This window comes from Saccharothrix stipae (assembly GCF_054781895.1).
Map to the genome: position 1 here is coordinate 115344 of NZ_BAAGTN010000008.1, position 55396 is coordinate 170739.

Below are 55396 nucleotides of genomic sequence, written 5' to 3' on the forward strand. Positions count from 1 at the left end.
GCGCGGTCGTCTGCGCCGCCACGTCCGGCCTCGCCCCGGCCGACAAGAAGCTGTACGCGCTGCGCGACGTGACCGGAACCGTCGAGGCGATCCCGCTGATCGCGTCGTCGATCATGTCCAAGAAGATCGCCGAGGGCGCCGAAGCACTGGTGCTGGACGTGAAGGTCGGCTCCGGGGCGTTCATGAAGTCCCTGGAGCAGGCCCGTGCGCTGGCGACGGCGCTGGTGTCGATCGGCGTCGACCACGGGCTGCGCGTGTCCGCCCTCCTGACCGACATGTCGGTGCCGTTGGGACGGGCCGTCGGCAACGCGGTCGAGGTCGCCGAGTCGGTCGAGGTCCTGCGCGGCGGCGGCCCGTCGGACGTCGTGGAACTGACCGTCGCCCTGGCCGAGGAAATGCTGTCCCGCGTGGGGATCTCCGCGTCACCACGCGACGTCCTGGCCTCCGGCGAGGCTTACGAGACGTGGGCGCGGATGATCCGGGCCCAGGGCGGCGACCCGGAAGCCCCGCTCCCGGTCGGCAGGCACAAGCACGTCGTCACGGCCCCTTCGGAGGGCTACCTGACCTCGCTGGACGCGTACGCGGTCGGTGTCGCCGCCTGGCGGCTGGGCGCCGGTCGGGCCCGCAAGGAGGATCCGGTGCAGGCGGGCGCGGGAATCCTGTGCCTGGCCAAGCCGGGTGACCGGGTGACCGAGGGCCAACCCCTGCTGGAGCTGCACACCGACACCCCGGACGCCGTTCCCGGTGCTCTGGAGTCGTTGGCGGGCGGCTACGAGATCGGCGACACCGCACCACCGGCGTCCCCCCTGGTCATCGACACGATCCGGGGCTGACCGACCCAGGACACCGAAAGGCCCGGTCCGCGGGAGGCGGGCCGGGCCTTTCGGTGTCCTGGGTCAGGCGCCCGTGATCAGGCGCCCTCGGCGGTCAGGTCGTCGTCGTCCACGTTGCGGTTGTCGCTCGGCTTCGGACCGTTCTTCCGGGTCCGCCGCTGCGGCCTGGGCAGCGCGGTGGGCGGCGGGGGCGGGGTGGGGGAGCCGCCGCCGAGGATCAGCTCGGCGAAGGTCGCCATGGCCTCGTCCAGCTGGCCGCCGATGCGCAGCTCCGACTCCTGGTTGCTCTTGCGCACCAGGCCGGCCAGCGAGTCGGCGTCGGGCCTGGTCGACAGCGTGCCCTCGACCTTGGCGATGCCCTGCTCCACCACGCCGGACAGCTCGCCCAGGCGCGCGGCGAAGTCGTCCTCGACCGAGTCGAGCCTGGTCGCCATGGTGTCGAGCCGGGACGTGACCTGCTCCAGGCGCTGCGCCAGCGCCTCCAGCCGGTCGGTCGAGTCGACCTGGTCGCGGGTCTCGTCCAACGCCGCGTGCAGCGCCTCGCGGGCCTCGTCCAACTTGCCCGTGAACGTGCTGCGGGTGTCGGCCAACGACGACGAGAGCGACTCGCGGGTCTCGGTGAGCGCCGAGTGCAGCCCGTCCCGCGTGCTGTTGAGGTTGTCGCGGGTCTCGTCCAACCGGCCGTGCAGGTTGTTGGTCGAGTCCGTCACCGACCGCTGCAACGCCTCGCGCGTGCCGTCCAGGTGCTCGTGCACGCCCTCGTCGACCTCGTCCAGACGACCGCGCAGCGCGGCCTCCAACGCCTCGATGCGCTCGCGCAGCGGCCCCGTCACCGCACCCGGCACCTGGTCGACCTTGCCGTCCTGCTTGTCCAGGTGGCCGTCGAGGTCGTCGATGCGCTTGTGGATGTGGGAGAGCTTGTCCTCCAGGCCGTCCATCCGCCCGGCGACGCCCTCGAACCGGCCCGCCACCCCGTCGAGCCGACCGTCGAGCTGCGCGAACGGCTTGGCCAGCTTGTCGACCAGGCCCTCGACGGCCCGTCCGATGCTCTGCACCGCGCTGTCCTGCGCCTCCAGCCTGGTGAGCGCCTCGTCCAGCCGCTCGGCCAGCACGCCGACCTCGGTCCGGTCGGGCAGCTCGGACAGGCGCTTGCGAACGGAACCCAGCGATTCGAGCGGGGACATCCGCGCGTGGATCTCGTCCAGTGCGTCGAAGATCTGCTGCTGTTCGCTCTCACGGATCTCCGCGGCGCGCGTGAGCATGTTGCGCATCCGATCGAAGGACATCGTGGAGTTGCTGTTCTCGTTCACGGCTCGGGTGCCTTCGTCCAGGGGAGGGGAGACCTCCGGGAGCCTAACCAGGTTGGGCCGGTGGGCAGTAGCGCCCCCCGACGGGGACAGCCTGGATCGACCTTGCATGTACTCCGTTGGAGTGACGATGGCCGACCCTACCCGAAAGTAACCGGCCGCGCCCCTGTGACTGCTCCGTGTGAGCATCCGCCGTGTGAGTGACTAAAGTCCTGGTGGCGGTAGCGGAAAGTTCTGCATCACGAGTGCACAACGGCGAATGCGACGCCCAACCGAGTGGTTCTGGACACAGTCGGTGACGCGGGGGTGATGATACCGCATCAAGATCATCGTGTGGCGGAACGACACGGCGTGTCACCGGTATACGGTGTCGCCCATGCCGACCCCGCTTACCCAGGAGGCCCTTCGCAGCGCGCCGAAGGTGCTGCTGCACGACCACCTCGACGGTGGCCTCCGCCCTCTGACGGTGATCGAACTCGCCCAGGACTGCGACTACCACGGCCTGCCCACCACCGACCCGGTCGTGCTGGGTGAGTGGTTCCGCAAGAACGCCGACTCCGGCTCGCTGGTCAGCTACCTCCAGGGCTTCACGCACACCTGCGGCGTCATGCAGACCGAGGCCGCGCTGGTCCGCGTCGCCTCCGAAGCCGTGCAGGACCTCGCCGCCGACGGTGTCGTCTACGCCGAGATCCGCTACGCGCCCGAGCTGTTCACCGATCGCGGTCTGAGCCTCGAGCAGGCCGTCGAGGCCGTGCAGGAGGGGATCAGCCAGGGCCGGGCCGCCGCCGGCTCCCCCATCAAGGTCAACACGCTGCTGTGCGCGATGCGCCAGAACGAAGGCTGGCTGCGCATCGCCGACCTGGTGGTCCGCTACCGGGACGCGGGCGTGGTCGGCTTCGACATCGCGGGCCCCGAGATCGGGTTCCCGCCCAGCAAGGAGCTGTCCGCGTTCGAGTACCTGCGGCAGCAGAACTGCCACTTCACCATCCACGCCGCCGAGGCCGAGGGCCCCGTGTCGGCCTGGGAGGCCGTGCAGTTCGCGGGGGCGGAGCGGCTGGGCCACGGCGTGCGGCTGATCGAGGACATCAACGGCGACGACGTCGGCCCACTGGCCGCGTACGTGCGGGACCGCCGCATCGCGCTGGAGATGTGCCCGACGTCGAACGTGCAGACCGGTGCGGTGGCGTCGCTGGCCGAGCACCCGATCAAGCGGATGGCCGAACTGGGCTTCCGGATCACCCTGAACACCGACAACCGGCTGATGAGCCAGGTGTCGATGAGCAGCGAGTTCGCCACCGTGGTCGAGCACTTCGGGTTCGGCTGGGAGGACCTGCGCCGGTTCACCGTCAACGCCGCCAAGGCCGCGTTCATCTCGCACGACGAGCGCCGCGCCCTGATCCAGGACGTGATCGAGCCCGCGTACGCCGCGCTGCGCGACTGACGCGTTCCGGACGAGAGCTCTCGAACCGAGAGCTCTCGGACCAGAGCATGAGGTCGCGGGCCCCACGGGGTTCGCGACCTCATGTTCCGCGGGCCACCACGGCATCACGTCGGCAAGGTCGTGAGCAGGTCGTGGGCGGTGGCGACGAGGTTGTGGCGGCGGGTGTACCGGCGGGTCGCCAGCGCGGCCAGCGCGGTGCGGGTGGCGGGCCGGTAGCCGAGGTAGGCGTGCTGGCCGAACGTGGCGCCGCCGTGGAAGAAGACGGGTCCGAGGTCGGTGTCCGCGCGGAACCACGCCAGGGCGCGTGCGGGCGCGCGACGGGGTCGGGGCGCGGTGTGGTCGGCCTGCACGGCGCGCAGCGCGGCGGCCAGCGGTGTGTCCTCGGGGTCGAGGTGGGCTTCGAGGTAGGTGAGCAGGTCGTGCGCGGTGGCGCGCACGGCGCCCGCGGCGGTGAAGCCGCCCAGGTCCAGCGGTGGGACGGGGGCGCCGCGCGCACGGTGGCCGACCGCGTCGGCGCCCGGTGGACCGGGACGCAGGCGGATGCCGTCCAGCCCGAGCGGGTGCAGGACGTGCCGGGCGAGCAGGTCCGGGTAGGGCGTGGCGGTGTGGTGCGCCAACGCGTGGCCGAGCAGGGCCACGCCGAAGTTGGAGTACCTCCAGCGCACACCAGGTGGCGTGCGGACGCGGTGCCGGTCGAACTCGCGCAGCAGCCGTTCACGCGGGTAGCCCGCGTAGACGTTGGTCCTCCACCGGGGCAGGCCCTGCCGGTAGAAGAACGGGTCGTGCGGCAGGGTCGGCAGCCCGGACGTGTGCGTGGCCAGGTGCAGCAGGGTGATCCCCGCCGGGCCCGGGGACCCTGGCAGGCAGGAGCGCGCCGGCGTGTCACGGTCCACGTCGCCGGCCGCGACGAGCTGGGCCAGCAGGAGCCCGGCGAACGTCTTCGACACCGACCCCAGTTCGTGGTGCAGGTCCGCCGCCCCCGGCACCGGATCGGTGCCCGCGGTGGTGATCGTGCGGCGGCCGTGGCACGACAGGGCGAACACGACACCGGGCGCGCGGACGCCGCGGGCGGCCTGGTGCAGCCGCCGGCCCACGTCGCTGCGGGTGCCCGTCACGGCGTACCGGGCAGCAGCGCCGTCAGCGCGCGAGAGGTGGCCAGGGTCGCCGCGAAGGCGGCCACCAGGGTCGAGTGGTGCACCTGGTCGAAGACCTCCCGCCGGTCGCCGGTGAGCGGGTCGTCGCCCGGCGGCACGGCGCCGTCCTCGGCCTGGGCGGCGGCCAGCCGGGCCCACCCGTCCTCGGGCAGGGCGGGCGCGGGGAGGCAGGCGTCCACCGCGAGCAGCCCGCCGAGCAGGTCCCAGTCGTGCTGGTGGGCGCACTCCTCCAGCCACGCGGGCAACCACCACCGCAGGTAGTCGACGGTCTCGGCGGGCAGTGCGTCGGGCCGCCCGCCCCAGGCGGTGAGGTGCAGGACGGTGTGGGAGGCGTCGTGGGCGGTGGAGCGCTCGACGGTCCACGGCGCGGGCGCGTGGCCCAGCCACGTCTCCCGTGCGGCGGCGCGGACGTCGGCGGCCGAGGCCAGGCCGAGCCGGTGCTCGGCCGCGACCACGCTCAACCGCCGCGCGGGCGGCAGGCTCACGGCCGTCCCGTCGACCAGCGGCCGGGTGGTCCGCAGGATGTCCTCGACCAGGAGGTTGCGGTAGCCGCTGTCGGAGAACGCGGCGTAGAGCTCCAGCGGGACCGGTGAGGACGGCTCCTCCTGCTGGAGCCGGTGCAGGCACGCGCCGCCGTCGAGCAGGTCGTGCCAGGCGAAGTCGAGCAACCGCCGGGCCACGGCGGACTGCCGGGTGCCGCCCGTGCCTTCGCGCAGGATCGCGCCGGCGGTCAGCGCGAGGTCTCCCACCGCTTTCACCCGCGTCACCGCGTGGTCCGGTCGGGGGCGGAAGCCCTCGCGGCGGCTGTGGACCCAGTCCAACGCCCGCACTCCGACCTGGTGCACCAGTCGCAGGTCCATCACCGGCTCCGCACCTCCGGCGGGGTCAGGCCGCGGCGCGGTGGACGCGGGCGCCGGCCAAGGTCGCGGCGAAGGCGGCGACCAGCGTGGCGTGGTGGCACACGGCGAACGCCTCCACCGGCGTCATGCCGGGCCTGACCCAGCTGCCGACGGCCGGGACCGAACCGTCCTCGTCCTGCGCGTCGGCGTAGCGCCGCCAGGTGTCCCGGCCCGCGGTGGGCCGGGGCAGCAGCGCGTCCACGGCCAGCAGTTCGCCGCTGAGGTCCCAGTGCCGTTCCTCCATCCACGTCTCCACCCAGGCCGGCAGCCACGCGGCCAGGTAGTCGGCCAGGTGCTCGGGCAGCCCTTCGGGCCGGGCGCCCCAGTCGGTCAGGTGGAACACGTCGTGGGTCAGGGCGTAGCCGGCGTGGACGTCCATCGCCCAGGGTTCGGGCAGCCCGCCCAGCCAGGTCCGTCCGACGAGCTCGGCGTGGTCCCGGACGTGCCCGATGCCCAGCTCGCCCAACGCCCGCCGCACGCCCAGCACGCGGGTGGGCACCTGTTCGGTGGCGGGCCACGCGCGGGTGCCGGTCAGGAACGACACGAGCTCCTCCAGCGGCGGGTGGCGCAGCCCCGCCCGGTGGAAGAACACGTAGATCTCCAGCGGGTAGGTGGCGGCGGGCTCGCCGCGCAGGAGGTCGTAGAGCAGCCGGCCGCGGTCGAGCTCGTCCCAGGCGAACCGGAGGCAGTCGGCCGCCAGCCGGTGCCGCGGCTCGCCGGGGGCGCTGAACCGCTGGAGGGCGACGGCGGTCTGGGCGAGTTCGGCCAGCGGTTTCACCGACGCGTCGACCGACACCGCCGGGTCGAGCACGTCGTGGGGCAGGCGGAACCAGTCGCGCCGCGACCAGGCCCACGCCAGCGCCCGCGACCCCATCCGGTCCACCAGGTCCCACCCCGGCATCAGGCGCTCGCCGCCCGGATCACCTGCGCGGCCAACACCTGCAACTCCACCCTGGCGTCACCCTCGGCCAGGTGGCCGACGAACGCCAACCCGGTGTCCAACCTGAGCGACTCGGGCACGTCGCCGAGCACCGCCAGCCACCGGCCCGCCCCCGCGGCCTGCAACCAGTCCCGGCGCCGCACCGCGCGGACGAACCCCCGGGCCACGTCCGGCACCCTCCGGGCGGCCTCCTCCGCCAACGCGGACCGCCAGCCCGGCACGGCCAACGCCGCCAGCCGGGCCAACCGGTGCGTCAGCACGGGCCAGGGCTCCGCGCGCACCCAGCCGGCATCGGGCGGCGCGGCTCGCGGCCCGTCCCGGTCCGCCGACCGCAGCGCGGCGCACAGTCCCCAGTGCGTCCACGCCGCGGTCACCGATGAACCGGCTTCGACCGGGAACGCCGCCACGGCGGCCCGGACCAGTGCCACGTCGCCCTCGGCCGGCTCACGACCGCGCAGGGTGTGCGGGGCCAGCGCGTCGGCGCCCAACACCCGCGTCGCGGCCACCGCCAGGGGGTCGTCGCCGATCGGGTGGTCCGGGGGTTCGTCCCGCAGCGCCGACACCACCGCCGCCGCGCGTTCCCGGACTACGTCGACCAGCAGAGCACCCACCCGGACGTGGTCATCAGGCACGCGCGTCGATCATCACGTCGGGCGGGCTCAGGAGCAGCAGCTTGAGCATGGCGCCCTGCCTGGCGTCGCGGAAGTCCGCCTCGTGCTCCGGCGCGTCCAGCAGCGCTTCGACCTCGGCGGTCAACCCCTCGGTCCGCACCGCCACAACCTCGGTGTCAACGGGAGCAGGCACGTCGATCATCTCCTCACCTCATCCGACAACCCGGTGCACCCAGTGCAACTCCGGCCTGCCGGCCAAGCAACATCGCCCCACCATCCAGCGATGCCGCACGAGGGAAACCCTCCCCGAACGAGGGACAAGGACCGCCTTGACCGGGGACGGCACAAAGCGGAGGTCGCGGGCCCCGACGGGTGCCCGCGACCTCCGCTCAGCACGGCTTGCCGATGCCTGGTGCGCCTTGCCTAGTGCACCTTGAGCCGGTCCTCGAACGCCGCCACGAGCGACCGCCACGCCACCTGCTCGTCGTCGAACGGCGCGCTGGGCGCGAGCCGCGTCGGGTCCGGCTTGAGCACGTACGACACCAGCCACCCCAGCCGCTCGGACTGGTTCAGCGCGACCTTCACGGTGTCGTCGTGGGCCCACTCGCCCGCGTCCTCCAGCAGTTCGACCACCAGGTCGAGCTGCGTGGGGTCCACCGCGTCCGGACCGTCGACGATGTCCTCGTCCAGGCCGGTGAGCACGTAGACGTTGTCCGGGTCGACCGCGACGTCCAGGTCGCCGCCGGTCGCCTTGGTGACCAGCTCGCCCCAGGTGGAGACCTCGGCCAGGTCGTTGTCGTCGGCCTCGACGATGAACCGGGCCAGCGCGCGCGGCGACGTGAACACGTCGATCTTGCCCTTGCGACCGAGGAAGACCGGGTGGTCGTCCAGGTAGCAGCGCAGCGTGTAGTACTCGCCCGCACCGCTGATGATCTTGATCGGGTCGATGCCGACCTCGCCCCAGAACCCGACCGGCTCCTCGTCCTCGTCCTCGTCCTCGTCGTCGGCGGCCTTGGAGACCGCCGCCGCGGCGTTGGCCTCCTCGAACTCGGCCAGCTGGTCCTGCGCGGCCTTGAGCGTGGGCTCGTCCACCTCGGGCGTGGTCACGACCTCGTCGATCGCGTCCAGCACCTCGTCCCACTTCTCGGCGACGACCTGCGAGATCTCGGCCCACAGCGCCTGGCCCTCGCGGCCGGTGAACGGCAGCGTGCCCTGCGGCAGCAGCGCGAAGCCCTCCGCCGAGTCCAGGATCTCGTGCACCTTCTCCAGCTCGCACACGTCCGCCAGCGACCGCACGATCGAGATGACGTCGGCCAGCTCGCCGATCACCCAGGTGTCGGGCTCCTCGGCGACCAGCTCCGGCACGCCGACCAGGTCGAACTGGTGGTTGTCGTCCGGCGACAGCTCACCGACCGACAGCGCGGGCACCACGTGCCACGCCGGGTGGTCGGTCAGGTCGTGCTCCTCGGCCTTGCGCACGAACGCCGCCAAGTGCGCGGCATCGGGGAACGCGTACAGGTCCTCCTCGTGGCCGAGGAAGGCTTCCCACTCCTCGCCCTCTTCCCGCCAGCGCGGGGCCCACAGGGTGACCACATCACCCTGGGTGAGCCCCAGCTCGATCGGGACGATGTCCTGTGCCATCCGACCTCCCGGTCACGCCATGCCCCTTTGCGATGCGGGGGCAAGAGTACGGGGTCGATCACGCGCTACTGCCGTTGACCACGGAAAGGGTCCGCGAAGTAGTCGTCGTCGTCCGTTTCCGGGGGCTCCGGACGGGTCGCGGGACGGGTCTGCCGCTGCCCCGCCCACGGTGGCGGGGTCGGTCCGGCGGTCCCCGGTCGTGGTGCGCCGGGCGGCGCGGCCGGCGGCGGGGTCTTCACCGGCGACGTGTTCACCTGCGACGTCCCGACCTGCGCGGTCTCGACCTGCGCGGTCTTCAGCGGTGGTGGGCCGGCGAACGCCTCCACCGCCATGGCGATGCCGTCGCCCAACGACTTGGCCAGCTCGTTGTAGCTCTTCTGCACGGCCGCGTCCGTCGCCAGCCGCGCCGTCTCCACCACCAGCCTGCCGACCGCGTCCGGTCCCTGCGCCAGCGCGTTCGGGTGCAGGTCGAGGGCCTTCAGCTCGCCCGTCGCGGTCGCGGTGGCGCGGGCCAGGCGGGAGGGGTGCTCGGCGCTGCCGGTGGTGCGGGCGAGCACCTCGGTCAGGTCCTCGGCCGCCGCGAGCCGTTGTTCCCGTGTCACCGCGGACCCCTCAGGTACGAGCCGTCGAAGTCGTCGTCGTCCGGACCGCGTTCGAAGCCGATCTCGGCCAACGCCCGCAGCGCCGCCGGGTCGGCCACGCGTTCCAGCGCCCGGTGCATCCGCGAGGCGGCGTCCCGGGAGGCCCGCGCGGACACGCGCAGGATCTCGTCCGCCAACGCCCGCGGTCCCGCGTTCAGCGCCGCCGGCGACAGCCGCACCTCCCGGGGCGGGCCGCCGGGCGCGGTGACGACCGTGACCGCGCCGTCCGGTGAGGACGCCCGGCCGAGCACCGGTCCGGTGCGGGCGACGTGCTCGGCCACCCGCCGCTCGGTGTCGGCGACCCGTTCGGCCGCCCGCTGCGTCTCGTCCACGTCCTCAGCCCGTCGGTCGGTAGAAGCCCATGAAGCCCATGCCGCTGTTGCTCGTGCGGATCGGGTTGACCTGCACCGGGTCTCCCGCCTCCACCATCTGCCCGTTGCCGATGACCATGGCCACGTGGCCGTCCCAGACCACCAGGTCGCCGGGCAGCAGCTGGCCCGGCGGCACGGACGCGCCCATGGCCTGCGACGACGCGGGGCGGGGGATGTCGAAGCCGGCGCCGCCGTAGGCCCACTGGGTCAGGCCGCTGCAGTCCGTGCCCTGCGGCGGGTTGGCGCCGCCCCACACGTACGGGGTGCCCAGGGCGGACAGGGCGTTGCGCACGGCGCGTGCGGCGGTCTCGTTGGGCGCTTCGGCGGAGCTGCCGTCGGGCAGGTTCACGCCGACGCCGGTACCGGGCTGCGGCGGGATGGCCACCGGCAGGCGCGGGCCGACGGCGCCGCCGCCTCCACCGCCTCCGCCACCGCCACCGCCACCGCTGCTCCCGCCTCCGCTGTTGCTGCTGTTGCCTCCACCCGACGTGGCGGACCCGCCGCTGTCGCCCGCGGCCGACGTCGACGTGGTGCCACCGCTCTCCACGCCCAACGGGTCGCCGAGCCCGGCGAAGTCCGGCTGCTGGAGGCCCTGCAACCGGGTGACCACGGCGGTCAGCTCGGCGCGGACCGCGTCCAGCTCCCGGGCGGTCCTGCCCTCGTACTCGCGGGCCTTCGCGGTCACCTCCGCGGCCACCGCGAGCACCGCGCCGATCCCGCCGAACACCCCGGCCGCGACCGCCGCCGCCAGCCGGGGCCACGCCCAGCCGGTGAACTCGTCGATCAGGCCCTGGATCGCGGTCTTGCCGGAGTTCACCGCGTCCACCGCCGCGGTGGCCGCCTCCTTGGTGGTCGTCGCGTTGCGCGCCAACGTGCCTACGCCACCTGAGAACGTGGCGACGCGGGACTGGAACGCGGTCGCCTTCTCGCCGTACCAGGCGCTCAACGCGGTGTTCGCCGCGCCCGTGTGCCTGCCGTCGATCTCGGTCAACGCCGAGGACGCTCGCCCGAACGCCTCCGCCGCGCTCGTCGCGCCGCCGGTGTCGCCCTCCAGCTTGGCCAGGTGGTCCTTCATGGGCTGGACCAGGCCAGCCAGGAAACCGCCGACGTCCACGTCAGACCTGGGCCGACCGGTCGAGGTCGGCGCCGGTGCGCGCCTCCTGCTCGACGTACGCCTGACCCGTCTGCCCGACGGCGGCGGCGAACGCGGACAACCCGGCGGACGCGGCGGCCACACCGTCCACTTGGGCCTGTGCCGCGCGCTGGAACGCCGCGCCGAGGCCGACCTCGTCGCCGATCTCGCCGAAGCTGCCCGCGGCCAACGACGTCGTGCCGGCCAACGTGGCCGTGCCGACCGTGCCCACCTCGCTCGCCAGACCCTTGGCCGTGCTGCCGTACGCCGACAGCGCCGCGGTGTCGACGCCGAAACCCCGTTCCACCTTCGTCCCCCTTTTGGTGCCGTGCGACGGCGATCCTGCCCCATCCGCGGGCGCGTCGTGCGGCGTTCGGCCAGATCCTGCCCCGATGAGCGGTACCACGGGCGGTGCGGTCACCTGATCATGTGGGGGTGGGTGTTTTGCGCCATTGGGAACGGATCGTGGCGTGGCTGGACCACCACGCCCCCTCGACCGGATCGGCGTTCGTGCCCCCAGAGGACAGCGCCGCGGTCGAGGCGTTGGCGGCCGCCAGCGGGCTTGAGCCGCCGGACGAACTGCGCGCGTGGTGGGCGGTGTGCGGCGGCACCGCCGACTTGGCGTTCGCCGAGGTGCTGCCGCCGTTCTACACGCCGCTCGGCCCGTCCAACGCCCTGCGGTCGTGGCGGTTGAAGGAGCGGTTCTGGCCCGCGGACCTCGACACGGAGGCGGGCACGCCGACGCGGGGTTTCCACCCGATGTGGCTGCCGATCGCGTTCGACGGGTGCGGTGACGCGTTGGCGGTCGACCTGCGGCCCGGTGTGCTGTCGGGGTGCGTGGTCGAGTGGGACCGCGAGGCGGGCGAGATGCTCAAGCCGGAGTGGACCGGTTTGGACGAGATGCTGGACCAGGTCGCGACGGCCCTGGAGCACCGCAGCCGGCTCGGCCACTGCGAGCCGTTGATCACCACGGACGGCCGGTTGGGTTGGTGCACGAACTAGCGCCCCGCCGTCCTGAGCGTTGAACTCGGGGGTCCTGAAGGTAGGACTCGCGCGTTCTGAACGTAGGACACGCGCGTTCTGAACGTAGGACTCGCGCGTTGTGAGTGTTGGACTCTCGCGGGGTGATCACACTGGTGGGTGGTGTGGTGGGTGCCGGCGCGCTGGAGTCGGTGTGGTGACGTTGGCTGCGAGGAGGTGGTCGACCTCCACGGGAGCCGGACATGCAGATCAGCCGCATCGGGGCCGTTGCCGCGGTGGTCGCCGTCGCCGTTCTCGCGATCGGGTGGGCGCCGGGTGCCCGGCCGGCGCTCGCGGCGGCGGTGAACCCCGTGCGGCCCCACGCGCCGGACGACGTGGTGGCCGACCCGAGCCACGGGTTCCTCGTGCTGGTCGAGGGCGACGCGGCGCTGTACGAGAACGAGACCGAGGGGCCGGTGGCGATCGGCGGCGACGTCCGGTTCCGGCAGTACAACGCGGGCGCGAACAACCCCGGCACGTACACGCTGGCCGGTGACACCCGGCCGACCAGCCTCGTCGTCGGCGGCAAACTCGACTTCGCGGGGAGCGGCACGGGCACGCTCAGCGTGCTCAACCAGTCCTACGCCAAGGTCGGCGACCTCGGTGGGGCGACCGTGCTGCCGTCGGGCGGGGTGACGTTCGTCGTGCCGTCCGGTGGCGACCCGAGCACCCGGCCCGCCGTGGCGGTGCAGACCGCGCAGCCCGCCGCGTCGGTCGCGGGCCCGAGCGGGTTCGACTTCGCTGCGCTCTTCGCGCTGTACCGGCAGATCAACGCGGATGTGTTCGCCTGCGCGCCGACCGTGCGGTTGCGGGACCAGAACGGGCGGGGCCCGTGGAACGGCACGGACCCCAACGCCACCATCGGCCTCCAGCCGGGCCAGAACGTGCTCACCCTCGACGCCGCGCAAATGGCCGCGCTCGACAACATCAACCCGCTCAACGGCGCGCTACAACCCGGCGACGAGGCGTGGCTGATCGTCAACGTCGACGTGACCGGTGACTACACCTGGCCGGTGCCGAACGTGAGCTGGCAGGGCAACGGCCCCTCGCGGCACGTGCTGTGGAACTTCACCACCTCCGGGACGATCACGCTGCCGCCGGACTCGGGCACCGTGTGGGGCACCGTCTACGCGCCGAACGCCACCCTGGTCGACGACAGCCCGGCCAACATCGAGGGCGCGGTGGTGGTGAAGTCCCTCGTGCACGGCGGCGCGACGACCGGCAGCGGCGGCGAGGTCCACAGCGCGCCCTTCGACGACGTCCTCACCGACTGCGCGACCCCCACGACCACCACCTCGCCCACGGCGACGACGTCCGCCACCACGACCACCACAGGGACCACGACCGCCACCACGACCGCCGGGACCACGACCGCCACCACGACCCCGGCCACGACCGCGGCGACGACGACTCACCCGGCGGCCGTCCACCCGGGCGGTGGCGAGCTGGCCGCCTCCGGTGCCTCCCCTCGCGCGATGCTGGTGCTCGGCGGCCTCCTGGTCCTGTCCGGCGGGGTGGTGTCGGCCCTGGCCCGGCGGCGGGATCGCCGCGGCCGGTCCGCCGCGCCGCGATCTCCGGTAGAATGAGTAGTCGCAGCTCAGAGCACTCGCTGGAGGTGGCATGGCGGACGTCCACGACGTAGCCGCGACCGTGCTCGACGCCACCGGGCCCGAGTCGCCGATGAAGCTGCAGAAGCTCCTCTACTACACCCAGGCCTGGCACCTGGCCGAGTACGGCGAGCCGCTGTTCGACGCCCGGATCGAGGCGTGGCGGCGAGGTCCCGTGGTGCCCGAGGTCTACTACCGCCACCAGGGTCAATCCGAGGTCTGCGCCTGGGAAGAGGGCGACCCGGGCGGTCTCAACGAGCGTGAACGCGCGGTCGTCACGTCGGTGGTCGAGCGGTACGGGCACTTCAGCAGGCACGAGCTGAGCGACATGGCGCACGACGAGGAGCCGTGGCGCGCGGCGCGGGGCGACCTGCCCGAGTCGGAGCCCAGCAGCGCGCCCCTCTCGCACGAGGTGATGGCCCGCTACTTCCGCCGGTTGACCAGCGGCGCCGAGGAAGCGATCGCGGAGGCGGTCGGCAGCGCCCGGTTGGAGGGCCTGGCCGTCCCGGACGACGTGGTGGCCACGATGCGTGCCGTCGCGGCCGGTGAGCTGACCGCCGACGAGGCGATCGCCCGGGAGATCGAGGCGCTGCGCCGGTAGTGGACGAAGACCCCTACCTGGACCCCGTGTCCGGGGTGCTGCGCAACAACCTGGGCCTGACCGACCCGCACGAGTGCGACTTCGCCGAGACCCGGCTGAGCACGATGCGCATCGAGCAGTTGGCGATGGCCTCCCTGCCCGGTCTTTACGACCTCGCCCACCTGCGTGCCTTCCACCGCCGCATCTTCGGCGACTTCTACCCGTGGGCCGGTGAGGTCCGACGGGTCAACATCGGCAAGTCCGCGTTGTTCGCCGCCTGGCAGCAGATCGAGGCCTACGCGATCGGGGTGTTCGACGACCTGAAGAAGGAGCGCTACCTGCGCGACCTGCCGCGCGAGGCGTTCCTGGACCGGTTCACGCACTACTTCGCCGAGGTCAACGCCGTGCACCCGTTCCGCGAGGGCAACGGGCGCGCGCAGCGGGCGTTCTTCCGCCAGCTGGCGCGGGAGGCGGGCTGGCGGGTCGCCGTGCACACGCTGGACCGGGTCGCGTTCATCGACGCCTGCGAGCAGAGCCTGACCCGGTCGAACGACGCGCTGCGCGAGGAGTTCGACACGGTCTTGAGCCCGGCCTGACCGGGTACCCGCAGCCATGACCAGCTACGAGTACCGGGCGCCGGTCGAGATGTCCGCGCGGGAGCTGTTCGAGTTCCTCGCCCGTCCCGAGAGCCTGCCCCAGCACCTGCCCGGGTTGTCCGGCTCGACCCCGCGCATCGACCACGACCTCCGCCGCGTGTCCTGGGAGGAGAACCGCTACCGGGGCGAGCTGAGCGTGGCCGAGGACGGCGACGGCCGCAGCGAGGTGGCGATCGCCGTGGAGACCGACGAGCCCGGCGACGTGCGGCGGGAGCTGGAGGAGGCGGTCGCGGCCCTGGCGCACCGGGCCACCGCCGAAGCCGACCTGAGCGCCGCGAAGGACCAGGACACCTGGTACTGATGTGACCCAAGTCACTCTCCGGTGAGAACCTTTTCCGCGAGCGGGCCGTCTTGCCGGATGTGAACGAGGAGCAGCTGGTCCGCGCGGTGGCCCGTGGCGACCGCGCGGCCTTCGAGGAGCTCTACCGCCGCACGTCGCCGTGGCTGGCGGTGCGCCTGCGCCGCCGGTGCGCCGACGAGCAGGTCGTCGCCGAGGTCATGCAGGAGACGTACCTGGCGGTGTGGCGGGCGGCGGGGTCGTTCGCGGGCGCGGCGGTCGACGGCACGGCGGTGGGGTGGCTGTGGACGATCGCGGCACGGCGGCTGGTCGACGCGTTCCGCCGGCGTGCCCTCCAGGCCCGGCCGCTGCCGGTGGCCGAGGCCGCGCCCGCCGCCGAGGACGAGGTGCTGGCCGGCGCGCTGAGCGACCACGTCGGCGGCGCGTTGCGCGACCTGGCGCCGGAGCTGCGGCAGGTGTTGCAGGCGATGGTGCTGGACGGGCTGACCGTGCGCGAGACCGCCGTGCTGCTCGGGGTGCCCGAGGGCACCGTCAAGACCCGCGCCCGGCGGGCTCGGATCGCGATGCGGGAGGCACTGTCATGAACGAGCACCCCTCGGCCGGCTCGATCGCCCGCTACGCGGCCGGTGACGACCTGCCCGCCGACCTGTCGTGGGCGGTCGAGGCGCACCTGGAGACGTGCGCGACGTGCCGGCTGCGCCTGGCCGACGCGGCTCCGCCGCAGGTCACCGCGTTGACGGCAGCGGTGTGGGCGGAGTTGGCACCCACCGGCACGCCGGTGCGCCGACGTCGCACGCTCGCGCGGTGGGCCACCCCGTCGTTGCTGCCGTGGCTGGTCATGACCGCGTTCGTGGTGCTGGCGGCGCTCTCGCTGGACGGGCTGCTGCCCGCCGGCTCGGTGTCGTCCGCGGTGCTGCTGATCGCGCCGATCGTGCCCGTGCTGGGTGTGGTCGCGGCGTGGTCGCGGGGCATGGACCCGGCGCACGAACTGGTCGTGTCCACCGCGCGGGCCGGGTTGCCGCTGGTGTTGCGCCGCACGTTCGCGGTGCTCGTGGTCGTGCTGCCCGCGTTGTTCCTCGGCGGCTGGCTGGCGGGTGCCTCGCCCGCGTACTGGCTGCTGCCGTGCCTGGGCGTCACGTCGGTGACGCTCGCGCTCGGCGGCGTGATCGGGGTGCGCCGGGCCGCCGTCGTCGCCGCCGCCACGTGGGCGGCGCTGGTGGTCGGTCCGGCGCTGGTCGTCGGCGCGGTGCCGGTGGTGCTCGCACCCGGTGCGGCGCCGGTGTGGGCGGCGGTGCTCGTCGGGGGCGCCGCCGCCGTGTTCTTCAGGTCCGCGGCTTACACGCGGCTGTGACGGAGGGTGGGCTGGTGGCACGTGCGGTGAGCGCGGCGGAAGTCGCGCCGACGGGGTACGCCTGGCAGGTCGAGGCGGAGGGCTTGCGCGTGCGCGCGGGCCGGACGATGGCGGTGGACGGGCTCGACCTGCGGCTGGGCCGCGGCGTGCACGGGCTGCTCGGGCCGAACGGCGCGGGCAAGACCACGCTGATCCGGTCGCTGGCGACCGTGCTGCGGCCCGCGTCCGGGCGGTTGGAGGTGTTGGGCTCGTCGGTGTCCGGGCGGTTGGACCTGCGCCGGGTGCGGCGCGCGCTCGGCTACCTGCCGCAGGACTTCGGCTACTACAAGCGGTTCACGGTGCGCGAGTTCGTCGAGTACGTGGCGTGGCTCAAGGAGATGCCCAAGCGGGACGTCCCCGGCGCGGTGCAGCGGGCCGTGGAACGGGTCGGGCTGGCCGACCGCGCGGACGACCGGATGAAGACGCTGTCCGGCGGCATGGTGCGGCGCGCCGGCATCGCGCAGGCCATCGTCAACGACCCGGAGGTGCTGCTGCTGGACGAGCCGACCGCCGGGCTCGACCCCGGTCAGCGGGTCCGGTTCCGCGAGCTGTTGCAGGAGCTGGGCTCCGACTCGTGCGTGGTCGTGTCGACGCACCTGGTCGAGGACGTCGCGGCGGCCTGCACGGACGTGGTGCTGTTCAACGCGGGCCGGCTGGTGTTCCAGGGCACGCCGGACGACCTGGCCGCCGCGGGCGGTTCGGCCGACATCGGCGACAGCCCGCTGGAACGCGGGTACGCGGCCCTGCTCGGTGAGGCGGGTGGCTGGTGAGGATCCTGGGGATCGAGTTGAGGCGCACCACGGCGTTGCTGCTGGGGGTGCTGGTCGCGGTGGTCATGGTGGGCCTGCTGTCCTGGGGGCCGTCGACCAAGAACAGCACGGCGTGGACCCGCCAGTGGACGACGTTGGCCGAGTGGGTCCGGTTCGCGCTGGCGTTCTCGTGGCCGCTGGCGCTGGGCGCGGGCGCGTTGCAGGGCCTGCGCGACCGGCGGTCCGGGGTGGAGGAGCTGTTCGGTTCCACGCCGCGGCCGCGGGCGCGGCGCGTCGGGTGGACGCTCGCCGCGTTGGCGGTCGGGCTCGTCACGGCGTACGTCGTCGTGTTCGCGGTCGGAGCCGTGCAGGTGCGGTCCGCGACGAGCTACTTCCACTGGGGCTGGCTGCCCGCCGCCCTGGTCGGGGCCTTGGCGCTGGTCGGCGTCGCGTGGCTGGGCATGGGTCTGGGCCGGCTCGTGCCGTCGCCGTTGACGCCGCCCGTGCTGGCGGTCGCGGGGTTGGCGGTGACGTCGGTGGGGTTCGGCCGGCCGGGGGACGGTCTGCCGTGGACCGCGTTGCTGCCGACGCTGCCGTTCCCGAGGTCGGTGTTCACGGCGGTGGACGGTTCGGTGAGCGCGGTGCAGGCGGTGTGGTTCGCGGGGATCGCGCTGTCGGGGTTCCTGCTGGTGTCGCTGCGGCGGCGGTGGTTGGGCGCGCTGCCGGTGCTGGTCGCGGCCGCCGTCGCGGTGCCGCTGCTGCCCGCCACGGCGGAGGAGGCCATGGCCGCCGACCCGGTGGCCGTGGAGCTGGTGTGCGCGGAGCAGCTGTGCCTGACGCGGGCGCACGAGCACGAGCGGGCGGCGTTGACGGAACCCGCGCGGGAGGTGCTGCGGCTGATGGCGAAGCTGCCCTCGCCGCCCACGTCGGTGCGGGAGGCCGGGCTGTCGGAGCGTGGGGAGCTGGACATGCGCCTGCCGGAGCCGACCGACGCGGTGTGGGTCGACCTGGACGAGTTCACGTACTTCCGCGACACGCCGCCGACCTCGGCCCAGATGACGACGTACTGGCTGGCCGGCGCCGGCACGCGGACCTGCTACGGCGACCACATCCCGAGGACGCTGACCCGCGAGGTGGCGGCCCGGACCGTGATGACCGCGTGGCTGACCGGCCGGCTGGAACCGCTGCCGGTGTACCGGCTCTGGCTGGGCGAGGAGACCGACGGGCTGTCCGCCCGGGCGTGGGAGCACCTGCGCGCCCTGCCCGAGCCGGAACAGGCGGCCCGGGTCCAGGCGGCCCGCGAGGTGCAGGCGGCCTGCTCCGGCGACGCCCTGACCACCCTCACGGGCGGCACCACGTGACCGACGAGCCGCGCTTCGCAGAGGTCCCCGCCAGGGGACCCCTGGTTCGATTCTACCGACGGGGTCTGACAATTCCGCGGCCTCGCCGGGGCTCGCCAGTGCCCGCACCGGGAGGGACGCCGTGACGCGGTGGCTGATCCTGCACGCCCGGTCGCGGCGGGTGCCGGTGTCGGCGGCGGCCGTGGTGGTCGGGGTGGCGGCGCTCGCCGCGGCCGCCCCGCCGCACGGCAGCCCGCAGCTGGCGGCGTTCGGCGCGGCCGTCGGGGTGTCCGCCGTGGCGACGGGCCTCAGCGGGCACGACTCGGCGCTCGACCGCACGGCCGCGTTCGGCTGGCCGCCGCGCCGGGCCGCGCACCTGCTGCTCGGCGGCACGCTCGTCGCCGCGCTGCTGCTCGCCGCCGGCCTGGTCTCCGACCCGATCGCCCCGGACGCCTTCGTGCTCCGCGACGTGGTCGGCCTGGGCGGCCTGGCGGCACTGGGCGCGCTGCTGTTCGGCGCCCGCGCCGCCTGGGCGTTGCCGGTCGGGTGGTCCGGGGTCACGCTCGTCGTCCCACCCTTCGACGACCACTGGCTCAGCCGCCTGCTGACCTGGCCGGTGCAACCCGTCGGCACCACCTCGGCCACCGTGACCGCGGTCGTGCTCGGCTGCACCGGCCTGCTCGCCTACAGCTGGTTCGGCTGCCGCCGCTGACCGGCCGTCAGACGCCCACCGGGTGCCAGACCGTCTTCGTCTCCAGGAACGCCCGCAGCCGGGCCAGGTCCGGCTCGCGGGTGAAGTCCTCCGCCGGACGGGCCCGCAGCACGCGCTTCACCGTCCCGGCCGCCGCCCGCTCCAGGTCCGCCCGCGCCGACTCCGGCGCACCGGTCAGGTCGAGCGCGTTCACGTCCGCGTGCGACGCCAGCCAGGGCGCGATCTCCGCCGTGCGGCCGGTCAGCACGTTCACCACACCGCCGGGCAGGTCGGACGTCGCCAGCACCTCGGCCAACGTCACCGCGGGCAGCGGCCGGTCCTGCGACGTCACGACCACCGCCGCGTTGCCGGTCGCGATCACCGGCGCGACCGCGCTGACCAGCCCCAGCAGCGACGACTCCTGCGGCGCGAGCACCGCCACCACGCCCGTCGGCTCCGGCACCGAGAACGAGAAGTACGGCCCGGCCACCGGGTTCGACGCGCCGAGCACCGTGGCGACCTTGTCGGTCCACCCCGCGTACCAGACCCACCGGTCGATCGCCGCGTCCACCAGCGACTGCGCCTTCTTCGCCGTGACCCCCTCGCCGGCGGCCACCTCGGCGATGAACTGCTCCCGCCTGCCCTCCAGCACCTCCGCGACCCGGTACAGCACCTGCCCGCGGTTGTACGCCGTCGCACCCGACCAGCCGGGGAACGCCTTGCGCGCCGCCGCGACCGCGTCCCGGGCGTCCTTGCGCGAACCCTGCGCCGCGTTGGCCAGGAACGCGCCCTTCGCGTCGACCACCGGGTAGGACCGGCCCGACTCCGACCGCGGGAACGCCCCGCCGATGTAGAGCTTGTACGTCTTCGCGACCGCGATCCGGTTCTCAGACATCGAGGTAGGCCTCCAGCCCGGTGCGGCCGCCCTCGCGACCGAAGCCCGACTCCTGGTAGCCGCCGAACGGGGCGGTCGGGTCGAAGCGGTTGAACGTGTTGGCCCACACCACGCCGGCGCGCATCTTCTGCGCCGCCCACAGGATGCGCGACCCCTTCTCGGTCCAGATGCCGGCCGACAGCCCGTACGGCGTGTTGTTCGCCTTGGCCACCGCCTCGTCCGGGGTGCGGAACGTGAGCACCGACAGCACCGGCCCGAAGATCTCCTCGCGCGCGATCCGCATCGCCTGCGACACGTTGGAGAACACGGTCGGCGCGAAGTAGAAGCCCTTGTCCGGCAACGGGCACGCGGACGTCCACCGCTGCGCGCCCTCGGCGTCGCCGGACTCGACCAGCTGCTGGATCTTCGTCAGCTGGTCGCGCGAGTTGATCGCGCCGACGTCGGTGTTCTTGTCCAGCGGGTCGCCGACGCGCAGCGTGGACACGCGGACGTGCAGCTTCGCCAGCAGCTCCTCGGCCACCGACTCCTGCACCAGCAGCCGGGAACCCGCGCAGCACACGTGGCCCTGGTTGAAGAAGATGCCGTTGACGATGCCCTCGACCGCCTGGTCCAGCGGCGCGTCGTCGAACACGATGTTCGCCGCCTTGCCGCCCAGTTCCAGGGTGACCTTGCGGCCACTGCCGGCCAGCTGCCGCTGGATGATCTTGCCGACCTCGGTCGACCCGGTGAACGCGACCTTGTCCACGCCCGGGTGGGACACGACGGCCGCGCCGACGTCACCCGCGCCGGCGAGGATGTTCACCACACCGGGTGGCAGGTCGGCCTGCTGGATGATCTCCGCCAGCACCAGCGCGCTCAGCGGCGTCGTCTCCGCGGGCTTGATCACCACGGTGTTGCCGGTGGCCAGCGCGGGCGCGATCTTCCACGCCGCCATCAGCAGCGGGAAGTTCCACGGGATGACCTGCCCCGCCACGCCGAGCGGGCGCGGGTCGGGCCCGTAGCCCGCGTAGCCGAGCTTGTCCGCCCAGCCCGCGTGGTAGAAGAAGTGCGCGGCGGCCGTCGGCACGTCCACGTCACGTGATTCCTTGATCGGCTTGCCGTTGTCCAACGACTCCAGCACCGCCAGCTCCCGCGCGCGCTCCTGGACCAGCCGGGCGATGCGGAAGATGTACTTGGCGCGCTCGGAGCCGGGCATCTTGCCCCACACCCGGTCGTAGGCGCGGCGGGCGGCCTTCACGGCCTTGTCCACGTCGGCGGGCGCGGCCGTGGAGACCTCCGCGAGCACCTCCTCGGTGCCGGGGTTGACGGTCTTGAGCGGCTCACCGGCGCCGTCGACGAACTCGCCGTCGATGAACATCCGGTAGTTCGGCTTGAGGTTCGCGATGTCCCGTGATTCGGGCGCGGGCGCGTATTCCCACATGTCAGTCCACCGTCACGTAATCGGGGCCGCTGTAGTGGCCCGCCAACTGGGTGCGCCGCTGCATCAGCAGGTCGTTGAGCAGCGTGGAGGCGCCGAAGCGGAACAGCGCCGGGGTCAGCCACTCCGGTCCCGCGACCTCGTGCACGGCGACCAGGTACTTGATCGCGTCCTTGGTCGTGCGGATGCCGCCGGCGGGCTTCACGCCCCTGAGCTCGCCCGTCTGGGTGTGCCAGTCGCGGACGGCTTGCAGCATCACGTGCGTGACGGGCAGCGTCGCGGCGGGGGAGACCTTGCCGGTGGAGGTCTTGATGAAGTCGCCGCCCGCGAGCAGGCCGAGCCACGACGCGCGGCGCACGTTGTCGTAGGTCGCGAGCTCGCCGGTCTCCAGGATGACCTTGAGGTGCGCGTCCCCGCAGGCGTGCTTGACCTGCACGATCTCGTCGAACACCTGCCCGTAGCGGCCGGACAGGAACGCGCCGCGGTCGATCACCATGTCGATCTCGGTGGCGCCCGCCTCGACCGCGTAGGCGGTGTCCTCCAGCTTCACCTTCAGGCTCGACCGGCCGGACGGGAACGCGGTGGCGACGCTGGCGATGTCGATCCCGGTGCCCCGGAGCTCCTCGACGGCCGTCTCGACCATGTCCGGGTACACGCAGACGGCGGCGACCCGGGGCACGTCCGGGTGGTCGGGGTCGGGCCTGCGGGCCTTCGCGGCCAGCGACCGCACCTTGCCGTGCGTGTCGGCGCCTTCCAGCGTGGTCAGGTCGACCATGCTGATGGCGGTGTCGATGGCCCACATCTTGGCGGCCTTCTTGATGCTGCGAGTGCCCAGACCGGCCGCGCGCTGTTCGACGCCGACCTGGTCCACACCGGGCAGCCCGTGCAGGAACCGGCGCAACGACGCTTCGTCGCGAACGGCGTCCGCGAGCGCCGGGGGCAGCTGCGCTGGCGGTGTAGTAGTCGGAGCAGCCATGCCGCCGAGTCTAGGCGGATTGGGACGGCCGTCCTAAGTGAGCGAATCCGTGCAGGTCAGGTGAACAGGGGGAGGTGCTCGACCAGCTGTCTGGAGCTGTCCAGGATCGTGTGCGCGACGCGCACGGCCGCGTGCACTTCGGCGGGCTCGATCCGTTCGCCCGGAAACGCCGGGTACTCAAGTTCGTTGCGCCGCCGGCTGTCGAGGATGTCGCTGCCGCGGGGCCCCGAGGCCACACCGGTCATCCTCGTCGTGGTGGTTGGTCTTGCTCGTTCTCATCGACGCCGTGGGAGAAGATCTGGACCACCGGACGAGTGCGGATCTCCTGGAGTAGCGGGTCGTCTTGACCGCCGGCCAACCAGCGAGCGGCGCTGACCACGGTCGGGTTCACCGGTCGGGCCAAGCGCAGTTCGGCCCTTTCCGCGGCGGCGTAGACGTCGGCGCGGTTCACCGGCTCGTCGGACGCGGCGACCACCAGCACGTCGACGTCCCTGGGGTCGTGCCCCTTCTTCCCGTGGTAACGCTCGGCCCACGAGCCGAAGAGCAGCAGTTCGCCGACGCCGGCCACGGCCTCGAACTCCTCCGCGATCACCTGCGGTGGGCCGTAGGCGATGAGGACCAGTTCGGTGAGAGGACCGACGAGCGGGCCTGATCCCGCCCGGACCAGGCGGGCGCGGCCCAGCTGGCGTGACGTCAGGATCGCGGCCTGCTCCAACCTCTCGACCTCGGTGTGCACGGAGGTCAGCGACGAACCGAGCCGGGTCGCAAGGTCTGTGAGCGTGTACTCGTGGTCAGCGTTCAGCAGCGTCGCGGCCAAGATGCCGGCTTGCGTCCGCGACCTGAGGACGGGCAGCAGAGCGGGCGCGTCACTTCGCATAAACCGAAGATATATTCCGTCTAAGCGAAACGTCAAACGGTCGGCGGCTAGCCTTCCAGCTCGTCGTGCTTGCGACCCTTGACCTTCTTCTTTTTCGGCCGCCTCACCTCGACCGCGCCCATCATCGCGAAGCCGGTGATGCGCACGACCGGCCCACCGGGGATGGTCGGCGCGCCCTTGTGCGTGGCGTCCTCGAAGGCGCCCATGAAGCCGACGCCGTCCACGCGCACCGTGATGTCCTCCGGCACGATGATCTCCACCGCGCCCCAGAACGCGTAGGCGTTGATCGTCGTCTCACCCTGCGCGAACCGGGCCCGGGTCAGGTCCAGCTCGACGCCGCCCATGATCGCGGTCGCGGTGTGGGTCGACGGCACGACCCACTCGCCCCGCCGTTCGACGGCCGACCAGAACGCGAACGACACCGAGGAGCCGGGCGTGCCGCCGATGCGCGAGGCGGGCACGTTGTGCTGCATCGGCACGGGCAGCAGGGCGGGCGCAGGCACGCCGAGGTCGGCGGTCAGCGGCACCAGGTCGCCGTAGGTCTTGGACGCGTACACCGCGGCCAGGCGTTCATCCAGCTCGTGCAGGTCCAGCCTGCCCTCGCCGTGCGCCTGCTGGAGCACCTGGGCGACCTTCTCGCGGTCGGCGTCCGAGGCACGCATCTGACGGGGGTCCGGCACCAGCTCGTCGCTCACGTGGGTGAGTCTAGGAGCGCGAGCCCGCCGATGGTCAGGTTCCGGTGGCGACGAGGACGAGTTCGCCGGATTCCGGGTCCAGGAAGGCCGACGCGTGCCACCGCTCGTGGTCGAACGCCGCGTCCAGCGCGTCCCCGGTCAGGAACGGCCCACCCGGCAACTCCGCGCGCATGCCCTCCGTGACGTCCGGCGTCCTGCCCTCGTCCGCCGGCGCGTAGGCGGACTCCACCCGCTCGACCTCCGCCCGCGACAGGGCCACGACCGCGTCGATCCAGTAGGTCGACGGACCGGGCACGTCGGACCGCCCGAACGTGCCGGACATCCACCGCGCGCCGGCCGGTGCCCCGAGCACGGGGAAGCGCGTGACGAGCGGGTCGAGGTCGGTCCGCAACTCGCCGGTCCCCGACTTCGCCGCGGGCGGCGCCTGCCCCTGGCACCCGACCAACGCCGCAATGGCGACGAGCGCGACGACCCACTTCACCTGGCGAAGACCGACCAGTCGACCTTGCCGAACAACAGGACCGGGCCGTCGGGGTTCTTGGAATCGCGGACGGCGGTGCGGTTGGCGACGTGCGCGACCTCCACGCAGTTGGCCTGGTCGCTGCTGCGGCTGCTCTTGCGCCAGTTCGCACGGGTGAGGTCCATCGGTCGCGCTCCTCGCATCACGTCATCCGTCCCGCGAGCTTGGCGATGAGTCCCAGCGACTCTTCGGCTGACAGCGCCAAGGCACGCAGCCTCTGCCAGGCAAGCCTAGCGTTGCTGAGGTGCACTTCTTCTTCGAGGAACGTGCTCGTGCCACGGCCTTCCACGTAGACCAGGCTCGGTTGATCGGCGAAGTCCATGACCAGGAACGGCCCGCCCAGACCGGGGTGCGCGCCGGTGTCCAGCGGCACGATCTGGACGGTGATGTTGGCCCGGCCACCCAACGTGACGAGGTGCTGGAGTTGGGTGCGCATCATGCCGGGCGAAGCCAACCGGCGGCGGAGGATGCCTTCGTCGATGAGCAGGTGCACCTGCGCCCGGCTCAGGATCACCTGCCTGCCCATCCGGGTGGCGACCAGGGCGTCGAGGTCGGCGTCGGACAACCGGTCGTTGGCGCCTCGGATGATGGCGCGGGCGTAGTCGGGGGTCTGGGCGAGACCGGGGATGAGGAGCGGCTCGTAGTTGTAGAGGGCCGTTGCCTCCGCCTCGAAGCCGATGAGGTCCTTCCAGTTGCTGGGCAACTTGCCGTGGATGGCGTGCCAGTTCCGGTGTTCGCCGGCGCGGACCAGGTCGACCAGCTCTTGCCGCAACGCGGCCGGCGCGCGCAGGTAGCCGAGGATCGCCGCGACCTCGTCGGCCCGGAGCCCTCGGTTCCCGGTCTCCATCCGGCTGATCTTGCTCTCCGAGCAGCCGATCGCGTTGGCCACGTCCGCGCAGCTCAGGCCCCTGGCCAAGCGCAACGTGCGCAGTTCCGTCGATACCCGCCGTTGCCGGACGGATGCCCCCTTGCGTGTCATGGCGCGACTGTTCCGCCTTGCCACGCGGGCACGAAAGCCGTGTCACCCGAAGGGGAGCGTTGCGGGACCGCGGCGCAAGACGCCACCGTTGCGCCGTGGAGAAGACCTGGGAGATCAGCGGCGCCGCCGCCAACTGGACGATGACCGTGTCGATCCTCGAACCCGAGTACGCCGAGGACACCGGCGGCACCGGTCTGGTGCCGCCCGACAAGCCCGACCCGCTGCGCGACTTCGAGGGCCTGGTCGAGCACTTCCGCACCCTGGTCGACCTGACCGAGGCGCTCTGGCAACTGCGTCAGGTCGGCTGACGCACGGGCAGCCCGGCCGCGCGGTAGATGTCGTCCACGACCCGCATGGTGGCCACCGCGTCGTCCGCCGTCGTCGGGAACGGCTTGCCGTGCAGCACGGCGTCGGCGAAGGCCTCCAACTGGTAGGCGTACGACGGTCGCCGGTCGAACCGCTCGACCCGCCGGTGACCGTCCAGCTTCACCGTGAGCCGGTGCCCGAACTGCGGCGCGAAGGGGTTGAACACGGTCATCGAGCCGTTGGCGCCCAACACCTTCGCCGAGAGTCTCAGCAACGACCGCGACCACATCGACGCGACCACGGTCCCGGTGTGCCCGGCCGGGAACTTCAGCTCCGCCCGCATCGCCCGGTCGACGCCGTCGCCCTTCAGCAACGCCCGCGCCGACTTCACCTCCGGCTCGCCGCCGAGGTACCGCACCATGTTCACCGCGTAACACCCGGCGTCCATCAACGCCCCACCGGCCAGCTCCAGCGAGTACCGGATGTCGTTGAACCTCGGCATCGGGAAGGCCAGCCGCGCCTCCACGTGCCGCAGTTCACCCAACTCCGCGACCACCTCCGGCAACCGCAACGCCAACGGGTGGTAGCGGTAGTGGAACGCCTCCATCACCACCAGCCCGCAGCTCTTCGCCGCCGCCGCGATCTCCGCCGCCTCGTCCGCGTTCGCCGCGAACGGCTTCTCGCACAACACGTGCTTCCCGGCCGCCAACGCCGCCAACGTCCACTTCCCGTGCAACCCGTTGGGCAGCGGGTTGTAGACGGCATCCAGGTTCGGGTCGTCCAACAGCTCTTCGTACGTCGTGTGCACGCGCGGGATCCCGTTCCGGTCGGCGAACTTCTGCGCCCGTCCGACATCCCGCGCCGCGACCGCCGAAACCTCCACCGACGCCACGTCCCGCCCCGGCCTGACCAATGCCGCCGGCACGATCCGCGCCGCCCCAAGAACCCCGATCCGCACGTGGTCGGCCATGCTCAGGACGTTACCCCCGGCAGCACCTCGTCAACCCCGAGCCGCTTGATCTCGCGGTAGTGCGGGTCCAACGCGCCGGCCTCGAACCGCACCTGCTTCACCGCCCACCACAGCCGGTCACCGACGTCACCCTCGGTCGTGTACGACCCGTCCGGCAGCACCACCGCCGTCCCGTTCCGCCCGTGCACCAGCACCGCCAGCCACGCACCGGTCCCGGCGTCCCAGATCCGGGCCGTGCCGTCGTCGGACGTGGTGGCGACCCGGCGGCCGTCGGGCGAGAACGCCACGCTGCGGACCACGCCGGTATGACCCGTCAACGTCACCACGTGCTCACCGCGCGCGGTCCAGATCCGGGCCGTCCCGTCCCCGGACGCCGTGGCGAGGCGGTGACCGTCGGGGGAGAAGGCCACGTCCCAGACGCTGCCCTCGTGCCCCACCGCCCTGGCCAACTCCCTGCCGGTCAGGTCCCAGACCCGCGCGGTGCCGTCGGCGGACGTCGTGGCGACCCGGTAGCCCTCGGGCGAGAACGCCGCGCTCCACACCTCCCCGGTGTGACCCTCCAAGGGTGCCTTGACGTAGAAGGACGCGTCCAGGACGTAGGCGGTGCCGTTCCTGTGGGTGACGGTGAAGATGTCACCCTTCGGCGACAGCGCAACGGCGTTGACCTCCATCCCCACGTACCGGTAGTGGCCGAGACGAGATCCCTTCGTCGCGTCCCAGTACGTCACGACGTCGTCGGTGGAGGCGGTGACCAGCCGGTCGCCACGCGCGGAAACGGCCAGGGACTGGATCACCTCGAAGGTGTGGATGAACAGGTTCCGGGATCCGGTGATGTCGAGCCCCAGCGGAGTCGGGACCACCGCCGTCGCGCTCGCGGACGCGAACCCCGCGATCCGCCCCGGTCCCGTCTGGGCCGTGGGCCGGCGCCGGACGTCGCCCGTCTTCAGATCCCACACGAGGACCACTCCGGCCTCGGAGGTGGTTTGCAACGACCAGCCGTCCGGCGAGTACGACGCGGAGCCGACGAAATGCGGGGAGTCATCCAACCGCTGGTTCTGCTTGTTGGCCACCGCGTGGACGACGGCCGAGCCGTCCACCATGGTCAACGCCAAGCGGTTGCCGTCGGCGGACGGCGTGACGCGCCGGATGCCGGCCGAGTTGGGGAACCTCGTCACCTGCTTGCCCTCGGTGTTGGTGATGGTGATGCGGTCGCCATCGGCGAACGCCATCCGGTCGGCCGCCAGAAGAGTCATCCTCTCGCCGCGGCTCAGGCGGTTGGGCACGTGCGCCAAGGGCCCGCCGGAGCGCGTGTCGAAGACCGTCACGTTCTTGTTGACGCGCAGGGCGAGCACCGAGCCGGTCGGTGAGACGGCCATGCGGGCATGGCGCTCCGTGGTGATCGTGGCGATCACCGCCATGTCGTCCGTGCGCCGGACCTCCACCTCGCGGTCCGACCTCGTGACCATCACGCCCCCGTCGGACGACACCATGAGGTCGTGACAGAGCCGTGGCAGCTCGTCCACGAGCTCGCCGGTCGCGGAGTCCCACAGCCGGACCAGACCGTGGACGTCCTTGTTGACCAGGCGACCACCCTGCCCCACGAACCAGGCCCGCCCGGTCCCGCGGCGCGGCAGATCGGTCACCAGCTCACCGGTGTGCGCGTCCCAGACGTACGTGGCGCCGTCCTCCTCCATGGTGGCGATCAGGCGGCCGTTCGGGGCGTACGTGACGTCGGTGATCGGGTACGAGAGTCGCCGCCAGACCCGCACCGGTCGATTGGTGCCCAGGTGCCGCAGCTCCAGCACGTGCCGGTGCGCCACGGCGGCCAGTTCACCGTCCGGCGAGAACGCGACCGCCGCCACGTCGGACCCCAGCGGCGCGAGCACGGGTGTCGCCGGGTCACGCCCGACCACCGCCGCACCCTCCGGCGTCGGACCGGCCACCCGGACCAGTGCCGACCGCTCCCACCGGCTCCCGGTCAGCACCGCACCGGTGAGGTCGCCGCCGATCATCAGCACGTCGGTCAGGTTCGCGCCGGTCAGGTCGGCCCCGGTGAGGTCCTTGTCCACCAGCCGCTGCCCGGTCAGGTCGGCACCGCGGAAGTCGGCCCCGCGCAAGTCCAGGTCACCGAAGTCGAACGCGCGCAGGTCCGCGTTGGCCAACGACAGCCGGACCCGCGCCTCCAGCCTCTTCGCCACCTCGGTCGCGTTCTGCTTGGCCGCCTCGGGCGCGTCGGCGTCCGCCATCACCCCGCGTGCCCAGGCCAACGCGGCCTCGTGCCCGGCCAGGTCGCACAGGAAGTCGACCATCAGCCGCGACATCTTGCGGGTCACGATGTCGGTGCCGGGCAGGTCGTCCGCCGCCACCTTCGCGACCAGCCACTCCATCACCGACTGGTGCACGAACGCGAACCCGCCCGCCTCCGTCCGCACCAGCAGCGACCCGGACCCGACGGCGTGCGCGGCCTGGTCGATCGAGTAGCCGCGCTCGGTCAACCGGGTCAACGTGCGCACCACGGTGTCCTCCAGGTCGGCCGTGTCGATGGTGGCCGCCGTCGTCCGCCACAGCCGCAACGCCAACGCCGTGCACGCCGACAGCCGTTCCGCGCCGTCGAACGACGGCATCCCGTGCCGGTGCCGTTGCCGGTCGGTCTCCTGCACCAGCCAGAAGTCCACCAGCTCCCGGTACAGCTCGGCCGCGCTGATCCGGCCGTGCTGCTGCTGGACCTCGCGCAACCGCTCGTCGTCCAGGTCGGCGATGAACGACAACATCCTCGGGTTCCGGGACAGGCCCAGCAGGTCGTTGATCGCGCCCAGCAGCTCGAACCGTGCCGCCGCACGTCCCTCGTCACCGCCGTAGTGCCTGGTGAGGAAGTCGCGGATCTGGTCGTCGCTGAAGTCCTCCAGCACCGCCACCCGGCTCGCGGTCAACGCCGAGACCCGCTGACCCAGCGCGTTCAGCACCTGGTCGGTGGACTGGAAGTGCTGGCTGCGGCTGGTCAGCACGACCTTCGCCCGATCGGTCACGGCGTGCAGCAGCGTGGCCAGGTAGTCGGCCGCCTGGTCGTACCCGACGCGCAGTTCCAGCTCGTCGAACCCGTCGAACAGCAGCGCCAGCCGACCGCTGCTGATCATGTACCGCAGCTTGGCCACCTCGACCGCGTCCACGCCCTCGCGCACGAGGTGCTGTGCGAGCAGCTCGTCCAGCGTCGGCGCCTTCTCCAGGCTGCGCAGCTCCACCAGCACGGGCAGCAGGCCGGGGTGCTCGACGGGCAGCGCCCGGGTCAACTGCCGCAGCAGGAACGACTTGCCGCGCCCGAAGTCGCCGAGCACGACCACGAACCGGGCGACGTCCTCACCGAGCCAGCCGAGCACCCGTTCGAGCAGGTCGTCGTCGCCGTCCTCCCAGCCGACCATGCCGTACCGCTGCGGCACGTACAGGTCGGCGGGGTAGACCTGGTCGGCGGCCAGCCGCCGGGTCTGCCGCTCCGCCAACGGCCGCAGGTCCAGCAGGCCCTGGTACTCCACGAAGCTGCGCAGCCGCACGCCGCGCCGCCGTGCCGCGACGACCAGTTCGTGCCCGGCGGGCGGGCCGCTGTAGACCAGCTCGGACGGCACGGCGGGGTCGGCCGCGGCGAAGGAGGCGTGCACCCGCGTGACGAACGACTCCACCGCCTCGTCACCCAACCTGGCCCGCACGCCGACCGGCCACTGCTCGAAACCACCGCCCGGGCGGGGCTTGGACACGCGGATGTAGTGCTCCTCGGCTCGCGGCGTGACGGTCGCGGTCGGGTGCGCCACGCGCGTGGCTTCCAGCACGCGGTCGAAGAAGAGGTCCGGGCCCTTGGCCGGCTGGTCGGTCGCGGTGGCCCGCTTCGAGTCGCCGCCATCGCCGACCGGTACCGGGACGACCGACCAGGTGGCGCGCCCGTCACGGGGGCTGGTGAGCGCCAGGTCGACGTGCGGCGAGACGTCGAACGCCAGTGGGCCTTGGACCGCGCTCAGCCGTGTCCAGGCACGGCGCGGGCCGTCGCGGAACAGCTTCTCGAACCGCTCGGCCTGGCGTCCGCCGATGACCGCGCGGTCGTCCTCGTGCGTGGTTTCGTGCGTGATCTCGATGGTGGAGTTCAGGCCGGCGACCGCGAGCTCCAGCTCCGGGTAGTCGAACAGGGTCCACGGCTCGTCCGGGGTGAAGCTGAACCGGGCGCCGTGGAAGTCGTCGAACGCCGCCGCGAACGGTCCCCACTTCGGCCAGTACGGGGGCGTCGGGGTCCGGCCCCACGCCTCCTCCTGCCGGAAGTACGCCTCGCACGCCAACCGGTTCACGTCCCGCGATCCGGGCACGACGACGACCCGTTCCCGCGGCAGGTGCACCGCCTCCGCCAGCTCGGCCAGGAACCGGAAGCCGCGCTCGAACTCGTCCGGCCTGCCGTGCTCGGTCAGGTCACCGGTGAACACCACCAGGTCGGGTCGGAGCTCGGCGAAGTCACGGGGTGACCACACGTCGTGACCGGAGCCGAACCGCGTGCCGTGCAGGTGCAACACGGTCAGCCGGCCCGGCCCACCCTCTTCGTCGCCGTCGCCGGGTAACGAGCCGTCGGGCATCGGTTAGAGGTACCACATACTGTTCGACCATGGACGTCCTCGTTGTCGATCACCCACTGGCCAGGGCGCGGCTGACCACCATGCGTGACGCCCGCACCGACAACGCGGCGTTCCGCGCCGCGCTGCACGAGTTGACCGTGATGCTCGTGTACGAGGCCACGCGCGACCTGCCCGTGGCCGAGGAGCGGGTGCACACGCCCGTGGCCCGGACCACCGGCTACCGCCTGGCGAACCCGCCGCTGCTGGTGCCCGTCCTGCGGGCCGGCCTGGGCATGGCCGACCAGGCGCACAAGCTGATCCCCGACGCGCAGATGGGCTTCGTGGGCCTGGCCCGTGACGAGGAGACCCTCCAGCCCACCCCGTACATGGAGTCGCTGCCCGACTCGCTGGCCGGCCGTCCGGTGTTCGTGCTGGACCCGATGCTCGCCACCGGTGGTTCGATGGCGTACACGATCCGGCTGCTGACCGACCGCGGCGCCACCGACGTGACCGCGATCTGCGCGCTCGCCGCCCCGGAGGGCATCAAGCACCTGGAGGACTCGACCCTCCCCGTCCGCCTGATCACCGCCAGCGTCGACGAACGCCTGAACGACTCGGGCTTCATCGTCCCCGGCCTGGGCGACGCCGGCGACCGCCAATACGGCACCGTCCACTAACCCCCCGAGAGTCCTACCTCCACACCGCGAGAGTCCTACGCTCAGCGCCCGAGAGTCCTACGTTCAGAGCACCTGAATTCAACGCTCACGCACCGGCCGTTCGTCGTGAGCGTTGAATTCGGGGTGCGCGAACGTAGGACTCTCGCGGGCTCAGGGTAGGACTCTCGCGGGGTTAGGTGAGGGTGGGGAGGTGGTTGGTGGCCCAGGTGGAGAGGGTGCGGCCCGGGCGGCCCGTGACGGTGGTGAAGTCGGGGGTGACGGCGGCCGGTTCCTCGGCGTGCTGGGCCATGTAGCCGAGGAGGTACTCGGCCACGTCGTACGGCAGGCCCTCGTCACGGATCAAGCTCGCGCGGGCCTGGCCGTAGGTCACGCGCTCGAACCGGATGGGGCGGCCCAAGCCCCGGCCGATCGCCTCGGCCTGCTCGACGTGCGTCAACGCCTCCGGGCCGCTCAACGTGTACGCCTTGCCCGCGTGCCCCTCCCGCAGCAACGCGTGCACCGCCACCTCCGCCACGTCGTCCTCGTGCACCGGCGCGCCCACCGACTCCGGGAACGGCGCCCGCACCACGTCCTCCGCCTTGATCGTCCGCGCCCAGATGAGCTTGTTGGCCATGAACTCACCCGGCCGCACGTGCGTCCACGCCACCCCGGACGCCTCGATCACCCGCTCCACGTCGTGGTGCAGCTCGTAGCTGCCCGGCCGCTTCACGGTCACCGCACTGCTGGACAGGAACACCACCCGCCGCAGGTCCGGCGCACGGTCCAAGAACGCCTGCGCGTGCGCCACCGCGTCATCGGACTCGATGGCCGCCAACAGGAACACCGCCGTCACCCCCGCCAACGGCAGCTCACCCGGCCGCGTCAGGTCACCTCCCACCACCTCCACGCCCGCGGGCACCACGCCCCGGGCCCGCGCCGGGTTCCGCGTCAACGCCCGCACCGGCACACCCGCCTCCGCCAACTGCCGAACGACCGCGCCGCCGATGGTTCCGGTGGCCCCGGTGACCAGGATCGTCACGAGCTCCCCTAACTACTCAAAGTTGAATAGCACCGAAGCTAGCGCGATCACCACCCGCACCGCACATGCAAAAGTTTGCAAGGAACGAGAAAGTCTTTCTTGTTACCGGATTCGGCCGAACGGCCGTAGATGTGGTCTAGACCTCATCACTACCGTGGTCTGGACCACACACCGGCGATTTCACCCAGAGGCACCGCGAGGAGAAGCATGTCGAGCAGGAGATGGGTGCTCCCCGCCCTCCTGGCCACCGCGATGACCGTGTCGCTGGCACCGCAGGCGGTCGCGCACGGCACGACCACGCGCACCGTCGGGTACTACACCCAGTGGAGCGGTTACGACCGCAACTTCCTGGTGCGCGACCTCGTCGCCAACGGCACCGCTCCGCGGCTCACCCACCTCAACTACGCCTTCGGCTTCCTCGACGAGACCGGCAAGTGCGTCAGCACCGACCCGTGGGCCGACTACCAGCGGCCCTTCGGCGCCGAGCAGAGCGTCAACGGCACCGCGGACGTCGCGGGCCAACCGCTGTCGGGCAACCTCAACCAGCTCAAGCAGCTCAAGGCCCGGCACCCCAAGCTGCGCGTCAACATCTCGCTCGGCGGCTGGACCGGCTCCAAGTACTTCTCCAACGCGGCCCTGACCCCCGAGTCACGCGCCGCGCACGTCGCCTCGTGCCTCGACATGTGGATCAAGGGCAACCTGCCCGACTCCGCGCCCGGTGCGGCGGCCGGCGTGTTCGACGGCATCGACCTCGACTGGGAGTGGCCGTCGTCCGAGGCCGCACCCGGCAACGTGGTGCGACCCGAGGACAGGCAGAACTTCACCGCGCTGCTCGTGGAGTACCGCAAGCAGCTGGGCAAGCTGACCTGGCGGACCGGCAAGCGCTACGACCTGACCGCGTTCCTGCCCGCCGACCCGCGCCAGGTCGACCGCGGCTTCGAGGTGAAGCGGGTCTTCGACCTGCTGACGTTCGGCACCATCCAGGGCTACGACTACCACGGCGCCTGGGACCCGCTGACCAACCAGCAGTCCTCGATCCGCACGCCCGCGGCCGACCCGACCGCGCCGCCGTTCAGCTCGCAGGTCGCGATCGACCACTACCTGCGCAACGGCGCGCCGAAGAGCAAGGTCGTGATGGGCGTGCCGTTCTACAGCCGCGGCTGGACCGGCGTGCGCAACGAGAACAACGGCCTGTTCCAGCCCGCCACCGGGCCCGCGCCCGCCACCTACGAGGCCGGGTACGAGGACTACCGCATCCTCAAGGCGCGGCTGGGCCAGTTCACCGTGCACCGGGACGCCAAGGCCGGGCACGCTTGGCTGTTCGACGGCACCACGTTCTGGACCTGGGACGACCCGGTCGAGATGAAGCGCAAGGGTCGCTACGTGGCCGAACGGCGCCTTGGCGGCGCGATGATCTGGTCGCTCGACGGCGACACCGCCGACGGCGAGCTGATCAAGGCGCTCACCAGCGGACTGTCCTGATCTGGACAGTTCACGGGGTCCGGGGAGGTTTCGCGGCGGCCGCCTCCCCGGGCCCCACCCCCGCACGTCGCCAGCCGTCCGCGTGCGCACGCAGGGCGCGTTCGTAGACGGGGGCGATCTCGACGTTCGGCGGCAGGTTGCCGTTCAGTTCGAGGCTCACCAGGCCGTGCACCGTGCCCCACATCGCCAGCGCGATCTGCTCGGGCGGCGGGTCCTGCACGAACATCCCGACCTCCACCGAACGGCCGACGTCGCGCACGACCGGCAGGAACGTCTCGACCGCGGCCTCCTTCGTCTCGTCGGACGGCTCGAAGTTGGGCACGACCTTGCTGAACATCACCAGGTAGAACTGCGGGTCGGCCAACGCGCTCTCCCGGTACGCCAGGCCGATCTGGACCAGGTCCTCCACCGGGTCGTCGGTCTGCGGCACGCTCGCGATCCGTTCACCGAATCGGCGGAACGCCTCCTCGTACACCGCGTTCAGCAGCGCGGCCTTGCCGCCGAACAGCGAGTACACGGCCGTGGTCGAGGTGTTGACATCCGCCGCGAGCCTGCGCAAGCTCAAGGCGACGGGTCCCTCGGTGGACAGCAGTTCGCCCGCGCGTTCAAGCAACCGGCCGCGGAGCGCTTCGTCGTGTGTCTTCGGTCGTGGCACCGGGACATCGTATCGCAACGGTGTTATAAAACTCGGTCTGGCCATCGTGGTATCAAGTTGGTACCGTCATTCTCCATGGCTATGACTCTGCGTCTGAGTGACGAGGAGAACCGGCGGCTGGACGAACTGGCCGCAGCCGAGGGTCGTTCGAAGCAGGAGGTCGTGCGCTTGGCGTTGGCCGAGCGCTGGGCCAGATTGCAGAAGGAGGAGCAGCTGTCCGAGGTCCTCGGGCGCGTGCTCCCCAAGTACCGGGGCCTGCTCGACCGCCTGGGTTCCGCCTGAGCCCCGGTCCGACCGAGTCCCGCTCCACCCGAGCCCCGGTCCGCCTGGGTTCCGGTCCGGCCGACTCCACCGCCGTTGCGGACTACCGCAGCCGCCGGCGGCCGCCACCGACGCGCCTACACCTTCGGGTGAGCACGCAGTCATGCCCTCGCCGTTCGAACATATGTTCGATACGATCAATCCATGCAGCTCAACCGCCGCACGCCCGGCCGTTCACCCGCGCACATCTGTGAACGGCCACGGCGCTCCGAGGCACACCGGTATGGTGCGCCGTTGAAGATCGGGCTGCGTCCAGGTTGCGCTTCGGTGCACCACGCCGCCGACAACATCCTCGCCGCCGGCTCGGCGGGGAGGCGATACGGACCTGAGGGGGTGGGTGGTGGCGCAGGAGACGTCCCGGATGCGGCGTGGCCGCGCCGGAGTCCCCGCCCCTCAGGACAGGGAGCGCGTCAAGCAGTGGTCAACTACCTCGACGCCGGCGACTTGCTCGTGCTGGCGACCGCCGTCACCGGCGGGGATCTGGTCGTGCGCGACTTAGGTCTCCTCGACTCCGCAGCCCACCGCCCCCGGGCGACCGTGCTGGGGGTCGAGGCCTACGACACGCTCTGGCTGAAAGCTTCCGCGTTGCTCGACTCCATCGTTCGCACGCGCCCGTTGGCCGAGGGCAACTGGCGGCTGGGCTGGGTCGCCGCCGTGACGTTGTGCGACATCAACGGCTGGTGGATCGACGCGGAGGAGGACGAGGCCCTCGACCTGGTCCGGGCGCTGGGCCGGGAGCAGATCGACGTCTCGGGCATGGCCGCCCACCTGGAGGCCTGGGGCCTGCCCAAAGCCGACTGACCGCGGCCCGGTCCCGCGGCGCGACGGCCGGTCGACCTGACCGAGTACCACGAATCGGGTTGACCTGGAGTGCACTCCAGCTCCTACGGTCGACACCGTGACTTACTCGATCGCCCAAGCGGCCGAGCGCAGCGGGTTGTCGATCGACACCCTGCGCTACTACGAACGGATCGGCCTGGTCGACCCGCCGGCCAGGGACTCCGGTGGTCGGCGCAGCTACAGCGACGACGACCTGGGCTGGCTGGTCTTCCTGACCCGCCTGCGCACCACCGGCATGCCCATTCGCATGATGCGCGAGTACGCGCAGCTCAGGCACCGCGGCGACGCCACGGCCGGCAGGCGCAAGCAGATGCTGTTCGAGCACCGCGCCTCGGTCCGCGAGCGCATCGCGGAACTCCAGTCGTGCCTGGAGGTGCTGGAGTACAAGATCACGCACTACGAGCAGCTCGAACACACCTTCATCGAGGGGATCACCGCGTGACGTCGTTGGGCGAACTCCAGGTCGGCAAGCAGGGCCTGGGCTGCATGGGCATGAGCCAGTCGTACGGCGTCGGCGACGAGACCGAGTCCGTCGCCACCATCCACCGGGCGCTGGAACTCGGCGTCACGCTCCTGGACACCGCGGACGTCTACGGCGGCGTCACGCGTTCCGGCACGACCGACGTGGCCGGCGTCGGCGAGAACGAGGAGCTGGTGGGCCGCGCGATCAAGGGCCGCCGCGACGAGGTCGTGGTCGCCACCAAGTTCGGGCTCGCCGACCCGGACCGCAAACCGCGCGGTGACGCCGCCTACGTCCGGCAGGCCGTCGAGGCGTCGTTGCGCCGGCTGGGCACCGACCACATCGACCTGTACTACCAGCACCGGGTCGACCCGGACGTGCCGATCGAGGAGACCGTCGGCGCGATGGCCGAGCTCGTCGCCGAGGGCAAGGTCCGCTACCTGGGCCTGTCCGAGGCGGGCGCCGCGACGATCCGCCGCGCGCACGCCGTGCACCCGATCAGCGCCCTGCAGAGCGAGTGGTCGCTGTGGACGCGTGACATCGAGGCCGAGATCGCGCCCACGTGCCGTGAGCTGGGCATCGGCATCGTGCCGTTCTCGCCGCTGGGCCGCGGCTTCCTGACCGGCCGCGTCACGTCCGTCGCCGACCTGGGCGAGGACGACATGCGCCGCAGCCTGCCCCGGTTCGCCGAGGAGAACTTCGCCCGCAACACCGCGATCGTGGACGCGTTGCGCGCGCTGGCCGCCGAGCGCGGTGTCACCGCGGGCCAGTTGGCGCTGGCCTGGGTGCACCACCAGGGCGAGCACGTCGTGCCGATCCCGGGCACCAAGCGGGTGAAGTACCTGGAGGAGAACGTCGCCGCCGCCGACCTGGAGCTCAGCGCCGACGAGCTGCGCGCGATCGAGGCCGCCGCACCCGCCGTCGCGGGCGACCGGTACCCGGCGGAGTTCCTGAAGCTGACGAACCGATGACCGCACCGATTACCGAACAGACGACCGAGGGGGAGGACGGCACCGTGGAGAACCGCCGCTTGGGCGCGCTCGAAGTGAGCGCGCAGGGTCTGGGCTGCATGGGCATGAGCGAGTTCTACGGCCCCGGCGACGAGTCCGAGTCCACCGCCACCATCCACCGCGCCCTCGACCTGGGCGTCACGTTCCTCGATACGGCCGACATGTACGGGCCGTTCACCAACGAGGAGCTGGTGGGCCGCGCGATCAAGGGCCGCCGCGACGAGGTCGTGCTGGCCACGAAGTTCGCCGTGGTCCGCGACACCGGCACTCCGCGTGCCGAATGGGGTCTGCGCGGCGACCCGGAGTACGTCAAGCAGGCCGCCGAGGCGTCGTTGCGCCGGCTGGGCACCGACCACATCGACCTGTACTACCAGCACCGGGTCGACCCGGACGTGCCGATCGAGGAGACCGTCGGTGCGATGGCCGAGCTCGTCGCGCAGGGCAAGGTCCGGCACATCGGGCTGTCCGAGGCGGGCGCGGCGACGATCCGGCGGGCGCACGCCGTGCACCCGGTCGCGGCCGTGCAGACCGAGTGGTCGCTGTGGTCGCGCGACATCGAGGACGAGGTCGCGCCCACGTGCCGTGAGCTGGGCATCGGCATCGTCGCCTACTCGCCGCTCGGCCGCGGTTTCCTCACCGGCCGGTACACGTCGAAGGACGACTTCGCGGCCGGTGACTTCCGCCTGGTCGGCCAGCCCCGGTTCGCGGAGGAGAACTTCGCGCGCAACCTGGCCCTGGTGGAGTCGCTGCGCGAGGTGGCGCGGGAGCACGACGTGACGCCGGGGCAGATCGCGCTGGCGTGGGTGCACCACCAGGGCGCGGTGCCGATCCCGGGCACCAAGCGGGTGAAGTACCTGGAGGAGAACGCGGCCGCCGCGGACCTGGCGCTGACCGACGCGCAGCTGGACCGCATCGCCGCCGCCGTGCCCGCCGACGCGGTCGCCGGCACCCGCTACGCGGCCGAGGTGATGCCCTCGCTGGGCCGCTAGAGCACCAACGTGGCGGCGACCGCGGCGCCCAGCTCCCGGCACCGCTCCCGCGCGTCGCGGTCCGGCGCGCCGGTGAGGGTCAGCGTCGCCGCCACGGGCCGCCACTTCAGGCCCGTGGTGATGTCGCGCAACGCCTTCACCGCACCCTCCGTGCCCAGGTTGCCGTGCACGTAGGCGCCGAACGGCCGGCCGCGCGTGGCGTCCAGGCAGGGGTAGTAGACGGTGTCGAAGAAGTGCTTCAGCGCGCCGCTGATGTAGCCGATGTTGGCGGGCGTGCCCAGCAGGTAGCCGTCGGCCTCCAGCACGTCGGTCACGGTCGCGCCCAGCGCGGGCCTGCGGACCACCTCGACGCCCTCGATCTCCGGGTCAGCCGCGCCCGCCAGCACCGCCTCGAACAGCTCGTGCATGGCGGGTGACGGCGTGTGGTGCACGATCAACAGGCGGGGCACGCGGGCCAGGTTGCCGCGATCGGCACGCCGGTGCAACCGCTCGGTAGCCTGGAGCACGCCCGGTGACGGTCTCGACCCGTGGGAACCGGCGGGGCCGTCGAACGTCCTGGGATGTGTAGGTACCGGGAGGGAGTCATGGAAACTCGCAGCATCGCCACGATGAAGCGCAACCGGCGGATCACCTGGGGTGCGGGTGTCGGCATCGGGGTCGGGCTGATCGGCCTGCCGCTGGTCTTCATCGCCCTGTGGCCCGGTGTCGACCACAGCCCGTGGGACGTCAACACGATGATCCTGGCGGCCGGCGTCGCGCTGTGCACGACCAGCTACATCTCCGGCCGCATCTCGGTGGCCGCCGCCACCCAGCACCGGCCGCGCCCGGTGAGCCCGCCGACCAGGCGCCCGTACCTGGTGGCCGGCGGCTCACTCGTCGTCGCCGTGCTGTGCCTGCTGATCGCTATGGCGTCGTGAGCAGGTCCGACACCTGAGCGCGCAGCTCGGCCAACCGGGCCCGGGCGCGCTCACGGGCGGCGGGCAGGTCGTCCGACACCGGTTCCACCACTTCGAGGTAGGCCTTGAGCTTCGGCTCGGTCCCGGACGGCCGCACGACCACCCGCACGCCGTCCCGCGTGAGCCGCACCACGTCGGCCTCGGGCAAGAGGTCCTCGAACGCGAAACCCGCCGGTGGCTCGGCGCGCAGCCGGGCCATCAACGCCCCGATCCGGCTCAGGTCGGTGAACCGCAGCGACACCTGGTCGGTCAGGTGCAGGCCGTGGTCGACGGCCAGCTGGTCCAGCGCGTCCAGCAGGGTGCGGCCGGACGCCTTCAACCCGGCCGCCAGGTCGCACGCCACCACGGCCGCCGAGATGCCGTCCTTGTCGTTGACGTGCGCCGGGTCGACGCAGTTGCCCAGCGCTTCCTCGTACGCGAACACCAGCCCGTCGCCCGCGCGCACCAACCACTTGAACCCCGTCAACGTCTCCGCGTAACGCGCGCCGTGCGCCGCCGCGATCGACTTGAGCAACGAGGACGACACGATCGTGGTGGCCACCAAGGGATCCGCGCTGTCCGTAGTGGACAGCACGAGTGACCCGAGGAGCACGCCGGTCTCGTCGCCGCGCAGCATCCGCCACGACCCGTCCCGCTCCCGGACCCCCAGCGCGCACCGGTCCGCGTCCGGGTCCAGGGCGATGGCGAGGTCGGCCGAGTCGGCCGCCGCGAGCTCCAGCAACCGGTCCGCCGCACCCGGCTCCTCCGGGTTCGGGAACGCCACGGTCGGGAACGCCGGGTCCGGCACGGCCTGCTCCCGCACCACCCGCACGTCGGTGAACCCGGCCCGCCGCAACGCGTCCACCGCGGTCGCGCCGCCGACGCCGTGCATCGGCGTCAACACCACTCGCAGGTCACGCGCCACACCGCGGGGCAGCGACGCCACCCGTTCCAGGTACTCGTCCACCTCGGCGTCCGACACCGGCAGGTAGTCCTCCGACAACGGCACCGACACCGCCGCGGGCACGCCCCGGATCGCCGCCTCGATCTCGCCGTCCGCCGGCGGCACGATCTGCCCGCCACCGGCCAGGTACAGCTTGTAGCCGTTGTCCGCGGGCGGGTTGTGGGAGGCGGTGATCTGCACGCCCGCCACCGCGTCGTGCCGCTTGACCAGGAACGCCAGCACCGGCGTCGGCAACGGCCCCGGCAGCACCCGCACGGTGAAGCCCGCGCCCGCCAGCACACCGGCGGCCGCCGCCGCGAAGTCCTCCGACCCGTGCCGCGCGTCCCGGCCGACGAACACCGTGCCGACGTGCCCGTGCGCCTTGAGCCACGCGGCCAGCCCGGCCGTGGTGCGGATGACCACGGCCCGGTTCATCCCGTTCGGCCCGGCCCGCACGGGACCGCGCAGCCCCGCCGTGCCGAAGGTCAGCGGACCGGCCATCCGGTCCGCCAGCTCCTCGACCGCGGCGGCGTCACCGCCCATCGCCCGGGCGAGCACGGTTTGCAGCTCCAGGCGTGCCCCGGGGTCGGGGTCGTCGGCGATCCAGCGGAACGCGGCGTCGCGCAGGGCCGGGGTGAGGGTCATGCCCGGGTCACCAGCTCACGCAGCAAGGCGCCCATCCGGCTCGCCGCGGCCTGGCCCGCCTCCAGCACCTCTTCGTGGTTGAGCGGCTCGCCGGTGATGCCCGCGGCCAGGTTCGTCACCAGCGACAGGCCGAACACCTCCACGCCCTCCGCGCGTGCCGCGATGGCCTCCAGCACGGTGGACATGCCGACCAGGTCCGCGCCGATCGCGCCGAGCATCCGGATCTCGGCGGGCGTCTCGAAGTGCGGCCCCGGCAGGCCCGCGTAGACGCCTTCCTCCAGCGACGGGTCGATCTCCCGGGCCAGGTCGCGCAGCCGCGGCGAGTACAGGTCGGTGAGGTCCACGAACCGGGCGCCGACCAGCGGGGATGACGCGGTGAGGTTCAGGTGGTCGCTGATCAGCACCGGCTGGCCGACCGACATGCCCTGCCGCAGGCCGCCGGCCGCGTTGGTCAGCACGACCGTCCGGACACCGGCCGCGGCCGCCGTGCGCACACCGTGCACGACCTTGGCCACGCCCTTGCCCTCGTACCCGTGCGTGCGACCGAGCATCACCAGCACGTTCTTGTCGCCGACGGCCACCGACCGCACCGTGCCGCCGTGGCCGACGGCCGTGGGGGCCTCGAACCCGGGCAGCTCGCCCATGGGGAGCTCGGCGGTGGGCTCGCCGATCAGGTCCGCGGCCGGGCGCCAACCCGAACCGAGGACCACGGCGATGTCGTGCTTGCCCACCCCGGTCCGCTCGGCCAACGCCTTCGCCGCGTCGGTCGCCAGGGCCTCGGGGGTGGTGTTCTCACTGATGGCGGTCACGGCCGCGAGCCTAATAGCCGTGCTCGGCCGTTGCCCGCAGTGCTGCGGTCGGCCCTGTGCGGCCGTGGGTCTGGCGAGGTAGGTGGTGCCGGAGGAGGTGACGCACCCCATTCGCGGCCGGGACGACCTGCTCACCTCCCTGACAGCGGCCGTCGAGGTGGGCGGTCAGGTGGTCGTCCTGCACGGCAACGGCGGGCACGGCAAGACCACGGTCGCGGTGCAGCTCGCCCGACAGGTCGGCGTCGAGGTCTGGTGGGTCGACGCGAGCAGCGCGACGAACGTCACCGAGGGCCTGCGCGAGGTCGCGCTGCGCGCCGGTGCCGACCAACAGACCGTCCGCAACGCCTGGGCCGGCGGGAGTTCGGCCCCGGAGGTCCTGTGGCGGACTGGCGCGGCGACCGCGACACCGCGGCGGCCGAGTTCCGCGCGGTGCTCGCCGCACAGCAACAGGCGCTCGGACGCGACCACCCGGACACGGTGGACACCAGGAAGGACCTGGCCAGGGTCTCCGGCGAGCACGATGCGGCGGCGACCGGTGCCGACCTGCGCGCGTTGCTGACGGCACAGGTCGGCGCCCACGACCCGCGGACCTCGGACACCCGAGTCGCCCTGGCCCGTGAATTGGTCGCGCAGGACCGGTTCGCCGAGGCGTCGGCCGAGTACCGCGAGTTGTTGGCGGTCCGGTCCGCGCTCCTGGGCCACGACCACCCGGACACCATGTGGGTGCGGCAGAACATCGCCACCCTGCTCCAGATCGAGGGCGACCTGGAGGCCGCCGCCGCGGAGTTCGACGCGTTGCTCCCCGTGTACGTGCGGCTGTTCGGACCTGAACATTCGCGCACGTTGGGCTTGAGGGCTTCGGCGGCGTTCACGTCGGCCCGTCAAGGCCACCTCGTGAGCGCCGAGAGCGAACTCCGCGAACTCGTTTCGACGTGCGAGAGAGCGCTGGGTCCGAACCACCTCCTGATCCAGGTCGTCCGGACGTACTTGAGCCGAGTGTCCGAAGCGCGCGCTAATCGCTCACCCTGAACGTCGGCGCGATCGTGTCGAACAAACGGCTCCGACCCGTCTCCTCCTGCTCCGTCGGCACCACCACCTCGACCACCCACAGGTCGTTGCCCCGGGGCAGGAGGCGGGAGTAACGACTGCGCCGCAGGTCAAGACCGGGTGACACGGTGCCACGGGCCAGGGACGTGGCCCGCTCGACGGTCCGGTAGCTGTACTGGCGACCCGCCTCCGGCCCGCCCGGCGGCAGCACGTCGGTCGACTCGAACGCCTCGCCGAAGTACTGGCCCTCCGCCCACCGCGACCGCACGAGCCGCACGTAGTCCTCGATCGTGTTCCGCTCGTAGTAGCCCGGGAACCGCTGCACCGTCACCTCGTACCACCCGTTGGGCGCGACCAGGTGGACGACCGTGCTCGGACCGAGCCCGTTGTTGGCCCGCTGCTCCAGGAAACTCGTCCAGTCCGACCCGACCTCGATGGTGAACTCCGCCCCCTGCTCGCCCTTCGCCGACGCGGCCGACGCGGTGGTCGGCAGCAGCGACGGCGTCTCGGTGATCGCGGGCAGCGACGGGGTGTCCAGAACCGGCGGCGGTAACAACGACGCGCCCGCGACCGTCCTGGTCAACGCGAAGCCGGACACGCTGCCGATCGCGAACAGCACCACCGCCGACAACGCCACCAGCACCGTCAGCCCCGGCCGCCGGGCCAGCTCACGCGTCGGCGCCTCCGCCACGGCGAACGGCAGCGGACCCGGGTCGTCGGCCAACGGCGTGTCCGGCGGGATCGGGGGCTTGACCAGCGGCGGCCGCACGACCTCCACCACCGGGCGGGTCGCCGACGACGCGGGGAACACGTCGGTGCCCGGCTCCGGCAGCAGCGGCCGGACCAACCGGCGCACCTCGGCCGGCGTGATCCGCTCGTCCGGTGACTTCACCATCAGCCCGGCGACCACCGGCGCCAACGCGCCACAGGCCGAGGCCGACGGCACGTCGCCGTGCACCACCTGGTTGATCGTCTGGAGCACGTTCGCGCCCTCGTACGGCTGCTGCCCGGTCATCGCCGCGAACAACGTCGCGCCCAACGACCACTGGTCCGCCGCGAACGACACCGCGCCGCCCGCCGCCACCTCGGGCGCGATGAACGCGGGCGTGCCCAGCGTGATCCCCCGGCTGGTGAGCGTGGCCTCGGCCACGTTGCGCGCGATGCCGAAGTCGGTGAGCTTCACCCGCCCGTCGTCGGCGACCAGCACGTTGCCCGGCTTCACGTCCCGGTGCGTGATCCCGGCCCGGTGCGCGGCGTCCAGCGCGGCGGCCACGGCGTCCGCCACCACCGCGCCCTGCACGTCGGTCAACGGCCCGCGCTGCCGCACCACGTCCGCCAGCGACGACGACGGCACCAGCTCCATCACCACGTACGGGTCGCCGTCGGCCTGCACCACGTCGTACACCGTGACCAGGTTCGGGTGCGCGAGCGCCGCCGCCGAACGCGCTTCGCGCAGCGTGCGCTCCCGGAGCACCTCGGCCTCGCCGTCCGGGGTGCCCTCCGGGCGCAGGATCTCCTTCACCGCGACGTCCCGCCGCAGCACCTCGTCGTGCGCGGCCCAGACGGTGCCCATCGACCCACGCCCCAGCACGTGCCGGAGGCGGTAGCGGCCGGCGATCAGTCGCTCGGTGTCCACTGCGCCATCATTCACCAGCGTGGAAGACTGGCCTCTGCATCGTTCACGGCGGTGAACCTCACACAGCCGTCGCGTAGCCGTCGCACTACCGGTGAGTAACACTGCGGAGCATGATGGAGCCGTCAGGCGAGTTGGCGCTGGCCGCCGAGTTCCCCACCCCTGACCGCGAGCAGTGGCTGGACCTCGTCCAGGGCGTGCTGCGCAAGTCGGGTGCGGACTTCGGGTCGCTGATCACCACCACCTACGACGGCATCGACGTCCAGCCGCTCTACACCGCGGCCGACCGCGCGCCGGACGCCGGGTTCCCGGGCCTGGCGCCGTTCACCCGAGGCGGTCGGCCGCAGGGCGCGGTCGAGGGCTGGGACGTGCGCCAGCAGCACCGCGTCGCCGACCGGAACGCGGTGATGACCGACCTGGAGAACGGCGTCACGTCGCTGTGGCTCAAGGGACTCGACCCGGCCACCTACGACGACGTGCTGGCCGACGTCTACCTGGACCTCGCGCCGGTCGTGGTGGACGCGGGCGCGGACTTCCTCGAAGCCGGTCGCGCCATGCTGCGGGTCTGGGACCAGCGGCCGGTGCTGCCGAGCGAGGTGCGCGGCAACGTCGGCGCCGACCCGTTGGGCGTCCAGGCCCGCACCGGGCAGCCCGCCGACCTGCGCGCGTTGACCGACCTGCTGGCCAAGGCCAGCGAGTTCACCGGCCTGCGCCTGGTCGTGGTCGACGGCCTGCCGGTGCACGAGGCAGGCGGCTCGGACGCGCAGGAACTGGGTGCGTCCCTCGCGGCCGGCGTGGCCTACCTGAGGCACCTGACCGAGGCCGGGCTGGACGTCGCGCGGGCCGTGCGGCTGCTGGAGTTCCGGTACGCGGCGACCGCCGACCAGTTCCTCACCATCGCCAAGTTCCGGGCCGCGCGGCGGCTGTGGGCGCGGGTCACCGAGGTCGCCGGCGCGCCGAGCCCGCAACTCCAGCACGCGGTCACGTCGCCCGCGATGATGACCCGCCGCGACCCGTGGGTGAACATGCTGCGCACCACCGTGGCGTGCTTCGGCGCGGGGCTGGGCGGCGCGGACGCGGTCACCGTGCTGCCGTTCGACCACGCCATCGGCCTGTCGGACGACTTCGCCCGGCGCATCGCGCGCAACACTCAGTCGCTGCTGCTGGAGGAGTCCAGGCTGGCCGGCGTGATCGACCCGGCGGGCGGCTCCTGGTACGTGGAACGGCTCACCGACGACCTCGCGCACGCCGCCTGGGCCTGGTTCCGGGAGATCGAGGCCGCCGGCGGGCTGCCGAAGGCGTTCGACCTGGTCGCCGACCGGGTCGCGGCCACCTGGGAGCGGCGCCGGGCGAACCTGGCCGACCGGACCGACGCGATCACCGGCGTCAGCGAGTTCCCGAACCTCGGCGAGCAACCCGTCACCCGCCCACCCGCGCCCGCGGAACCCGGCCACGTCAACGACGACCTCGACGGCACCGGCGGCCGCGACGGCAACAGCGGCCGCGGCCGCGACGGCCACGCTGCGCAGGAGTCCCCCTCGGGGGATCCCCGAATTTCATTCTCCCAGCAGGGTCCGACAATTTCGGGGCCCCGATCCGGCTCCCAGCAGGGTCCGGCGACCCAGGGGCCGCGATCCCGGCCCCTGCCGCGCATCCGCTACGCCCAGGACTTCGAGGCGCTGCGGGACGCGGCCGACGCGGCGCCGGAACGCCCGAAGGTCTTCCTGGCCACGCTCGGCCCGGTCGCCGCGCACACCGCCAGGGCCACGTTCGCGGCGAACCTGTTCCAGGCGGGCGGCATCGAGACGCCGAACGCCGGTCCCACCAAGACCGCGGCCGACGTGGTCGCGAAGTTCCGCGAGAGCGGCGCCCGGATCGCGTGCCTGTGCGGCAGCGAGACGAGCTACGCCGAGCTCGCCGCACCCGTGGCCCGGGCGCTGCGCGAGGCCGGTGCGCAAAGAGTGCTGCTGGCGGGCAGGAAGTCCGCATCGTCCGACCCCGGCGCGGAGATCGACGAGTACGTGTACACCGGCTGCCCGGCGCTAGAGGTGCTGGAGCACACGTTCGAAGTGCTTGGAGTCCAGCGATGATCCCGAACTTCGCCGACGTCGAGCTGGGCGACCCCGCCACCGATCCCGCCGACTCCGCCGCGCGGTGGCACGCGGCGCTCCAGGAGGCGACCGGCAAGGGCGCGGACGCGCTGACGTGGGAGACGCCCGAGGGCATCGGCGTCAAGCCCGTCTACACCGCCGCCGACACCGAGGGCCTCGACTTCCTGGGCACCTACCCCGGCATCGCGCCGTTCCTGCGCGGCCCGTACCCGACGATGTACGTCAACCAGCCGTGGACGATCCGGCAGTACGCCGGGTTCTCCACCGCCGAGGAGTCCAACGCCTTCTACCGCCGCAACCTCGCGGCCGGCCAGAAGGGCCTCTCCGTCGCGTTCGACCTCGCCACCCACCGCGGCTACGACTCCGACCACCCCAGGGTCGCCGGTGACGTCGGCATGGCGGGCGTGGCCATCGACTCGATCTACGACATGCGACAGCTGTTCGACGGCATCCCGTTGGACAAGATGAGCGTGTCGATGACCATGAACGGCGCGGTGCTGCCGATCCTGGCGCTGTACGTGGTGGCGGCCGAGGAGCAGGGGGTGGCGCCCGAGCAGCTCGCGGGGACCATCCAGAACGACATCCTCAAGGAGTTCATGGTCCGCAACACCTACATCTACCCGCCGCAGCCGTCGATGCGGATCATCTCCGACATCTTCGCGTTCAGCTCGCGCCGGATGCCGAAGTTCAACTCCATCTCCATCTCCGGCTACCACATGCAGGAAGCCGGTGCGACGGCCGACCTGGAGCTCGCCTACACGCTCGCGGACGGCGTGGAGTACCTGCGGGCGGGCCGTGACGCGGGGCTGGACATCGACGCGTTCGCGCCGCGGTTGTCGTTCTTCTGGGCGGTCGGCATGAACTTCTTCATGGAAGTCGCCAAGATGCGCGCCGCCCGGCTGCTGTGGGCGAAGCTGGTGCGGACCTTCGACCCGAAGTCGCCGAAGTCGCTGTCCCTGCGCACGCACTGCCAGACGTCCGGCTGGTCGCTCACCGCGCAGGACGTGTTCAACAACGTCGCCCGGACGTGCGTCGAGGCGATGGCCGCCACCCAGGGGCACACCCAGTCCCTGCACACCAACGCGCTGGACGAGGCGCTGGCGCTGCCCACCGACTTCTCCGCGCGCATCGCCCGCAACACCCAGCTGCTGCTCCAGCAGGAGTCGGGCACCACGCGGGTGATCGACCCGTGGGGCGGCAGCGCGTTCGTCGAACGCCTCACGCACGACCTGGCGCACCGCGCGTGGTCGCACATCACCGAGGTCGAGGCCGCGGGCGGGATGGCGCGGGCCATCGACGCGGGCATCCCGAAGCTGCGCATCGAGGAGGCCGCGGCGCGCACCCAGGCCCGCATCGACTCCGGTCGGCAGCCGGTGATCGGCGTGAACAAGTACCAGGTCGAGTTCGACGAGAAGATCGACGTGCTCAAGGTCGACAACGCGGGCGTGCGGGCGCAGCAGCTGGCCAAGCTCGCCCGGCTGCGCGCGGAACGCGACCAGTCCGGTGTGGACTCGGCGTTGACCGCGCTGACCAACGCGGCGGGCTCGGACGGGAACCTGCTGGAGCTGGCCATCGCCGCCGCCCGCGCCAAGGCCACCGTGGGTGAGATCTCCGAGGCGCTGGGCAAGGTGTGGGGTCGGCACTCCGCGCAGATCCGCACCATCACCGGCGTGTACCGGGAGGAGGCCGGGTCCGTGTCCAACGTCGAGGCCACCCGAGAGGTCGTGGAGGCGTTCGCCGAGGCGGAAGGCCGCCGGCCGCGGATCCTGGTCGCCAAGATGGGCCAGGACGGGCACGACCGCGGCCAAAAGGTGATCGCGACCGCGTTCGCCGACCTCGGCTTCGACGTGGACGTCGGCCCGCTGTTCCAGACCCCGGACGAGGTCGCCCGCCAGGCCGTCGAGGCCGACGTGCACATCGTCGGGGTGTCGTCGCTGGCCGCCGGCCACCTCACGCTGGTGCCCGCGCTGCGCTCGGCGTTGGCCGGGATGGGCCGCGAGGACATCATGATCGTGGTCGGCGGCGTGATCCCGCCGCAGGACTTCGACGCGTTGCGCGCGGCCGGCGCGGCGGCGATCTTCCCGCCCGGCACGGTCATCGCCGACGCGGCGGGCGACCTGCTGCGCCGGCTCGCCCGGGAGCTGGGCCACGGCGACGTGCCGGACCACGGCGACGTGCCGGGACACGATGGCTAGGCCGGTCGACGTCGGCGAGTACGCCAAGGGCGTGCTCGCGGGCGACCGCGGCGTGCTGGCGCGGGCCATCACGCTGGTCGAGTCGACCCGCCCGGACCACCGGGCGTCGGCGCAGGAGCTGCTGGTCGAGCTGCTGCCGCACTCCTCCGGTCCGTCCGGGGCGGGCGCGCACCGCGTCGGCATCACCGGCGTGCCCGGCGTGGGCAAGTCGACGTTCATCGACGCGCTCGGCTCCATGCTGACCGCGCGGGGCCACCGGGTGGCGGTGCTGGCGGTCGACCCGTCGTCCACCCGCACCGGCGGTTCCATCCTGGGCGACAAGACCCGGATGGCCCGGCTCGCGGTCGACCCGGCGGCGTTCATCCGGCCGTCACCGACCTCCGGCACGCTCGGCGGCGTGGCCAAGGCCACCCGCGAGTCGATCGTGCTGGTCGAGGCCGCCGGCTACGACGTGGTGCTGGTCGAGACGGTCGGCGTCGGCCAGTCCGAGGTCGCCGTGGCCAACATGACGGACTGCTCGCTGTTCCTGACGCTGGCTCGCACGGGCGACCAGCTCCAGGGGATCAAGAAGGGCGTGCTGGAGCTGGCCGACGTGATCGCGGTCAACAAGGCCGACGGCCCGCACGAGGTCGACGCGCGCCGGGCGGCCCGCGAGCTGGCCGGCGCGCTGCGGCTGCTGCGGCCGCCGGACGCCCTGTGGCACCCGCCCGTGCTGACGTGCAGCGGGCTGGACGGCTCGGGGCTGGACACCGTGTGGCAGCAGGTCACCAAGCACCGGGAGACCCTGGAGGCGGCCGGTGAGCTGGTCGAACGGCGGCGGCGCCAGCAGGTCGACTGGACCTGGGCCATGGTGCACGACCAGCTGCTGACGAGCCTGCGCTCGGCGCCGGCGGTGCGCTCGGTCGTGCCCGAGGTGGAACGGCAGGTGCGCGACGGCGAGCTGACCGCCACGCTGGCCGCCGAGCGGATCCTGGCCGCGTTCCGCGAACGTCCGTGACGGCTCGCTCACCGCATGTGTACGGATACCGGGTTGGATGACCACTGACAGTGGTAACCCGGAAAGGCGATGGCTAGGCTTGGCGACCATGTGGCGATCTGTGCTCGCGGTGTGCCTGTTCGTGCTGACCGGTGTCCTCACCGTGTCGGGCACAGGCTCCGCCGTGCCGACGTCGCCGCACCTGGCCGTGCAGCCGACGGAGACCCTGGCGCCCGGCGGCACCATCGAGCCGGGCGGCACCGTCCAGCCCGGTCCCGACATCAACGCCCCGCAGGAGCCCGCGTCCACGTCGGGCTCGGAAACCCGCAGGAAGTTGTGGATCGGTGGTATCGCGCTGCTGTTGTTCGCCCTCGTTTACTGGCGTAACAAGAAGCGGTGGTCGAAGTGGCGAGCCGGGCGCAAGTCCGGGTGAATCCCATCTAGTGGGAGCTTCGGGGCGATATCTGGTCGCCTTTTAGCATCACCCTGCGCAGACTTGATCGGTCTGACCGAAACTCGCGCACCGCTTGGCGCATCCGCGCGACCGGTTGCCGGTTGATCAACCAGGGGTGCGTCGTGCCCGCCAGGCCGTGATGCAGGATGGACGCAAATGAGTACCGACTTCAAGATGAGCACGCGCTCGGCCGTCGAGCGGTACTCGAATGCGCTGGTAGGCCTCTCCCGCAGCATCCACGCGGAGCCCGAGCAGGCGTTCGCCGAGCACCGCAGCGCGGCCAAGGTCGCCGACCTGCTCGCCGCCGAGGGCTTCGAGGTCGAGCGCGGGGTCGCGGACCTGGAGACGGCGTTCACCGCGTCGTTCGGCTCCGGTGAGCTGGTGCTCGGGCTGTGCGCGGAGTACGACGCGCTGCCCGAGGTCGGCCACGCGTGCGGGCACAACGTCATCGCCGCCGCGTCCGCTGGCGCGGCCCTCGCGCTGCGTGACCTGGCCGACGAGCTCGACCTCACCGTGCGGGTGATCGGCACCCCGGCCGAAGAGGTCGGCGGCGGCAAGGTGCTGATGCTCGAACGCGGGGTATTCGACGACGTGGCGTTCTCGATGATGGTGCACCCGGCTCCCTACGAGGCCGTCGCCGCGCGATCGCTGGCCATTACCGACGTCGAGGTCCACTACACCGGCAAGCCCTCGCACGCGGCCGCCGCGCCCCACCTGGGCGTGAACGCCGCCGACGCGATCACCGTCGCCCAGGTCGCCATCGGGCTCGCCCGGCAGCACCTGGAGCCCGGCCAGATGGTCAGCGGCATCGTCACCCGCGGCGGCACCGTGCCGAACGTGGTGCCCGCGCGCACGTCGGCGATGTTCGACCTGCGCGCCGACGACCTCGACTCGCTGCGCCGGCTGGAGGAGCGGATGAACCGCTGCTTCGAGGCCGGCGCCATCGCCACCGGCTGCACCCACGAGGTCGTGAAGGTCTCGCCGGTGTACGCCGAGCTGAGCCCGGACCCATGGCTCGCGGACGCCTACCGGCGTGCCGCGATCGAGCTGGGCAGGCATCCGTTGAGCCCCGAGGAGGAGCTCAAGGAGAAGATCGGCAGCACCGACATGGGCAACATCACCCGTGCGCTGCCGGCCATCCACCCGACCATCGCCATCGACTGCGGAGACGCGGTGAACCACCAAATCGAGTTCGCGACCGCCTGTGCGTCGGCCTCTGCCGACCGCGCGGTGCTCGACGGGGCACTGGCCCTCGCCTGGACCACCATTTCCACTGCCACCGACGGTGAGCAGCGTTCTCGACTGTTGGCGGGTGTGGCATGACGGTCCTGGACTCGCTGCTGCCGGAGGAGGGTGCCGAGGTGCTGTTGACCGACCGTGGGGTCAGCATTGCCCCTGTGGATGATCCCGGTGAGGGTCGCGGACCCTCGTGGCTGGACGACTGGCTGGCGGCGAACGCCTCCGAGGTCGTCGCCTGGCGCCGGCACCTCCACGCGCACCCGGAGCTGTCCCGGCAGGAGTACGCCACCACCGAGCTGATCGCCGACGTGCTGCGCTCGGCGGGGTTGAAGCCACGCGTCCTACCTGGTGGGACGGGCCTGGTCTGCGACGTCGGCTCCGGGCCGCGGTGCGTGGCGCTGCGCGCGGACATCGACGCCCTGCCGCTGCCGGAGAACACCGGCGCGCCGTACTCGTCCACTGTGGACGGCGTCACGCACGCGTGCGGGCACGACGCGCACACCACGGTGCTGCTGGGTGCCGCGTTGGCGCTGGCCTCGGCCACCGAGCTGCCCGGACGGGTGAGGTTGGTGTTCCAGCCGGCCGAGGAGGTCATGCCCGGTGGCGCGCTCGACGTGCTGGCGGCGGGCGGGCTGGACGGGGTGGAGCGCATCTTCGGCCTGCACTGCGACCCGCGGCTGGAGGTCGGCCGGATCGGGACGCGGATCGGTGCGATCACGTCGGCCAGCGACATGCTGGAGCTGCGGCTGACGTCGCCGGGCGGCCACACGTCCCGGCCGCACCTGACGGCGGACCTGGTGCACGCGCTCGGGACCGTGATCACGGGCCTGCCGGGGCTGCTGTCCCGTCGGGTGGACCCCCGTTCGGGGACGGTGCTGGTGTGGGGCGCGGTGCACGCGGGCGAGGCGCCGAACGCCGTGCCGCAGGACGGCGTGCTGCGCGGCACGCTGCGCACCGGGGATCGCGACATCTGGGCCGAGCTGGAGCCGTTGATCAAGGAGCTGGTGGGCGCGCTGCTGGCCCCGACCGGCGTCGGCTTCGACCTGCACCACCGCCGCGGCGTGCCACCCGTGGTGAACGACCGGGAGAGCACGATGCTGTTGCGCGCCGGCGTCGAGGCGGCGTTGGGCGAGGACGCGCTGGCGGGCACCGAGCAGTCGTCCGGCGGCGAGGACTTCGGCTGGTACCTGGAGCAGGTGCCCGGCTCGTTCGCCCGGTTGGGCGTCTGGGACGGGGTGGGGAAGCAGAAGGACCTCCACCAGCCCGGGTTCGACCTGGACGAACGGGCACTGCTGGTGGGCGTGCGGGTGATGGTGCACGCCGCGCTGGCGGCCTTGGCCTGACCGCTCGACTCGTGCTTTGCAGGGGTCCCCGCCAGAGGGACCCCTGCTTTTACCCTGCCACAGCGGACTGACGATTTCAGGCCGCTGGGGGCGGCCTGTGGACAACTGAGCAGGACCGACCCGACGCCCGCCGAGCCGGACTCGCCCGCGTTGCGCGAGCCGGCCGGCGCCCCACCGCGCGACCGACCTGGACGAACACCGGGAGTGGTCGCGGGACGTGCCGTTGCACTGCGGCGCCACCTTGCACCGCCGCCGAGTACGACGCCGAACTGGCTCGCGTGGCCGCCAACCAGCTGTGGGGGGCACCGGCACGCACCGCCGGCCCGACGGCCGCCGAGTCGGGGCCGGCGCACCGGTCACCAGGCCTTGCCGGCCTGCTCCCGCACCGCGCGGTTGATCCGGTTGAAGAAGTTGGTCAACGCGACGCCCAGCACGATCGCGCCCAGTTGCGGCTCGTCGAAGTGCTCGGCGGCCTCGGCCCAGACCTCGTCGGTCACGCCGGGCGCGCCGTCCTGGATCCTGGTCGCCGCCTCGGCCAGCGCGAGCGCCGCCCGCTCCGGCTCGGTGAAGAACGGCGTCTCGCGCCACGTCACCACGTTGTGCAACCGCTCGTCGCTCTCCCCCCGCTTCTTCGCCGCCGCGACCCCGCTGAACACGCAGGGGCTGCACCCGTTGATCTGGCTGGCCCGCAGGTGCACCAGTTCGAGCACCACCGGGTCGACGCCGCTGGCGTGCATCGCCTTGTGCAGCCGCTGGATCGCCGAGGTCACATCGGGGTTGGCCGAGCTCTTCACGCGTGCTTCCATCGGTCTTGCTCCTCACCGGTTACCTGCGCCCTCCCGGGCCCGTCATCACCCATGACGGAGCAGCGCGGAGAAAGGTAACGACATGTCCGACACCATCCCGACGACCCCGGTGACCGAGCAGTTCGAGGCGCAGCGCGACCGACTGCGCGCGATCGCCCACCGGGTGCTCGGCTCGCACGCCGACGCCGAGGACGTGGTCCAGGAAGCCTGGCTCCGGCTCTCCCGCCAGGACCCGGGCACCATCCACAACCTCGCCGCCTGGCTGACCACCGTGGTCGGCAGGCTGAGCCTCGACGTCCTGCGCTCACGCCAGGCCCGACCCGAGGCGTCCTACGACGACGGGCTGCCCGACCTGCTCGTGACCGCGGACGACGCCCTCGCGCCCGAGGACGACGTGGCGCTGGCCGACTCGGTGGGGCTCGCGCTGCTCGTCGTCCTCGACTCGCTCGGACCGGCCGAACGGCTGGCGTTCGTGCTGCACGACCTGTTCGCCGTGCCGTTCGACGAGATCGGCCGGATCCTTGGCAAGTCCACCGACGCGGCCAAGATGCTCGCCAGCCGCGCCCGCAGGAAGGTGCGGACGGGCGACCGCGCCCCGTCGGCGGGCCGGGAGCGGCGGGAAGTGGTGCGGGCCTTCCTCGACGCCGCCCGCCACGGCGACTTCGAAGGCCTGCTGCGCGTGCTCGACCCCGACGTGGAGCTGACCGTCGACACCGCCGACGGCGTGGTCGTCGTCCTCGGCGCCACCGAGGTCGCCACCCGCGCCCGACTGGCCGCGGCCGCGGCACACGGACGACCGGTCCTCGTCAACGGCCTGCCCGGCATGGTCTCCTGGCGCGAGGACGGCACCCCGCTGTCGGTCATGGCGTTCACCGTGGTGGACGGCCGGATCACGGGCATCAGGACCGTGGTCGACCCGGCCAAGCTGGCCCTCGTGGACCTGCCGGACCCGGCGTGACCCCCGGCGTCAGCTCACCGGTTCGGTGATCTCCGGCCGGGCCTCGGGCGCTGCCGAGCGCACGGCGTCCGCCGCCTGGTCGTCCGGCTCCGCCTGCGAGGCCCGCTCCGCGTCCACGCGCGCGGTGTAGACCGAGACCTCGTGCGCGACCATGGCGTCGTCCCAGCCGTGGACGGTCGCCATCAGGCGGGCCACCGGCAGGGCGCACTCGACGCCCCGGTGCGGGTACTCGATCGAGATCCTGGTGCGCCGGGTCAGCACGTCCTCCAGGTGCAGCGCACCCTCGTGCGACGCGGCGTAGACGACCTCGACCTGGAGGTAGTCCGGTGCC

Annotated in this window: 59 protein-coding genes and 1 pseudogene (2 of these 60 only partly in view); 30 read left to right on the forward strand and 30 right to left on the reverse strand. The window is 72.3% G+C overall.

Features of this window, described 5'->3' with window-relative positions; all coding sequences use genetic code 11:
- Nucleotides 1-833, forward strand: partial view of a thymidine phosphorylase gene (locus tag ACYVLT_RS17290; protein ID WP_461121218.1) — the 3' portion only. 442 nt of this gene lie to the left of the window's left edge; the window shows 833 of its 1275 coding nt (coding positions 443-1275); its start codon lies off the left edge, out of view; it ends in the stop codon at nt 831-833.
- A gap of 77 nt (nt 834-910) precedes the next feature.
- Here the strand turns inward: ACYVLT_RS17290 and ACYVLT_RS17295 are convergent, their stop codons facing one another.
- A complete protein-coding gene (locus tag ACYVLT_RS17295; protein WP_461121219.1) occupies nt 911-2119 on the reverse strand; it encodes a hypothetical protein in 1209 nt (402 codons plus the stop codon).
- A 397-nt stretch (nt 2120-2516) separates the two neighbouring features.
- On the opposite strand from ACYVLT_RS17295, the gene ACYVLT_RS17300 reads away from it, so the two are divergent.
- Nucleotides 2517-3581 (forward strand): adenosine deaminase, encoded by a 1065-nt coding sequence (locus ACYVLT_RS17300; RefSeq protein ID WP_461121220.1) that lies wholly within the window; start codon nt 2517-2519, stop codon nt 3579-3581.
- A 104-nt stretch (nt 3582-3685) separates the two neighbouring features.
- Here ACYVLT_RS17300 and ACYVLT_RS17305 read toward each other — a convergent pair whose 3' ends face one another.
- The 10 genes from ACYVLT_RS17305 to ACYVLT_RS17350 form a co-directional block, all read right to left on the reverse strand.
- On the reverse strand, nt 3686-4696 hold the full coding sequence (locus ACYVLT_RS17305; RefSeq protein ID WP_461121221.1) for a serine hydrolase domain-containing protein: 1011 nt from the start codon (nt 4694-4696) through the stop codon (nt 3686-3688).
- The gene (locus ACYVLT_RS17310) at nt 4693-5595 is read right to left on the reverse strand and encodes a DUF6895 family protein (protein WP_461121222.1); all 903 of its coding nucleotides are present in this window, start codon (nt 5593-5595) and stop codon (nt 4693-4695) included. The genes ACYVLT_RS17305 and ACYVLT_RS17310 overlap by 4 nt, the downstream gene beginning before the upstream one ends.
- Nucleotides 5596-5620: 25 nt before the next feature.
- On the reverse strand, nt 5621-6535 hold the full coding sequence (locus ACYVLT_RS17315; RefSeq protein WP_461121223.1) for a DUF6895 family protein: 915 nt from the start codon (nt 6533-6535) through the stop codon (nt 5621-5623).
- Complete coding sequence (locus ACYVLT_RS17320; protein ID WP_461121224.1) at nt 6535-7206, reverse strand: hypothetical protein; 672 nt, start codon at nt 7204-7206, stop codon at nt 6535-6537. Before ACYVLT_RS17320 ends, ACYVLT_RS17315 begins: the two co-directional genes overlap by 1 nt.
- On the reverse strand, nt 7199-7387 hold the full coding sequence (locus ACYVLT_RS17325) for a hypothetical protein (protein WP_461121225.1): 189 nt from the start codon (nt 7385-7387) through the stop codon (nt 7199-7201). The genes ACYVLT_RS17320 and ACYVLT_RS17325 overlap by 8 nt, the downstream gene beginning before the upstream one ends.
- A 221-nt stretch (nt 7388-7608) precedes the next feature.
- The gene (locus ACYVLT_RS17330) at nt 7609-8826 is read right to left on the reverse strand and encodes a primosomal protein (protein WP_461121226.1); all 1218 of its coding nucleotides are present in this window, start codon (nt 8824-8826) and stop codon (nt 7609-7611) included.
- 65 nt (nt 8827-8891) lie between these two features.
- Nucleotides 8892-9428: a YbaB/EbfC family nucleoid-associated protein gene (locus ACYVLT_RS17335; RefSeq protein ID WP_461121227.1), complete on the reverse strand. Its 537-nt coding sequence runs from the start codon at nt 9426-9428 to the stop codon at nt 8892-8894.
- Nucleotides 9425-9799: a hypothetical protein gene (locus ACYVLT_RS17340; protein WP_461121228.1), complete on the reverse strand. Its 375-nt coding sequence runs from the start codon at nt 9797-9799 to the stop codon at nt 9425-9427. The genes ACYVLT_RS17335 and ACYVLT_RS17340 overlap by 4 nt, the downstream gene beginning before the upstream one ends.
- 4 nt (nt 9800-9803) lie before the next feature.
- Nucleotides 9804-10952, reverse strand: coding sequence for a C40 family peptidase (locus tag ACYVLT_RS17345; protein ID WP_461121229.1), 1149 nt, complete (start codon nt 10950-10952; stop codon nt 9804-9806).
- A 1-nt stretch (nt 10953) separates the two neighbouring features.
- On the reverse strand, nt 10954-11277 hold the full coding sequence (locus tag ACYVLT_RS17350; protein WP_360458312.1) for a hypothetical protein: 324 nt from the start codon (nt 11275-11277) through the stop codon (nt 10954-10956).
- Nucleotides 11278-11414: 137 nt separating this feature from the next.
- Between ACYVLT_RS17350 and ACYVLT_RS17355 the strand changes: the two genes are divergently transcribed.
- The 10 genes from ACYVLT_RS17355 to ACYVLT_RS17400 all read left to right on the forward strand — a co-directional run bounded on the left by ACYVLT_RS17355 (nt 11415) and on the right by ACYVLT_RS17400 (nt 19322).
- Nucleotides 11415-11972, forward strand: a complete 558-nt coding sequence (locus tag ACYVLT_RS17355) for an SMI1/KNR4 family protein (RefSeq protein WP_461121230.1) — start codon at nt 11415-11417, stop codon at nt 11970-11972.
- A gap of 221 nt (nt 11973-12193) precedes the next feature.
- Nucleotides 12194-13576, forward strand: a complete 1383-nt coding sequence (locus ACYVLT_RS17360) for a collagen-binding domain-containing protein (protein ID WP_461121231.1) — start codon at nt 12194-12196, stop codon at nt 13574-13576.
- Nucleotides 13577-13610: 34 nt separating this feature from the next.
- Entirely contained in the window at nt 13611-14198 is a 588-nt protein-coding gene (locus ACYVLT_RS17365) for a type II toxin-antitoxin system antitoxin SocA domain-containing protein (RefSeq protein ID WP_461121232.1), read from the forward strand.
- On the forward strand, nt 14198-14773 hold the full coding sequence (locus tag ACYVLT_RS17370; RefSeq protein ID WP_461121233.1) for a Fic/DOC family protein: 576 nt from the start codon (nt 14198-14200) through the stop codon (nt 14771-14773). Before ACYVLT_RS17365 ends, ACYVLT_RS17370 begins: the two co-directional genes overlap by 1 nt.
- A 16-nt stretch (nt 14774-14789) precedes the next feature.
- Nucleotides 14790-15134 carry an SRPBCC family protein gene (locus ACYVLT_RS17375; RefSeq protein ID WP_461121234.1) on the forward strand — a complete coding sequence of 115 codons (345 nt, stop codon included), beginning with the start codon at nt 14790-14792 and terminating at the stop codon, nt 15132-15134.
- A 50-nt stretch (nt 15135-15184) separates the two neighbouring features.
- Nucleotides 15185-15715 carry an RNA polymerase sigma factor gene (locus ACYVLT_RS17380; RefSeq protein ID WP_461121235.1) on the forward strand — a complete coding sequence of 177 codons (531 nt, stop codon included), beginning with the start codon at nt 15185-15187 and terminating at the stop codon, nt 15713-15715.
- On the forward strand, nt 15712-16482 hold the full coding sequence (locus ACYVLT_RS17385; RefSeq protein ID WP_461121236.1) for a cupin domain-containing protein: 771 nt from the start codon (nt 15712-15714) through the stop codon (nt 16480-16482). The genes ACYVLT_RS17380 and ACYVLT_RS17385 overlap by 4 nt, the downstream gene beginning before the upstream one ends.
- A gap of 14 nt (nt 16483-16496) precedes the next feature.
- Entirely contained in the window at nt 16497-17291 is a 795-nt protein-coding gene (locus tag ACYVLT_RS17390; protein WP_461121237.1) for an ABC transporter ATP-binding protein, read from the forward strand.
- Nucleotides 17288-18631, forward strand: coding sequence for a hypothetical protein (locus tag ACYVLT_RS17395; RefSeq protein ID WP_461121238.1), 1344 nt, complete (start codon nt 17288-17290; stop codon nt 18629-18631). Before ACYVLT_RS17390 ends, ACYVLT_RS17395 begins: the two co-directional genes overlap by 4 nt.
- 121 nt (nt 18632-18752) lie before the next feature.
- Nucleotides 18753-19322, forward strand: a complete 570-nt coding sequence (locus ACYVLT_RS17400; RefSeq protein WP_461121239.1) for a hypothetical protein — start codon at nt 18753-18755, stop codon at nt 19320-19322.
- Nucleotides 19323-19329: 7 nt separating this feature from the next.
- Here ACYVLT_RS17400 and ACYVLT_RS17405 read toward each other — a convergent pair whose 3' ends face one another.
- Genes ACYVLT_RS17405 through ACYVLT_RS17445 form a run of 9 tightly spaced genes read right to left on the reverse strand, consistent with a single transcriptional unit; the run spans nt 19330 to nt 25660 of the window.
- The gene (locus ACYVLT_RS17405; protein ID WP_461121240.1) at nt 19330-20196 is read right to left on the reverse strand and encodes an aldehyde dehydrogenase family protein; all 867 of its coding nucleotides are present in this window, start codon (nt 20194-20196) and stop codon (nt 19330-19332) included.
- On the reverse strand, nt 20189-21616 hold the full coding sequence (locus ACYVLT_RS17410) for an aldehyde dehydrogenase family protein (RefSeq protein ID WP_461121241.1): 1428 nt from the start codon (nt 21614-21616) through the stop codon (nt 20189-20191). Before ACYVLT_RS17410 ends, ACYVLT_RS17405 begins: the two co-directional genes overlap by 8 nt.
- Before the next feature lies 1 nt (nt 21617).
- Complete coding sequence (deoC, locus tag ACYVLT_RS17415) at nt 21618-22589, reverse strand: deoxyribose-phosphate aldolase (RefSeq protein WP_461121242.1); 972 nt, start codon at nt 22587-22589, stop codon at nt 21618-21620.
- 56 nt (nt 22590-22645) lie between these two features.
- Nucleotides 22646-22834: a hypothetical protein gene (locus ACYVLT_RS17420; RefSeq protein WP_461121243.1), complete on the reverse strand. Its 189-nt coding sequence runs from the start codon at nt 22832-22834 to the stop codon at nt 22646-22648.
- On the reverse strand, nt 22831-23466 hold the full coding sequence (locus ACYVLT_RS17425) for an ArsR family transcriptional regulator (protein WP_461121244.1): 636 nt from the start codon (nt 23464-23466) through the stop codon (nt 22831-22833). The genes ACYVLT_RS17420 and ACYVLT_RS17425 overlap by 4 nt, the downstream gene beginning before the upstream one ends.
- A gap of 47 nt (nt 23467-23513) precedes the next feature.
- Complete coding sequence (locus ACYVLT_RS17430) at nt 23514-24161, reverse strand: DUF1707 SHOCT-like domain-containing protein (RefSeq protein ID WP_461121245.1); 648 nt, start codon at nt 24159-24161, stop codon at nt 23514-23516.
- A 34-nt stretch (nt 24162-24195) separates the two neighbouring features.
- Complete coding sequence (locus ACYVLT_RS17435) at nt 24196-24642, reverse strand: hypothetical protein (protein ID WP_461121246.1); 447 nt, start codon at nt 24640-24642, stop codon at nt 24196-24198.
- On the reverse strand, nt 24639-24806 hold the full coding sequence (locus ACYVLT_RS17440) for a DUF397 domain-containing protein (protein WP_461121247.1): 168 nt from the start codon (nt 24804-24806) through the stop codon (nt 24639-24641). Before ACYVLT_RS17440 ends, ACYVLT_RS17435 begins: the two co-directional genes overlap by 4 nt.
- Nucleotides 24807-24823: 17 nt before the next feature.
- Nucleotides 24824-25660, reverse strand: coding sequence for a helix-turn-helix domain-containing protein (locus ACYVLT_RS17445; protein ID WP_461121248.1), 837 nt, complete (start codon nt 25658-25660; stop codon nt 24824-24826).
- A gap of 95 nt (nt 25661-25755) precedes the next feature.
- Here ACYVLT_RS17445 and ACYVLT_RS17450 point away from each other — a divergent pair, with 95 nt between their 5' ends.
- Entirely contained in the window at nt 25756-25968 is a 213-nt protein-coding gene (locus ACYVLT_RS17450; RefSeq protein ID WP_461121249.1) for a hypothetical protein, read from the forward strand.
- On the opposite strand, the gene ACYVLT_RS17455 is transcribed toward ACYVLT_RS17450, so the two are convergent.
- Together ACYVLT_RS17455 and ACYVLT_RS17460 are read right to left on the reverse strand one after the other, a co-directional pair.
- A complete protein-coding gene (locus ACYVLT_RS17455) occupies nt 25956-26936 on the reverse strand; it encodes a Gfo/Idh/MocA family protein (RefSeq protein ID WP_461121250.1) in 981 nt (326 codons plus the stop codon). The genes ACYVLT_RS17450 and ACYVLT_RS17455 overlap by 13 nt on opposite strands.
- Before the next feature lie 2 nt (nt 26937-26938).
- Nucleotides 26939-31540 (reverse strand): NACHT domain-containing protein, encoded by a 4602-nt coding sequence (locus tag ACYVLT_RS17460; protein WP_461121251.1) that lies wholly within the window; start codon nt 31538-31540, stop codon nt 26939-26941.
- 29 nt (nt 31541-31569) lie between these two features.
- Here ACYVLT_RS17460 and upp point away from each other — a divergent pair, with 29 nt between their 5' ends.
- Nucleotides 31570-32196, forward strand: a complete 627-nt coding sequence (upp, locus tag ACYVLT_RS17465) for a uracil phosphoribosyltransferase (protein WP_461121252.1) — start codon at nt 31570-31572, stop codon at nt 32194-32196.
- A 172-nt stretch (nt 32197-32368) separates the two neighbouring features.
- Here upp and ACYVLT_RS17470 read toward each other — a convergent pair whose 3' ends face one another.
- A complete protein-coding gene (locus ACYVLT_RS17470; protein ID WP_461121253.1) occupies nt 32369-33214 on the reverse strand; it encodes an NmrA family NAD(P)-binding protein in 846 nt (281 codons plus the stop codon).
- A gap of 207 nt (nt 33215-33421) precedes the next feature.
- Here ACYVLT_RS17470 and ACYVLT_RS17475 point away from each other — a divergent pair, with 207 nt between their 5' ends.
- On the forward strand, nt 33422-34696 hold the full coding sequence (locus tag ACYVLT_RS17475) for a glycoside hydrolase family 18 protein (protein ID WP_461121254.1): 1275 nt from the start codon (nt 33422-33424) through the stop codon (nt 34694-34696).
- Between the two features lie 10 nt (nt 34697-34706).
- Here the strand turns inward: ACYVLT_RS17475 and ACYVLT_RS17480 are convergent, their stop codons facing one another.
- The gene (locus ACYVLT_RS17480) at nt 34707-35351 is read right to left on the reverse strand and encodes a TetR/AcrR family transcriptional regulator (protein WP_461121255.1); all 645 of its coding nucleotides are present in this window, start codon (nt 35349-35351) and stop codon (nt 34707-34709) included.
- A gap of 81 nt (nt 35352-35432) precedes the next feature.
- Between ACYVLT_RS17480 and ACYVLT_RS17485 the strand changes: the two genes are divergently transcribed.
- The 5 genes from ACYVLT_RS17485 to ACYVLT_RS17505 all read left to right on the forward strand — a co-directional run bounded on the left by ACYVLT_RS17485 (nt 35433) and on the right by ACYVLT_RS17505 (nt 38971).
- Nucleotides 35433-35633, forward strand: coding sequence for a type II toxin-antitoxin system VapB family antitoxin (locus tag ACYVLT_RS17485; protein WP_233824133.1), 201 nt, complete (start codon nt 35433-35435; stop codon nt 35631-35633).
- A 456-nt stretch (nt 35634-36089) separates the two neighbouring features.
- A complete protein-coding gene (locus tag ACYVLT_RS17490; protein WP_360458392.1) occupies nt 36090-36473 on the forward strand; it encodes a type II toxin-antitoxin system death-on-curing family toxin in 384 nt (127 codons plus the stop codon).
- Nucleotides 36474-36570: 97 nt separating this feature from the next.
- Nucleotides 36571-36954 (forward strand): MerR family transcriptional regulator, encoded by a 384-nt coding sequence (locus ACYVLT_RS17495; RefSeq protein ID WP_461121256.1) that lies wholly within the window; start codon nt 36571-36573, stop codon nt 36952-36954.
- Between the two features lie 44 nt (nt 36955-36998).
- On the forward strand, nt 36999-37943 hold the full coding sequence (locus ACYVLT_RS17500; protein WP_461122235.1) for an aldo/keto reductase: 945 nt from the start codon (nt 36999-37001) through the stop codon (nt 37941-37943).
- A complete protein-coding gene (locus ACYVLT_RS17505; protein ID WP_461121257.1) occupies nt 37940-38971 on the forward strand; it encodes an aldo/keto reductase in 1032 nt (343 codons plus the stop codon). Before ACYVLT_RS17500 ends, ACYVLT_RS17505 begins: the two co-directional genes overlap by 4 nt.
- Here the strand turns inward: ACYVLT_RS17505 and ACYVLT_RS17510 are convergent.
- Complete coding sequence (locus tag ACYVLT_RS17510; RefSeq protein WP_461122236.1) at nt 38968-39420, reverse strand: flavodoxin family protein; 453 nt, start codon at nt 39418-39420, stop codon at nt 38968-38970. The two genes, ACYVLT_RS17505 and ACYVLT_RS17510, sit on opposite strands and share 4 nt — an antisense overlap.
- Before the next feature lie 135 nt (nt 39421-39555).
- Here ACYVLT_RS17510 and ACYVLT_RS17515 point away from each other — a divergent pair, with 135 nt between their 5' ends.
- On the forward strand, nt 39556-39888 hold the full coding sequence (locus tag ACYVLT_RS17515) for a hypothetical protein (RefSeq protein ID WP_461121258.1): 333 nt from the start codon (nt 39556-39558) through the stop codon (nt 39886-39888).
- Here the strand turns inward: ACYVLT_RS17515 and ACYVLT_RS17520 are convergent.
- Together ACYVLT_RS17520 and ACYVLT_RS17525 are read right to left on the reverse strand one after the other, a co-directional pair.
- On the reverse strand, nt 39875-41494 hold the full coding sequence (locus ACYVLT_RS17520; RefSeq protein ID WP_461121259.1) for a phospho-sugar mutase: 1620 nt from the start codon (nt 41492-41494) through the stop codon (nt 39875-39877). The genes ACYVLT_RS17515 and ACYVLT_RS17520 overlap by 14 nt on opposite strands.
- Nucleotides 41491-42303 carry a purine-nucleoside phosphorylase gene (locus ACYVLT_RS17525; protein ID WP_461121260.1) on the reverse strand — a complete coding sequence of 271 codons (813 nt, stop codon included), beginning with the start codon at nt 42301-42303 and terminating at the stop codon, nt 41491-41493. Before ACYVLT_RS17525 ends, ACYVLT_RS17520 begins: the two co-directional genes overlap by 4 nt.
- Nucleotides 42304-42520: 217 nt before the next feature.
- Here ACYVLT_RS17525 and ACYVLT_RS17530 point away from each other — a divergent pair.
- Nucleotides 42521-42580, forward strand: a pseudogene (locus ACYVLT_RS17530) (hypothetical protein); the annotation flags it as partial.
- Between the two features lie 101 nt (nt 42581-42681).
- The gene (locus ACYVLT_RS17535) at nt 42682-43332 is read left to right on the forward strand and encodes a tetratricopeptide repeat protein (protein ID WP_461121261.1); all 651 of its coding nucleotides are present in this window, start codon (nt 42682-42684) and stop codon (nt 43330-43332) included.
- Here ACYVLT_RS17535 and ACYVLT_RS17540 read toward each other — a convergent pair.
- A complete protein-coding gene (locus ACYVLT_RS17540) occupies nt 43316-44986 on the reverse strand; it encodes a serine/threonine-protein kinase (RefSeq protein WP_461121262.1) in 1671 nt (556 codons plus the stop codon). The genes ACYVLT_RS17535 and ACYVLT_RS17540 overlap by 17 nt on opposite strands.
- Before the next feature lie 113 nt (nt 44987-45099).
- Here ACYVLT_RS17540 and ACYVLT_RS17545 point away from each other — a divergent pair, with 113 nt between their 5' ends.
- The 6 genes from ACYVLT_RS17545 (at nt 45100) to ACYVLT_RS17570 (ending at nt 53301) form a co-directional block, all read left to right on the forward strand.
- Nucleotides 45100-47073 (forward strand): methylmalonyl-CoA mutase family protein, encoded by a 1974-nt coding sequence (locus tag ACYVLT_RS17545; RefSeq protein ID WP_461122237.1) that lies wholly within the window; start codon nt 45100-45102, stop codon nt 47071-47073.
- Nucleotides 47070-49289 (forward strand): methylmalonyl-CoA mutase, encoded by a 2220-nt coding sequence (gene scpA / locus ACYVLT_RS17550; RefSeq protein WP_461121263.1) that lies wholly within the window; start codon nt 47070-47072, stop codon nt 49287-49289. The genes ACYVLT_RS17545 and scpA overlap by 4 nt, the downstream gene beginning before the upstream one ends.
- The gene (gene meaB / locus ACYVLT_RS17555) at nt 49282-50286 is read left to right on the forward strand and encodes a methylmalonyl Co-A mutase-associated GTPase MeaB (RefSeq protein ID WP_461121264.1); all 1005 of its coding nucleotides are present in this window, start codon (nt 49282-49284) and stop codon (nt 50284-50286) included. Before scpA ends, meaB begins: the two co-directional genes overlap by 8 nt.
- An 88-nt stretch (nt 50287-50374) precedes the next feature.
- Entirely contained in the window at nt 50375-50698 is a 324-nt protein-coding gene (locus ACYVLT_RS17560; protein ID WP_461121265.1) for a hypothetical protein, read from the forward strand.
- 177 nt (nt 50699-50875) lie between these two features.
- A complete protein-coding gene (locus tag ACYVLT_RS17565; protein ID WP_461121266.1) occupies nt 50876-52042 on the forward strand; it encodes a M20 family metallopeptidase in 1167 nt (388 codons plus the stop codon).
- Nucleotides 52039-53301 carry a M20 family metallopeptidase gene (locus ACYVLT_RS17570; RefSeq protein ID WP_461121267.1) on the forward strand — a complete coding sequence of 421 codons (1263 nt, stop codon included), beginning with the start codon at nt 52039-52041 and terminating at the stop codon, nt 53299-53301. The genes ACYVLT_RS17565 and ACYVLT_RS17570 overlap by 4 nt, the downstream gene beginning before the upstream one ends.
- Before the next feature lie 356 nt (nt 53302-53657).
- Here ACYVLT_RS17570 and ACYVLT_RS17575 read toward each other — a convergent pair whose 3' ends face one another.
- The gene (locus tag ACYVLT_RS17575; RefSeq protein ID WP_461121268.1) at nt 53658-54107 is read right to left on the reverse strand and encodes a carboxymuconolactone decarboxylase family protein; all 450 of its coding nucleotides are present in this window, start codon (nt 54105-54107) and stop codon (nt 53658-53660) included.
- An 82-nt stretch (nt 54108-54189) separates the two neighbouring features.
- Here ACYVLT_RS17575 and ACYVLT_RS17580 point away from each other — a divergent pair, with 82 nt between their 5' ends.
- A complete protein-coding gene (locus tag ACYVLT_RS17580) occupies nt 54190-55065 on the forward strand; it encodes a sigma-70 family RNA polymerase sigma factor (RefSeq protein ID WP_461121269.1) in 876 nt (291 codons plus the stop codon).
- Between the two features lie 9 nt (nt 55066-55074).
- On the opposite strand, the gene ACYVLT_RS17585 is transcribed toward ACYVLT_RS17580, so the two are convergent.
- On the reverse strand, nt 55075-55396 hold the final stretch of the coding sequence (locus tag ACYVLT_RS17585) for a glycerol-3-phosphate dehydrogenase/oxidase (protein ID WP_461121270.1). It continues 1400 nt past the right edge of the window; the window shows 322 of its 1722 coding nt (coding positions 1401-1722); the start codon falls outside the window, past its right edge — the gene reads right to left on this strand; it ends in the stop codon at nt 55075-55077.

Excerpts from the sequence above, each read along its gene's own strand:
- ACYVLT_RS17410 (WP_461121241.1), bottom strand. The coding sequence starts at position 21,616 with ATGTGGGAATACGCGCCCGCGCCCGAATCACGGGACATCGCGAACCTC.
- ACYVLT_RS17385 (WP_461121236.1), top strand. The coding sequence starts at position 15,712 with ATGAACGAGCACCCCTCGGCCGGCTCGATCGCCCGCTACGCGGCCGGT.
- ACYVLT_RS17580 (WP_461121269.1), top strand. The coding sequence starts at position 54,190 with ATGTCCGACACCATCCCGACGACCCCGGTGACCGAGCAGTTCGAGGCG.
- ACYVLT_RS17565 (WP_461121266.1), top strand. The coding sequence starts at position 50,876 with ATGAGTACCGACTTCAAGATGAGCACGCGCTCGGCCGTCGAGCGGTAC.
- ACYVLT_RS17360 (WP_461121231.1), top strand. The coding sequence starts at position 12,194 with ATGCAGATCAGCCGCATCGGGGCCGTTGCCGCGGTGGTCGCCGTCGCC.
- ACYVLT_RS17445 (WP_461121248.1), bottom strand. The coding sequence starts at position 25,660 with ATGACACGCAAGGGGGCATCCGTCCGGCAACGGCGGGTATCGACGGAA.
- ACYVLT_RS17405 (WP_461121240.1), bottom strand. The coding sequence starts at position 20,196 with ATGTCTGAGAACCGGATCGCGGTCGCGAAGACGTACAAGCTCTACATC.
- ACYVLT_RS17515 (WP_461121258.1), top strand. The coding sequence starts at position 39,556 with ATGGAAACTCGCAGCATCGCCACGATGAAGCGCAACCGGCGGATCACC.
- ACYVLT_RS17315 (WP_461121223.1), bottom strand. The coding sequence starts at position 6,535 with ATGCCGGGGTGGGACCTGGTGGACCGGATGGGGTCGCGGGCGCTGGCG.
- ACYVLT_RS17310 (WP_461121222.1), bottom strand. The coding sequence starts at position 5,595 with ATGGACCTGCGACTGGTGCACCAGGTCGGAGTGCGGGCGTTGGACTGG.
- scpA (WP_461121263.1), top strand. The coding sequence starts at position 47,070 with ATGATCCCGAACTTCGCCGACGTCGAGCTGGGCGACCCCGCCACCGAT.
- deoC (WP_461121242.1), bottom strand. The coding sequence starts at position 22,589 with ATGGCTGCTCCGACTACTACACCGCCAGCGCAGCTGCCCCCGGCGCTC.
- ACYVLT_RS17500 (WP_461122235.1), top strand. The coding sequence starts at position 36,999 with ATGGGCATGAGCCAGTCGTACGGCGTCGGCGACGAGACCGAGTCCGTC.
- ACYVLT_RS17295 (WP_461121219.1), bottom strand. The coding sequence starts at position 2,119 with ATGTCCTTCGATCGGATGCGCAACATGCTCACGCGCGCCGCGGAGATC.
- ACYVLT_RS17330 (WP_461121226.1), bottom strand. The coding sequence starts at position 8,826 with ATGGCACAGGACATCGTCCCGATCGAGCTGGGGCTCACCCAGGGTGAT.
- upp (WP_461121252.1), top strand. The coding sequence starts at position 31,570 with ATGGACGTCCTCGTTGTCGATCACCCACTGGCCAGGGCGCGGCTGACC.
- ACYVLT_RS17485 (WP_233824133.1), top strand. The coding sequence starts at position 35,433 with ATGACTCTGCGTCTGAGTGACGAGGAGAACCGGCGGCTGGACGAACTG.
- ACYVLT_RS17375 (WP_461121234.1), top strand. The coding sequence starts at position 14,790 with ATGACCAGCTACGAGTACCGGGCGCCGGTCGAGATGTCCGCGCGGGAG.
- ACYVLT_RS17575 (WP_461121268.1), bottom strand. The coding sequence starts at position 54,107 with ATGGAAGCACGCGTGAAGAGCTCGGCCAACCCCGATGTGACCTCGGCG.
- meaB (WP_461121264.1), top strand. The coding sequence starts at position 49,282 with ATGGCTAGGCCGGTCGACGTCGGCGAGTACGCCAAGGGCGTGCTCGCG.
- ACYVLT_RS17560 (WP_461121265.1), top strand. The coding sequence starts at position 50,375 with ATGTGGCGATCTGTGCTCGCGGTGTGCCTGTTCGTGCTGACCGGTGTC.
- ACYVLT_RS17420 (WP_461121243.1), bottom strand. The coding sequence starts at position 22,834 with ATGACCGGTGTGGCCTCGGGGCCCCGCGGCAGCGACATCCTCGACAGC.
- ACYVLT_RS17570 (WP_461121267.1), top strand. The coding sequence starts at position 52,039 with ATGACGGTCCTGGACTCGCTGCTGCCGGAGGAGGGTGCCGAGGTGCTG.
- ACYVLT_RS17455 (WP_461121250.1), bottom strand. The coding sequence starts at position 26,936 with ATGGCCGACCACGTGCGGATCGGGGTTCTTGGGGCGGCGCGGATCGTG.
- ACYVLT_RS17545 (WP_461122237.1), top strand. The coding sequence starts at position 45,100 with ATGGAGCCGTCAGGCGAGTTGGCGCTGGCCGCCGAGTTCCCCACCCCT.
- ACYVLT_RS17520 (WP_461121259.1), bottom strand. The coding sequence starts at position 41,494 with ATGACCCTCACCCCGGCCCTGCGCGACGCCGCGTTCCGCTGGATCGCC.
- ACYVLT_RS17425 (WP_461121244.1), bottom strand. The coding sequence starts at position 23,466 with ATGCGAAGTGACGCGCCCGCTCTGCTGCCCGTCCTCAGGTCGCGGACG.
- ACYVLT_RS17505 (WP_461121257.1), top strand. The coding sequence starts at position 37,940 with ATGACCGCACCGATTACCGAACAGACGACCGAGGGGGAGGACGGCACC.
- ACYVLT_RS17475 (WP_461121254.1), top strand. The coding sequence starts at position 33,422 with ATGTCGAGCAGGAGATGGGTGCTCCCCGCCCTCCTGGCCACCGCGATG.
- ACYVLT_RS17440 (WP_461121247.1), bottom strand. The coding sequence starts at position 24,806 with ATGGACCTCACCCGTGCGAACTGGCGCAAGAGCAGCCGCAGCAGCGAC.
- ACYVLT_RS17325 (WP_461121225.1), bottom strand. The coding sequence starts at position 7,387 with ATGATCGACGTGCCTGCTCCCGTTGACACCGAGGTTGTGGCGGTGCGG.
- ACYVLT_RS17300 (WP_461121220.1), top strand. The coding sequence starts at position 2,517 with ATGCCGACCCCGCTTACCCAGGAGGCCCTTCGCAGCGCGCCGAAGGTG.
- ACYVLT_RS17460 (WP_461121251.1), bottom strand. The coding sequence starts at position 31,540 with ATGCCCGACGGCTCGTTACCCGGCGACGGCGACGAAGAGGGTGGGCCG.
- ACYVLT_RS17365 (WP_461121232.1), top strand. The coding sequence starts at position 13,611 with ATGGCGGACGTCCACGACGTAGCCGCGACCGTGCTCGACGCCACCGGG.